This window comes from Paraburkholderia diazotrophica (assembly GCF_038900755.1).
In the GTDB taxonomy this organism is placed as follows: domain Bacteria; phylum Pseudomonadota; class Gammaproteobacteria; order Burkholderiales; family Burkholderiaceae; genus Paraburkholderia; species Paraburkholderia diazotrophica_A.
This window is the reverse complement of the sequence record NZ_JBBPEN010000001.1, coordinates 856779-912549: the sequence shown is the minus strand read 5'-3', so window position 1 is coordinate 912549 and position 55771 is coordinate 856779. Positions and strand designations below refer to the sequence as shown.

The window sequence follows — 55771 nt, the reverse complement described above, 5'->3', positions numbered from 1 at the left end:
CAAGCTCACCGCGTACAATCCGCGGCTGCTCGCGAGCTTTCGACGCTTTTCGCAGGCCGCGAAGCAGCCGATCGCCGCGTGGTTCTGGGGCCATGAACACAACCTGAGCGTGTATCAGCCGTACCTCGGCTTGACGCGCGGACGTTGCATCGGACACGGCGCCGTGCCCGTGCTCGTCAATGGCCCGGAGAACGCGCCGGACCCGCGCGTCGTCAATCCGCCCGCGCTGCAGAACGTCCTGCTGAAACAGGCGAACAAGGTCTACATGCACGGCTTCACGATCATCCGGCTCGGACAAGGCGCGCAGAAAGCCCAGGCGTCGGCCGGGTACTTCGAGAGCACCGACGGCACGACGCCCATGTTCACCGAAATGCTCTAGCTCGCGCGCGCTGCATGCCGGAAGTCTCGCGCTAGACGTCGACGATCACTTCGAAGCCGCCGTAGATCAGACGCTTGCCGTCGAACGGCATCGGCAACGTATCGGGCTGCGTGCGCGGATCGGCCATCACTTTCTTCATGCCTTCGTCGCGTGCCGCGCGCGAACGCCACACGACCCACGAGAACACCACCACCTCGCCGGGTTCGAGCTTGACGGCCATCGGAAATGACGTGAGCTTGCCTTCGGGCACGTCGTCGCCCCAGCATTCGACGACGTTCAGCGCGCCATACTCCTTGAAAACACCCGCAGCTATCTGGGCATGCCTACGGTAAGTCTCGCGATTCTCCTCCTTTACACCGACGACAAATCCGTCCACATAATTCATTGCAGCCTCCATTTGCGGTTTCGTGAGAACGCAGGCATATTTCGCGCCGTTGCCTCGTTCTACACGTACGACGAGCAAGGCGGGAGCAAATCGACAGCACGGCGATAATTTTCCGTATTCCAGTGCACGCGGCCATGCTGCGCGCGGCACCGTGGCATAATCCGCGCAGCATTCAACAGCGCTTTTGACATGTCGAGCCGGTTCTATCGGAAGATTGGCAGCCTTTTTGGATTGCTCGCGATCCTGATGGCGACGCTCGCGCCCACTGTCTCGCAGGCCATTGCTGCCAGCCGCGGCGCGTACGATCCCGCCACCGCGCTCTGCTCGTCGCACACAGCCGCGCTCGCCGACACGCACGAAGACGATCCCACCGATACCCACACGCTCGCCTCGCATTGGCACGCGTGCGGCTATTGCAGTCTGCTCGCGCATTTCCCCGTGCTGCCCGCGTCGCCGTCGACGTTTGCGCTGACCGTCACGGCCATCACCCAACAAGCCGCCGCGCGCTTCGACAGCGTCGCGCTCGCCGCACCTTATCAAGCCGCGCAACCGCGCGCGCCGCCCGTTCATCTCTGAGTCGAATCGCGTTCCGGCAGCGCCATGAAGGCGCTGCTGTTTTCGCGCGTGCGCCGCTTCGCGAAGCGCAGCCGCTCACGCGCGCGCTCATACTCGGGATGACCCATGAACATCGCACTCGACAGGCGCGGCACATTGCCGCTCGCCTGCTGCCTTGCCACGGCTTTGCTCTTTCCGGCACTCTCGCACGCGCACGCGATTGCGGGCGATCGCGTATTCCCCGCCACGATGGCCGTCGACGACCCCGGCGTCGGCGACGAACTCAACTTGCAATACGGCCATCAGCGCGTGCCCGGCGACGATGGCGACCAGAGCGTCAATACGTTCAGCTTCGAATACGACAAGCTGATCACACCACGCCTTGCCGTATCGGTCGGAGGCGCTTACGTCGGGCAGAACAATCCGACGGCACACGGCTTCGACAACTTCAGCGTCGGCCTCAAGTACCTGCTTTACGTGAACGAAGCGCACGAATTCATGACGTCGATCGGCGTCGACGCGGATCTCGGCGGCACGGGCAGTCACGCGATCGGCGAGAGCTTCTCGACGATCGCGCCGACGATCTTCGCGGGCAAAGGCTTCGGCGACCTGCCCGATTCGCTCGCGTGGCTGCGCCCAATTGCGATCACGGGCGAAGCCGGTCCGGCGTTCACGACGGGCGCGGGCCAGCCCAACGCGTTCAATTACGGCGTCACGGTGCAATACAGCCTGCCCTATCTCCAGCAGCACGTGCGCGATGTCGGCTTGCCGCAACCGCTCGCGAGCCTGATCCCTATCGTCGAAATTCCGCTATCGCGCAGCCAGGGGCAAACAACAGGCACGGTGAATCCGGGCTTCATCTGGATCAACCGCTACGGGCAACTGGGCATCGAAGTGCAGATACCGGTCAACCACGCTAGCGGCTCGCACGTCGGCGTGCTGGTGCAGGCGCACATCTTCTTCGACGACATCGCGCCGACGACGATCGGCAAGCCGCTCTTCCAGTAACGAGGACATCACGATGAACACAACACGAATCGCAATCGCAGGCGGCATGCTGTTCGCGCTGAGCCCGCTCGCGGCCAGCGCCCATGTGTTTCCGCAGAAGCAGGAGCCCGGCGCGGGCGCGACGGTCGAAGCACCGGCCAAGGTCGTCATCACATTCGACGGACCGCTCGAACCGGCATTCAGCACGCTGACCATCACCGATGCATCGGGCAAGCAGGTGAACACCGCGAAATCGGCTGTCGACGCGCAGCAGCCGCGCGTCGAATCCGTCGCGCTGCCCGCTTTGCCTGCCGGCAAGTACACCGTGCATTGGGTCGCCGTCGCATCGGACGGCCATCGCACGCACGGCGATTACTCGTTCAACGTTAAGTGACGAAGCGATGAAGCGATGGCGACGTGCCGCGACGCAAGCGCCCGTGACGTTCATGCCGCGCGCCGATTCGTGGCGCCGCCATCACGTCGCCATCATGCGGACGGCAACGGGCGGCTTGCTGAGGATCGCGCTGTCGTAGCGCTTGCCATCGAAGTGATGCGTATCGACGATGCAAAAGGCTGGCGCGCGAAAGAACGCGTCAGATGCGCAGCAGGCTCCGGCGTGTCGAGCGCAAGCTCGGCAAAGCCGCGCGTCGCGGCACAATGCTCGGCGAACGTCAGCATCGACTTGCCGATGCCGCGTCCTTGCTACCTCGGATCGATGCCGAACTGGCGCACGCTCGCCGCAGCGTCGCGCTGATAAAGCTCGCATGGCGACCCGGCGTCGCGTGCATAGAGCGTCATCGTGCCGACGATCTTGCCGTCGCACGCCGCACGTTGCTGCGTCACCGCGATGGACTGATCGACGCACGTGCAGTTGAGCCCCATCATCCCGAGCCTCGCGAACCCGCGATGCCGCCTCGCGCTGAGTTGCGCGTACGAGTCGCGAGCGCGATCGAAACGCCGCACGATGCTGCCGGTTCCGTGGCGAACGCCCGAACAGCGCACAGTCCGGCTGACGACTGCGTGCGGCTTCTGCAATGACCTCTCCATCCAACAAACGATGCCTGAAGTCTATGGACGGCTCTGATGCGCAACAAGAAAAAATGTCGTAAAAAATGGGCTCGGGCTTGTAGCGACCGGTCGCGCTTGCGCCATGGCATCGGCCGTCGCGCCGCGCTGCATGAGGCGGTGCGACTGTCGCAGCAACCGGCTCGCACGTTTCTTCATCGTTCCATTCCGCCACGGAGTGCGCGTGAACAATCCGCTGATTATCGGCTTTGCGCTCGTCGCGTTCGATGTGGTCGTGTGGCGTTGCGCGATACCCAGAAACGAAGTCGCGCGGCTGCTGGTGCGGCTCTGCATCTATGCGGCCTTTAGCGCGCTGCTGTTCAGCTCCAACCTGAGCCCGTTCTCGCAGGCGCCCTATCTGAATTCGCGTCCGCTGCACCTGATCGGCCAGGTGCTCGAAATCATCTGGTGGCTGATGGGCGCGCGCCTGCTCAGCATGGCGCTCGACACGCTGCTCCTGCCCAGGACATGGCGCCGTCAGCGTCTCTTTCAGGATGTGTTCGGCGCGCTCGTGTTTCTGGCCGCCGTCGTCGCTGCGCTCGGCTTCGTGCTCGAGCTGCCCGTGCGCGGGCTCGTCGCGACATCGGGCGCGCTCGCCATCGTGCTGGGCCTCGCGATTCAAAGCACGCTCAGCGACGTATTCGCGGGCATCGTGATCAACACGACCGAGCCGTATCACATCGGCAACTGGGTTTCCATCGACGGCGTCGAGGGCAAGGTGCTGGAGATGAACTGGCGCGCGACGCATCTGCTGACTTCGCAAGGCAACATCGTCATCGTGCCGAACGCCGTCGCGGCCAAGGCGAAGATCACGAACAGCAGCCGCCCGCCGACGCTGCATGGCGTGACCGTCACGCTCGAGATCACGCCCGAAGCGCGCCCGAGCGTCGTGCTGGCCGCGCTCGAACGCGCGCTGGCCGGCGTGCGCGCCGTGATCGCGGACCCCGCGCCGTATGCGCTCGTGAAGCGGACCACCGTCACGTCGATCCAGTACGAAGCGACGGCCTACGTCGACGACATGAGCAAGAAGCTCGCTGTCACGAATGAGCTTTACGACCTGTGCTACCGGCATCTCGCGGCAGCGGGCGTCGATTTGAAACCGCTGGGTGTCCCGTACGCGCCGTCGTCAGCGCCCGCGGCGCAGGCCGACCGCAGGATCAGCCTGCTCCGGCGCGTCGAACTGTTCGCCGCATTGACGCCCGAAGAGCTGGCGCGGCTCGCGCCGCTGCTTTCGCGCCACGAATATGACCGCGGCGACATCGTGCTCACACCCGAAACCGTGCCCGACAATCTGAGCATCGTCGATTCGGGCGTGCTGTCGGTCGTCGCGGACGCCGCGTCCGGTCCCGTCGAAGTGAACCGCCTCGGTCCCGGCGATGCAATGGGCGAAGCGGGGCTGCTCGCGGGCATGCCCGCGCGCGTGAAGATTTCGGCGCTGACGCAAGCCGTCGTCTATCAGTTGAAGAAAGACGACGTGACGCCGCTGCTCAAGGACAATCCCGACGTCGCGAAGCTGATGTGCCGGCTGCTGTCGCGCCGCCAGGACACGCTAGGCAAGCTCGGCGCGCCGGCACCCGTCGCGCAGTCGGAGCAGTCGATCTTTCAATGGCTGCTCGATGGCATGCGCAAGCTGCACGATCTGACGTTCTGAAGCGAACGCCGCGCAGCGCATCGCATGGCGCGTTCGCCACGCGATGCACACGTCAGCCGGTCAAACACGATCAAGCGATCAAACGCGTTCGATCGCGATCGCAATGCCCTGCCCGACGCCGATGCACATCGTGCAGAGCGCAAAGCGACCTTGCGTGCGTTGCAGCTGATACATCGCGGTCGTCACGAGCCGCGCGCCGCTCATGCCGAGCGGATGACCCAATGCAATCGCGCCGCCGTTCGGATTCACGCGCGCGTCGTCATCGGCGACACCCAGCGCGCGCAGCACGGCAAGGCCTTGCGATGCGAACGCTTCGTTCAGCTCGATCACGTCGAACTGCTTGATGTTCATGTTCAGGCGCGCAAGCAGCTTTTGCGTCGCGGGCGCGGGGCCGATGCCCATCACGCGCGGGGCGACGCCTGCCGTCGCGATGCCGAGCACGCGTGCGCGCGGCGTCAGGCCATAGCGTTTCGCGGTCTCCGCGTTCGCGAGCAGCAGCGCGGCCGCGCCGTCGTTGACGCCCGACGCGTTGCCCGCCGTCACCGTGCCGTCCGGGCGCACGACGCCCTTCAGCTTCGCGAGCGCTTCGAGGCTCGTCTCGCGCGGATGCTCGTCCTTCGATACGACGATCGCATCGCCCTTCTTCTGCGGAATCGTCACGGAGACGATTTCCTGCGCGAGCGTGCCGTCGTGCTGCGCGCGCGCCGCCTTCTGCTGGCTGCGCAGCGCGAACGCATCCTGATCGGCGCGGCTGACGTTGTAGTCGGTCGCGACGTTTTCACCCGTCTCCGGCATCGAGTCGACGCCGTACAGCTGCTTCATCAGCGGGTTGACGAAACGCCAGCCGATCGTCGTGTCATGGATGTCGGCATGACGCGAGAACGCGCTCGTCGCCTTGCCCATCACGAACGGCGCGCGGCTCATGCACTCGACGCCGCCCGCGACCATCAGTCCCGCCTCCCCCGACTTGATCGCGCGCGCCGCGATGCCGACGGCATCCATGCCCGAGCCGCACAGACGGTTGACCGTCGAGCCGGGAACGTCCTTCGGCAGGCCCGCCAGCAGCAACGACATGCGCGCGACGTTGCGGTTGTCCTCGCCGGCCTGGTTCGCGCAGCCGTAGATCACGTCGTCGATCGCACTCCAGTCGACTTCCTTGTTGCGCTCCATCAGCGCCTTGAGCGGCACCGCGCCCAGATCGTCGGCGCGCACCGACGACAGCGAACCCGCATAGCGGCCAATCGGCGTGCGAATCGCGTCGCACAGGAAAGCTTCCGTCATGAGATGTCTCCAGTAATGGCGGGCTGGCGTATCGTGGAAGGCGCCAGCATCGGCGCATGGGGAGCGCCGTAAAAACATGCCGATGAATCGAAGTTTGTTCTATATTCGAACAAACGATCATATATCGAACAATTCAGGTTTGATAATAGGCGGGTGGCGGAAAGACTGTCAAGCTCGGCGGCGGGCAAAGGCGCGCCGAAATCAGCAATGAGTTGTCGCGGGAAACAGCAGGATCCGCCAGGAAACCGGCAGGAACGCGCGGCGCGCGGAAGGCGGCGGCAAAGTTGGCGAATCCGGGCGCTTGCGCTATCGTCACGGCTTTCCGCAGGCTAACGAAGGCTGTCCCAACGTTTGAACGTATCGTGCATAGGCCCATGAGCAAAGTCCCACCAGCGTCACAAGCCGTTTCCGTCAACGATGGGGACGCGCCCGACAAACCGGGCGACTCGTACGTGCAGTCGTTCGCGCGCGGCCTCGCGGTGATCCGCGCGTTCAACGCCGAGCGGCCCGAGCAGACGCTCACCGACGTCGCCTCGGCAACGGGGCTCACGCGCGCGGGCGCGCGCCGCATTCTGCTGACGCTGCAAACGCTCGGCTACGTCGAGGCCGAAGGGCGTCTCTTTCGACTGACGCCAAAGATTCTCGATCTCGGGTTCGCGTATCTGACGTCGATGCCGTTCTGGAATCTCGCCGAGCCCTTCATGGAAGAACTGTCGGCGCAGGTGCACGAAAGCTGTTCGGCGGCCGTGCTCGACCGTACGGAGATCGTCTACGTGCTGCGCGTGCCGACGCACAAGATCATGACGATCAATCTGTCGATCGGCAGCCGTTTGCCCGCGTATTGCACGTCGATGGGACGCGTGCTGCTGTCGTCGCTCGACGAAGCGACACTCGACGCGACGCTCGACGCCTCGCCCATCGTCGCGCACACGCCGCGCACGATCACCGACAGGAACGAGCTGAAGAAGACGATCGCGCAGGTGCGCAGCCAGGGCTGGGCTGTCGTCGATCAGGAACTGGAAGGCGGGCTGATTTCGCTGTCCGCGCCGATCCGCAACCGGCGCGGGCAAATCATCGCGGCGATGAACATCAGCGGCAACGCGCAGCGTAATTCCGCGAAGCAGATGGTGAAGGCCTTTCTCGAGCCGCTGCAAAAAGCGGCGCAATCCGTGTCGGATATGGTCGCGCTGCGCGGTTGATTGCAACTGGTCGCGATCGATCGCGATTGCGCGCGGCTTGCTTGCGGCTTGCTCGCGCGGCGTGAAGAGCGCGAGCCACGCAGGCGTCAGCACGCTTCGCCCGAGCGAATCGCGAAAGCGAAGCCGCGCATAGAGCGCCGGTTCAAACGCGCCGCTCCATCAACAGCCCATCAACGGCCTAGATAGCGCTCCACGAGACGCGCCCAGTACGCGGCGCCGATCGGCAGATTGCGGTCGTTGAAATCGTAGTGCGGGTTGTGCACCATGCAGCCGTCCTCGCCGACGCCGTTGCCGAGCCGCAGGAACGATCCCGGCCGCTGCTCGAGCATGAACGCGAAGTCTTCGCTGCCCATCAGGATGTCGGCGTTCGGCTCGACGTTTTCGGCGTCCACCAGTTCGCGCGCGACCTGAATCGCAAACTCCGTTTCGGCATCCGTGTTGACGACGACGGGATAGCCTTCGATGTAGTCGACGTGCGCCTTGCCGCCATAGCTCGCAGCCTGCGCTTCGGCGAGTTCGGTGATGCGCTGCTTCAGAAGCGCCCGCACTTCCGGACTGAACGAGCGCACGCTCAGTTCGAGCTTCGCGCTCGACGGAATCACGTTGTTCGCGACGCCGGAGTGCATCGTGCCGACGGTCACGACAGCGGGCTGCGCCGGGTTCACGTTGCGCGCGACGATGGTTTGCAGCGCCATCACGATGCTCGACGCGATCACGATAGGATCGACGGTGAGATGCGGGCGCGCCGCGTGGCCGCCGACGCCTTCGATCGTGATCGTTGCTTTGTCGCCCGCCGCCATGAACGCGCCCTTGCGGAACAGGAACTTGCCGGGCTCCGCGCCCGGATGGTTGTGCACGCCGAACACGGCGTCGCACGGAAAGCGCTCGAACAGGCCGTCTTCGATCATCTTCTTCGCGCCGCTGTCGATCCCGCTTTCCTCGGCCGGCTGAAAGTACAGATGCACGGTGCCCGAGAAGCGCCGCGTTTTCGCGAGATGCTGGGCCGCGCCGAGCAGCATCGTCGTATGGCCGTCGTGTCCGCATGCGTGCATCTTGCCGTGCGTACCGCTCGCATACGGCAGCCCCGTCTGCTCGACGATGGGCAGTGCGTCCATGTCCGCGCGCAGCCCGATGCTGCGGGTGCCATCGCCGACCTTCAACGTGCCGACCACGCCCGTTTGGCCGACCGCGCGCGTCACCTTCCAGCCCCACGCTTCCAGCTTTTCGGCGACGAGCGTCGCCGTCGCGACTTCTTCGTACGCGAGTTCGGGATGGTGGTGAATGTGGTGGCGGATGTCGCGCAGTGAAGCAGCGGCGGGTTCGAGGTCGGCGATTTCGGTCAGGGGATTGGCGTCGGTCATCAGGGGTGCTCCGCGGGATTGTTCTGGTCTCTTCGCCGCGTCTCGTGCGCAGCGTCAATCCGCAGACTATAGCAACGCGAGGCCTTTCCTGTAAGACGGTCGCGCCTTTGACTTACTTAACGCTTTCATCGGGAACGGGCGCATTGGTCCGCGGCTCATGCGACGAGCGCGCCGGCGCTTCGTTCTTCAGCACGTCGACGAACGCCTGACCGGCTGCTTCCAGCGTGCCGGAATTGTCGATATGCGTGAGATGCGCGCCGTCGGGCAGCGTGAACGGCGCCTGGCGCGCGAGGCGGGCCTCGACCTGCTCTTGCGTTTCGCGTCCGCGCGCCGCGAGACGCTGCGCGAGAATATGCGGCGCGGCGTGGATATGCACGACTTCGAGATGCGGATAACGCTTGATCGCACGCGACAGATACGCGCGCGATCCATTGACGACGACAGTGCAGCCGCGCGCGAGCCACGCGTCGATTTCGATGCCGATGCCGTAATGCAATTCGTGACTCGACCATTCGAGCGCAAAGAGACCTTGCGCCGAACGCGCGGCGAATTCTTCGTGCGTCAACGCGATGTGATTCTCGTTGTGCCCTGTGCCGCGCGTGATGTAGCGATGCGCAAAGACGACGGGCGTGCCCGCGACGCGATCGCGCGCGAAGTGGAGCAGCGAATCCTTGCCCGCGCCCGATGGTCCGATCACGTAGATCAAACGGCCCTTCATGCGTTCATTCACTCCCTCGTTCATTCCTTGTGTCTGCCGTAAATGCAAGCCGCTGCCACAGCATGAACGGCTCGCCAGGCGAAGGCTCGACGAAGATCGCCGCGCCGTCGATCGACAACGGCCCGAGACGCTGCGCCTCGCGGTGCCACCATGCGACGATCGCGGCGCGGTCGTCGGCCTTGGCGAGCGAGTTGGACAGCGTCATGTGGAATCGAAACTCGTCGAGCACATACGGATATCCCCATTCGACGAGCAGTTCGCGCTGGCGTTCCGTCAGCGGCGCCTGCATGCGCTTCGCGGTGTCGGCGGCGGACGGCTTCTCGCGCAGCGGCGTGAACGTGCGCAGCGCATCGGCGGCAAGCGCGCGCATCTGTTCGTCGCCCGATGATGTCGCCGGGCGCATCGCCACGAAGTCGCCTAACGTCGCCGCTTCGACGTGCAACGCGAAAGGCCGCTGCGTGTGCGCCCAGTTTTCGGCGGCTTCGAGCAGATCGGCGACGCTCGCGCCATCGGCAAGACGGAACGGCGCGACGAGCGTGCCGTGCCAGCCATAACGGCGCGGCGATGCCGTCAGTTGCGCAAGCGGTTCCGATAGCGAGGGCGCTTGTTGCGGATCGATCGAAGCGCCGCTCTCGGCATCGCGACCGAGCCACGCGGAGCCCGCATCCCACCAGCCGGACGCGCGCGCCGGCGCGTAATAGATCGCGAAGCGCGCCTGCGCGGACCAGGCATTCATCGTGGCTGCGCTCATACGTCGTGCTCGACCATCAGTTGCACGCGATCCGCGGCGAAGTGCGTGAAGCCGTATTTGATCGGCGTGCCTTCCGTATCGACGTCGACGTTTTCGACCCACAGCACCGGCTGCTGCCGGTTGATGCCGAGACGCCGCGCGACTTCCGGCTCGGGCAACACGCTGCCGATACGGCTCCACTTGCGCAGATAATCGTTCACGCCATATTCGGCCAGCGCCTTCGTGATGCCGCCCACGCGTTCGAGCACGTCGGGCAGATCCGCGAAACGCGCGGCCGGATAGAAGTTGCGCGCGAACGTGAGCGGCACGCCGTCCGCTTCATGCAGCGACTCGATGCGATACACGAACGCGCCCGCGCGCAGGCCCAGCGCTTTCGCGACGGTCGGATCGGCCTTCACGCGCGCCGCCGACAGCATCGTGCCCGCCGCCGAATGATGCTGCTGCCGCAGGTTCTCGGTAAAGCGCGTGCGGCGGCCGATCGTATAGTCGATGGCGCCCGGCTGTACGAATGTGCCGCGTCCCTGTTCGACGCTGACGAGTCCTTGCGCGGCAAGACCCAGCATCGCTCGGCGGATCGTATGGCGGTTCACGTCGAAGCGCCGCGCAAGCTCGCCTTCGCTCGGCAGACGTCCGTCCTCGCCGAAGCCGCTTGCCGCGATTTCCTTCGCGAGGATCTGCTCGATCTGCCGCCACACGGCAACGCCCGCTCCCCGTTCGAGCATCGTGCCCGGCGCCGCGTCGTCGTTCGATGTCATGGTGCTGTCATTCCCTTCGGTTCAAATAAGCGTTCTGTGCATTGTAGTCCGCAAGCCGTGGCGGAAATATGAAATGCGCCCTCTGTCACGAGACAGCGACATTTTAGCTCTAAACGTCTAGACGTTTAGACGAATAGATGCTCAAATGTCTGCACTTGCCACTGATCGTCCACTTCCAGGAAATGCCGATGAGCGCCCCCGCTTCTCCGCCTGCCACCGCCTCCCCTGCCTCTGCCAACCCCGCGCGCCGCGCATGGATGGCCGTCCTCGCCCGCGCGCCGCGCGCCGATCTCGAAGCCGCGCTGAACCGCGCGATGGAAGGCACGCCGTTCCCCGCTTTCGACTGGCTGCGTCCGCCCGAGATCGGGCTTGCGATGGTGCGCGGGCGCATCGGCGGCACGGGCGATGCGTTCAATCTCGGCGAAGCGACCGTCACGCGCGCCACGCTGCGTCTGCGTACGGCCAGTGACGATGCGGATAAAGGCGCAACCGTCGGCGTCGCATGTCATCTGGGACGCGACCGCCGCCGCGCCGAACTCGCTGCTATCGCAGACGCATTGCTGCAAACGCCGCAGCATCGCGAACGCCTGCAACAGCAGCTGATCGCGCCGCTCGCGACGCAACTCGCGGCGAAACGCGCGCAACGTCAACAGGACGCCGCATCGACGCGCGTCGAATTCTTCACGATGGTCCGAGGCGACTGATGAACCCTTCCACGCAATCCGCGCAGATCGCGCTCTCGATGCTGACGCCGGGCTTCGCCGATCCCGTCCACGATACGCAGACGGTGTTTCGCACGCTGCTCGATACGCTGTCGCGTCCGGGCAAGATCGGCACGATCGACAACGTGCTGCCCGCTTCGCGCAGCGACGCGCGCAACAACCTGCCGCATGCGCGCGCCGATCTCGCCGCTTTCGCCGCGCTGCTCGCGCTGTGCGACTACTCGACACCCGTGTGGCTCTCGCAGCCCGATGCCGTGCTCGGCTCGGCGTTGCGCTTTCATACGGGCGCGCCGCTCGTCGACGAGCCGCAAGACGCCGCGTTCGCCTACGTGCACGACGCGAGCACGCTGCCGCCCCTCACGAGCTTTGCGCTCGGCGCGCCCGAAACGCCGGAGCAATCGGTGACCCTGCTGGTGCGCGTCGATTCGCTAACGCAAGGTGAATCCGTCACGTTGCGCGGCCCCGGCATCGAAGACACGCACACGATCGCGCCTTCCGGCCTGCCCGCGCGGTTCTGGCGCGAGCGCGCCGAACTCACGCCGCTCTTTCCGTGCGGCATCGACTGTTATCTCGTCTGCGGCGACACGCTGATCGGCCTGCCGCGCACAACCCGAGTGGAGCTGAACTAATGTACGTTGCCGTCAAAGGTGGAGAACGCGCGATCGAAGCATCGTGGCGTCTGCTCGACAAGGCGCGCCGCGGCGATACGCAGTTCGCCGAACTGAGCGTCGCGCAGATCCGCACGCAGTTGCGCCTCGCCGTCGCGCGCGTGATGACGGAAGGCTCGGTCTACGACGAAGAGCTTGCTGCGCTCGCGATCAAGCAGGCAGCCGGCGATCTCGTCGAAGCGATCTTCCTGTTGCGCGCCTATCGGACGACGCTGCCGCGCTTCGGCTATACGCAGCCCGTCGATACGGAAGCCATGCACATCGAGCGGCGCATCTCCGCGACGTTCAAGGACGTGCCGGGCGGCCAGATGCTCGGCGCGACGTATGACTACACGCAGCGTCTGCTCGATTTCACGTTGCTCGCCGAAGGCGACGACGATGGCGCCGCGCCCGTGAAGCGAAGCGAAAACGCCAGCCACGAAACGATGCCGCGCGTCGTCACGCTGCTCGACAAGGAAGGCCTGATCGAACAGGAACATGAGTGCGAAGGCGCGCCCGAACCCGGCGATCTGTCGCGCGAGCCGCTGTCGTTTCCCGCGAGCCGCGCGACGCGCCTGCAAAATCTCGCGCGTGGCGACGAAGGCTTTCTGCTCGCAATGGGCTACGCGACCCAGCGCGGCTACGCGCACTCGCATCCGTTCGCGGGCGAGATCCGCTTCGGCACGGTGGCCGTCGAAATGGAACTCGACGAACTCGGCGAGGCCGTCGAGATCGGTGAAATCGACGTGACGGAATGCCAGATGATCAACCAGTTCGCGGGCAGCAATGAAGTGCCGCCCACGTTCACGCAAGGCTATGGTCTCGCGTTCGGTCACTCGGAGCGCAAGGCGATGGCGATGGCGTTGGTCGATCGCGCGCTGCGCGCCGAAGAGCTCGGCGAAACGCTCGGCTCGCCGACGCAGGATGTCGAATTCATCCTGTCGCACAGCGATAACGTCGAGGCATCGGGCTTCGTGCAGCATCTGAAGCTACCGCATTACGTCGACTTCCAGGCCGAACTCGAACTCGTGCGCCGCCTGTGCGCGAAACACGCGGCGCGCGATCAGCGCGACGGCAGCGCGCCGAACGGTAAAGAGACCAAAGAGGAGCAAGCGGCATGAACGCGCCCGACACGACGATGCAAACTTCGGCGCACGACAGCGCCGCCGAGGGCTACAACTTCGCGTATCTCGACGAGCAGACCAAGCGCATGATCCGCCGCGCGCTGCTGAAGGCGGTGGCCGTGCCGGGCTATCAGGTGCCGTTCGCGTCGCGCGAAATGCCGCTGCCGTTCGGCTGGGGCACGGGCGGCATTCAGGTGACGGCGTCGATCATCGGGCGCGACGACACGCTGAAAGTGATCGACCAGGGCTCCGACGAAACGACGAACGCCGTCAACATTCGCCGCTTCTTCGCGCGCACGACGGGCGTCAGCACGACTCGCAAGACGAGCGAGGCGACCATCGTGCAGACGCGTCACCGCATCCCGGAAACGCCTCTCACCGACAAGCAGATTCTCGTCTATCAGGTGCCGATGCCCGAGCCGCTCTTCCGGCTCGAGCCGCGCGTCGCGGAGTGCAAGAAGCTGCACGCGCTCGCCGACTACGGGCTCATCAGCGTGAAGCTGTACGAGGACATCGTGCATCACGGCAGCATCGCGACGACGTATGACTACCCGGTGATCGTCAACGGACGCTATCTCGCGTCGCCGTCGCCGATCCCGAAGTACGACAACCCGAAGATGCACATGAACCCCGCGCTGCAGCTGTTCGGCGCGGGACGCGAGCGTCGCATCCACGCGATTCCGCCGTACACGCCCGTAAAAAGCCTCGATTTCGACGATCATCCGTTCGAGGTGCAACGCTGGGATCATGCCTGTGCGCTGTGCGGATCGACGGAAAGCTTCCTCGATGAAATGATCGTCGACGATGCGGGCAAGCGCATGTTCGTCTGCTCGGACAGCGACTACTGCCACGAGCGTCGCGAACAGCAAGGGATCGAAGAAGTCGGGGAACACAACGAAGGAGAAAGCGCATGACGCCGCTTCTGAGCGCACGCGCGCTCACCAAACAGTACGGCGGCCGCAACGGTTGCCGCAACGTCAGCTTCGATCTGTATCCGGGCGAAGTGCTGTGCATCGTCGGCGAATCGGGCTCGGGCAAATCGACGCTGCTGAACACGCTTGCGCTGCGCACGAACGCCGATGCAGGCACGCTGCACTATGCAAGCGCACATGGCGAAACGCTTGATCTGCTCGAATTGTCGGAGCCGCGCAAGCGTCTCTTGATGCGCACCGAGTGGGGCTTCGTCCAGCAGAATCCGCGCGACGGCTTGCGCAACGGCGTGTCGGCGGGCGCGAATATCGGCGAGCCGTTGATGGCCGTCGGCGCGCGCCATTACGGCCGGATCCGCGACACGGCGACGCAATGGATGTCGCGCGTCGAACTCGATGCAACGCGTATCGACGAACTGCCTTCGGCGTTTTCGGGCGGCATGCAGCAGCGTCTGCAGATCGCGCGCAATCTCGTGACGGGCCCGCGCCTCGTGTTCATGGACGAACCCACGGCGGGTCTCGACGTGTCGGTGCAGGCGCGTCTGCTCGATCTGCTGCGCACGCTGACGTCGACGCTGCATCTGTCCGTGCTGATCGTCACGCACGACATCGGCGTGGCTCGCCTGCTCGCGCATCGGCTGATGGTGATGCAGGGCGGCGAAGTGGTCGAAGCGGGGCTCACGGATCAGGTACTCGACGATCCGCAGCACCCGTACACGCAGACGCTCGTCTCTTCCGTTCTTCCCGTTTGAGGTCCTGGCGATGACAACGTCAATCGAAACATCGTTCGTCGACAACCACGCGCTGATGCTGCGCGCCGTCAATATCGGCAAGACGTTCACGCTGCACGGCCAGGGCGGCGTGCGGATCGAAGCGCTCGCGGGCGTGTCGCTCGACGTCGAGCGCGGCGAATGCGTCGTGCTGGTCGGGCCGTCGGGCGCGGGCAAGAGCACGTTCCTGCGCTGCCTGTACGGCAACTATCTGGCGAGCACGGGCTCGATCGCGATCCGCGACGAAGCGCACGAAGCGAAGCACGTGCGGATCACGGGCGCCGAGCCGCGCGACGTGCTGTATTTGCGGCGCAGTGTCGTCGGCTATGTGAGCCAGTTCCTGCGCGTGATTCCGCGCGTGAGCGCGCTCGATCTCGTCGCCGAGCCGCTCGTCTCGCGCGGCGTCGACGAAAACGAAGCGCACGAGCGCGCCGCAGCATTGCTCGCGCGGCTCAACGTGCCGGAACGTCTGTGGCCGCTCGCGCCCGCGACGTTTTCGGGCGGCGAGCAGCAGCGCGTGAATATCGCGCGCGGCCTGATCGCGGAACATCCCGTGCTGCTGCTTGACGAACCGACGGCTTCACTCGATGCGGAAAACCGTGACATCGTCGCGGATCTGATCGTCGAAGCGCGCGAGCGCGGCGCGGCCATCGTCGGCATCTTCCACGACGAGGACACGCGCGCGAAAGTCGCCACGCGCAGGCTCGAACTGCGTCCACCGCTGCGTCACACACCGGCACTACACTGATATCGATCGGATACGGAGCATCCAGATGTTGATCAAGAACGCTCGCGTCGTGACGCGGGACGAAGTTTTCAACGGCGTCGTGCAGGTCGAAGACGGCGTGATTCGCGACGTCGCGCGCGGCACGACGTCCGCCGCCGACGCCCAGGACTGGGACGGCGACTACGTGTTGCCGGGCCTGATCGAACTGCATACGGACAATCTCGAGAAGCATCTGGTGCCGCGTCCGGGCGTCGAATGGAATACGGACGCCGCGTTCGTGATCCACGACGCGCAGGTGGCGGCCGCCGGCATCACGACGGTGTTCGATGCGCTCGCAATCGGCTCGCGCTCGAGCGTCGGCTTGCGCGGCCGCGACACGCAGACGCGTTGCGCGCAAGCGCTGCAGCGTTTCTCCGAGCGCAAGCTGCTGCGCGCCGAGCACTTCCTGCATCTGCGCTGCGAAATCGCGACGCCCGACGTGGTCGAAGTGTTCGACACGCTGAAGGGCCATCCGCTGCTGCGTCTCGCGTCCGTGATGGATCACACGCCCGGCCAGCGCCAATGGCACGACCGCGACCAATGGCGCCGCTTTCAGGAGCGCCACGGCAAGATGACGGACGAACACGTGGCCGCCACGCTCGTTGCGCTAGAAAACGAACAGCAGCGCTTTGCGGACCAGCATCGCCACGAGATCGTCGAGCGCTGCAAGACGCTGGGGGTGCCCGTCGCGAGCCACGACGACACGCTCGTCGAGCACGTGCAGCAGGCCGCCGACGAAGGCATCGTGCTCGCCGAATTTCCGACCACGCGCGTTGCCGCCGAGGCCGCGCACCGTCACGGCATCGCGACGATCATGGGCGCGCCGAACATCGTGCGCGGCGGCTCGCACTCGGGCAACGTGTCGGCGCTGGAGCTGGCAAAAGCGGGACTGCTCGATATCCTCTCGTCCGACTACGTGCCGTCGAGCCTGCTGACGGCCGCCTTCGAACTCGTCGACAAGGCCGGCTGGACGCTGCCGAAGGCGATGGCGACCGTGTCGGCGGAACCGGCGCGCACGGCCGGCCTGCACGACCGCGGCGCGATCGAAACGGGGCTGCGCGCGGATTTCGTCCGCGTGACGATGCTCGATGCATTGCCCGTGCCGCGCGCGACGTATCGCGCGGGCGAGCGAATCGTTTGATACTTCTGGGCGGGCCGCCCGGTCCGGCTCGGCCTGTTTGCGTCGCCGAGCGTAAGCCACTGAGCGAACAGCGTTTGCCGCACTGCCGCATGAGCGGCAAACGCGCGCGTCAAAGGCGCCCGCCGTCGATCGATGACTGTCGATTGGCTTTCGGCCCGCCTTCTTGCCCCATATCACAAAATCGCCCTTTAGAGGCAATACTCCTGTGCCATCCGGTGTTTCACTAGCACCGCAAATATTTTGATTTGTTAAGCTTGGCGCGCGCTGCTGGCGGCTGGCCAGCGGCCATTAGACAAGCCCGGACACAATGGCCGGGCATCGTCGCGCGGCGGCACAACCGCATGCGGGACACTTCGAACCACTCCCGGGAGTACATCAGTGAAAAAACTGCTTGCGGCTTTGACGGTTGCCCTGCTCGCCACCGTCTCGATCGGCGCACACGCAAAAGACTGGACCACCATCCGTTTCGGCGTCGACGCCAGCTATCCGCCGTTTGAATCGAAGGGCTCCGACGGCAAGCTGGTCGGCTTCGACATCGACCTCGGCAACGAAATCTGCGCGCGCCTGAAGGCGAAGTGCGTGTGGGTCGAAAACGACTTCGACGGCATGATCCCGGCTCTGAAAGCGAAGAAGTTCGACGGCGTGCTGTCGTCGATGTCGATGACGCCGCAACGCGCCGAACAGATCGCTTTCTCGTCGAAGCTGTTCAACACGCCGACGCGCCTCGTCGCGAAGAAGGGCTCGAACATCCTGCCGACGGCGGAATCGCTGTCGGGCAAATCGGTCGGCGTCGAACAGGGCACGATCCAGGAAACGTACGCAAAGACCTACTGGGAACCGAAGGGCGCGAAGGTCGTGCCGTACCAGAACCAGGACCAGGTCTACGCCGACCTGATCTCGGGCCGTCTTGACGCTGCGCTGCAAGACGCCGTGCAGGCTGAAATCGGCTTCCTGAAGACGCCGCGCGGCGCGGGCTTCCAGTTCGTCGGCAAGGATCTCGAAGACAAGAAGATTCTCGGCGAAGGCGCCGGCATCGGCATGCGCAAGGAAGACACCGATCTGAAGGCAAAGGTCGACAAGGCAATCGCCGACATCATCAAGGACGGCACGTACAAGAAGATCGAGAAGAAGTACTTCGACTTCGACGTGTACGGCAGCTGATCGTCGCCGCATCGCGCGAGGCGCGCAACGCCGCCTCGCGACGCTACACAGACGGGCTCCGTTCGGAGCCCGTTTCGTTTTTGGCTCAAGGCTTGCGCGAGGCCAGACGAGGCTCAAGACGAGGCTTAAGGCGAGGCTCAAGCGAGGCTCAAGCAAGCCCCGGCCCATCCGGCCCGAAAGCGGGCGTTCGCCCGCGCCGCCCAAATGGGCTAAGATCGAACGGTTCATCGGCGCGACTAGTCCGGTTCGTTGTGCGCGCCACCGTTTCAAGCCTCATCCCTTTGCAACTACAGCGCGCGCTGCGCGTCGTCGGCAGCGCCACATCGATCATGCAAACCCACAATCATCCGCTGATTTCCCCGACCCTCGGCACCGCTCGCAGCCTGACGAGCTTCCACTACGGTCCGAGCGGCGGCCAGAAGGTCTACATCCAGTCGTCGCTGCACGCGGACGAGCTGCCCGGCATGCTGGTGTCGTGGGCGCTGCGCCGCAAGCTCGAAGCGCTCGAAGCCGCGGGCAAGCTGCGCGGCGAAGTCGTCGTCGTGCCCGTCGCGAACCCGATCGGGCTGAACCAGCACGTGCTCGGCCTGCTCGCCGGCCGCTTCGAAACGAACACCGCGCAGAACTTCAACCGCAACTTCTACAACCTGTTCGAGCTGATCGAGCCCGTGATCGAAGAACGTCTGACGGGCGACGCGGACCAGAACCGCGCGATCGTCCGCCAGGCGATGCGCGAAGCGCTCGACGCGCAAAAACCCCGCACCGAAATCGAATCGCAACGTCTCGCGCTGCAACAGCTGTCGTATGACGCGGACATCGTGCTCGACCTGCATTGCGACTGGGAAGCGGCGCTGCATCTGTACACGAACCCGGACCTGTGGCCCGACGTCGAGCCGCTCGCGCGCTATCTGGATTCGAAGGCGTCGCTGCTCGCAGTCGATTCCGTCGGCAATCCGTTCGATGAGATTCACAGCTTCTGCTGGTCCGAGCTGCGCACGCGCGCCGGCGACCGTTTCCCGATTCCGAACGGCTCGATCTCGGTGACGATCGAGCTGCGCAGCCAGCGCGATGTCTCATACGAGTTCGCCGAGCACGACGCGCAAGGCATCATCGAATACCTGACGCATCGCGGTCTGGTCGCGGGCGAAGCCGCGCCGCTGCCCCCACTCGAGTTCGCCGCGACGCCGCTCGCGGGCACCGAGCCGATCGTGACGCCCGCAAGCGGCGTCGTCGTGTATCGCCAGGAAGTGGGCAAGTGGGTCGACGCGGGCGAGCCCGTCGCCGATATCGTCGATCCGCTGACGGACCGCATCGTCACGCTCAAGACGAACGTGGCGGGCGTGATGTACGCGCGCCATCTGTCGCGCTTTGCCCAGGCCGGGATGGAAATCGCGCGCATCGCGGGCGCGAAGGCATACCGCACGGGGCAATTGCTGTCGGCGTAACGATGCCTGCGGCGAGCGCCGCTTCGCTCAAAACGAATCGCCCGCCCTGCGCGGGCGATTCTGTTTGCAGCGCCTGAAGCGCTCCTGCATCGGTCAGCGACACGCGACGCAGCGCATATGCACAGGTTCGCGCACAAGCCTTTCATACGCGAATGATCATCTGTCGCATTTGTACGACAAATTTATTAGAAATATTTACTGTCATATTGCTTTCTCTTGCTCCCTATAAATTTGCGCCCGTCGCGCGACCTGCCAGAGAGCCAGGCTCGCGATCGCACTTTTAACCGGAGAAAGCTTTTGAACAAGAAGATCATTACCACCGCTCTACTCGCCTCGGCTTTTGCAGGCTCCGCACACGCACAAAGCAGCGTCACGCTGTATGGCCTGATCGACGCTGGTATCAGCTACGCGAATCACTCGAAGACGTCGGCAGGCGGTTCGGGAAAGCTGTTCAAGTATGACGACGGCGTCGCGCAAGGCAGCCGTTGGGGCCTGCGCGGCACGGAAGACCTGGGCGGCGGCCTGAAGGCACTGTTCGTGCTCGAAAGCGGCTTCAACAGCGGCAACGGCACGCTGGGTCAAGGCGGCGCGCTGTTCGGCCGTCAGGCATATGTCGGTGTGTCGAAGAACGGCATCGGCTCGCTGACGTTCGGTCGTCAATACTCGTTCTCGACCGACTACCTCGGCGGCAACTATTCGACGGGCGGCCTGACGGTTGCCGGTAACTACGCTTACCACATCAACGACGTCGACCAGCTGACGTCGAGCCGCATCAACAACGCAGTCAAGTTCAGCAGCGCGAACTTCTCGGGCCTGACGTTCGGCGCGATGTACGGCTTCTCGAACTCGACGGCGTTCGCAGGCGCACCGGCAACGGGCACGACGGCTAACCCCGTCGCCGGCTCGTCGCGCGCATACAGCTTCGGCCTGAACTACGCGAACGGCCCGATCGGCCTCGGCGCAGCGTACACGGACATCCGCTTCCCGAGCCAGGCAACGCCCGCCTTCTCGACGTCGATCGCAAACGTCGGCACGGGCACCGTGCGCGACCTGCGCACGTTCGGCCTCGGCGGCCGCTACATCATCGGACCGGCAACGCTCTACGCGCTGTGGACGAACACGCATTTCGAGCCGCTCACGGGTGGTTCGACGACGTTCAACAACTACGAAGGCGGCGTCAAGTACGCGTTCACGCCGGCGCTGGCAGGCGGCCTCGGCTACACGTACTCGCAACTGACGGGCGCGACGCACGGCCACTTCAACCAGGTGGACGCGAGCGTCGACTATGCACTGTCGAAGCGCACCGATGTCTACGCGCTCGCGATCTATCAGGACGCATCGGGCAAGATCGGCAACACGCCGATCCAGGCTCAGATCGGTTCGTCGACGTCGTACTTCAACACGTCGGGTTCGGGCTCGCAAAACCAGCTGGCGTTCCGCGTCGGCATGCGCCACAAGTTCTAAGCTGTGTCGCGAAGCGAAGCGCCGCTGGGCGTTTCGCTTGCGCGCAGATGGACTGGAAGAACGCTCCGCTCGCGGGGCGTTTTCTTTTTCTGATGCGCAGCTTGCTTGTATTGCCCTTGCCGCTGCGCTAGTCCGGCGTCACGAAAATCCGTATCTCGCCGTTCGGCGCCGGCATGATGAAGTCGCACGTGCGGCCCGCGCGCACGTCGAAGAGCAGCCGGTCGAGCCGTTCGACCTGCGCCGCCTTTTCGCCCGCGCTCAGCCCATGGGCGTCATCTGAATTCTTCAGCAGCGCCTGCCGCGCGGTCAGAATGCGTGCGACCGCGCTCGTTCTCGATACGAAAACCTCTTCCATCCCGGATGCATCCTTCAGGCGCGGCCCTATGCGAATACCGCACGCCGCGCCAGCTACGTTCAAAAGCACTGCGCCAGCCATTACGACGGCGCGTGATGATTTTATGGGCATGCGGGAATTCCTGCCGCGATGCGTACACGAACGCTCGTGCAAGCGGCACGCTGCCGTGCGTCGAGCGCGTCATCGAAGCGGCCGCGACCCAACGCCGCAATGGCTGTTCCCGGACAAGGCGCATCCACCCGCCCACTGCGCGATCTGTTACGCTGCGCCCTTTCCCTCAGCCTGAACCTGTGAAGATGGAAATTCCATTCAACGAACGCGGCGTCTCGGTCACGCGCAATGCCTTGTCGGCGGCCGGCCAGATCTTTCCGTTGCGCGATATCCGGAACGTGCGCGTCGTCACCGTGCACAAGAACAAGGTCTTGCCCTACGCGATTTCACTGATCGGCGCAGCGGGCGCGGTCGCCGGCGGCATCTATGCGTCGCCGGCTGGCATCGTGTGCGGCGTGATGCTGGTCGTGGTCGGCTGGCTCACGTGGCGCACCCAGGACATCACGCATCGGCTGATGATCCAGACGGGCGACGCCGAACGCGAAGCGTTGTCCAGCATCGACCTGCCGTTCGTCGAGCGTGTCGCGCAGACAGTCCGCGATGTACTCGCCGCGTCCGAACAGAAAAGCTGAGGGCTCACGCGGGCACGCGCCGTCTTTACAGAAAATTGACGGCGCTGGCGGCTCTTTTTTCACGCGCTCGAGATGCCGCCCGCTACAGTGAACGTGTCTCAACACTCGCGCCGCCAATCCCGCGGCGACGCATCGACGATGCAATCGCAACCCATCCTCGCTTCATCGTGCGCCGCTTCCCGCCGCACGCCGGCCACGGATCTCGCGCAGCAACGGGCGCTGTCCCTCGTGACGATCGACGTGACCGTGCCCGGCACCTCGTCGGCGTCGGGCCGCCGCGCATTGCAGAAAGCGCTCGGCGAAGGCGCGCGTCTCCTCGTGATCGACTCCGACAAACGCAACGCGTGCATCACCTTTCGCGTCGACGTGATGGCGCGCAGCATCGGCGATGTGGTCGGCGCACTCGCGGGCGCGCTGCGCCGCGCCACCATCGGCCGCGTGCGTGCGGTCTGCGCCACGCATCCGATCGCGCGACGCCACTGACCGGAAGGAGCGTACAGGCGCGATGCCGCGCCACGCACACACATTTTTGCAGGTGGCTCAGACGGCGCGCGTAGAGTCGGCGGTCCTGTCATCTCGCGTGCCCTCGCGCCAGGCCAACCGCGCGTCGCGAACGCAAGCCCTCCGCGTTCGTTGAAACCTGAAGCACCATGCCTGCCTTGCGGAGCGTGGCTGTCGCCGGGACCACGCATTTTCTGCAAGGTGTGTGCGATGCCTGTCCCGCTGTTTGCTCCGTCGTTTGTCTTGCTGTTTGCCTCGCTGCTTGCCACGCTGTGCGTTCATCTCTTCCGGCGCAAATCCGGCTTTGCCGGCGCGCTGTCCGTGCTCGTGCTCGCTGCCTGCTCCACGCCGATCTCGACGCCCGTTGCGCCCGAAACGAAAGCGAGCCTCATCAACGAAGGACGCGATGGCCTGCTCGTGCCGCTGAACGCCGAACGCAGCGACACGCACGGCCGCACGTCGATCGGATTGCCCGTGCAGATTGACGGCAAGGCCGTCTATCTGATGCTCGATACGGGCACGCGCGGCGTGCGCGTGCTGTCGTCCGTGCTGCCGCGCTCGAACTATCCGGCAGCGGGCGCGCGAACCTCGCTCGCCTTCGCGACGGATGCGCAGGTTTCCGGCGCCGTCGTCAATGTGCCGCTGAGCATCGCGGGCACGAAGCCCGTCGATGTCGCCGCGCAAGCCGTCGACGAAGTCAGCTGTCTGAAGACCAACAAGCGCTGTGTCGCGCAGGACGGCTACACGGGCGAATTCGGCTGGGCGTTCTCGGGCATCCTGGGCATCGGCGCCGACGAGCCACGCGACGCCTGCTGCACGCAACCGCTGCGCGCGCTGCCCGCGAACATCGGTCAGCGCTATCTGGTGCGCTCGAACCTCAATCGCCCGTTTCTCGTGCTGAGCCCGTCAAATGCGCTGACGAAGGACTTCACGCTCGTGCCCTTCACCGTCGCGAAGGACGGCTCGACGCAATGGCCGACGGGCTGCGTGCAAGTGGCCAGCAAGATGCGCTTTTGCGCGCCCGTCGTCTTTTCGACGGGCGGCACGGACATGATCCGCATCGAGACCGACAAGGCTCCCGACTGGGCCGGCGATACCGACGAGCACAAGGCGTTTGCTCAAGGCAACTACGACGTGGTGCTCGGTTTCGCCGACTGGGCGCATCGCTTCAACGATGCGCAAACGGCGATCGTGAAAGCCGCGCCGGGCGCGAACCGCATCGTGATAGGGCTGATGTCGCTGCAGAGCATCGACGTGCTGTTCGACTTCCCCAACGGCAAGCTCGGCTTGCGCGCGTCGAAAGAGATCGAACGGATGGGGGGCTGAAACGCGCGCTTCGTCTGAAACGACGATGCGAGGCGAACACCCGAAGTCAACGTAGCAAACATAAAAGCCGCCGCGCGATTCATCATCGCGCGGCGGCTTTTCCAATCAACGAACGAGCCGACGATCATTCGATGTCGACAGGCTTCACGTTCCAGATATCGCGCGCGTACTCGGCGATCGTTCGGTCCGACGAGAACTGCCCCATGCCAGCGACGTTTTCGATCGCGCTCGACGTCCAGCCGCGCCGGTCGACGTAGCGTCGGTCGACCTCTTCCTGCATCTTCGCAAACGCCGCGAAATCCGCGAGCACCATGTAGTGGTCGCCCCAATCGACGAGCGTATGGAAGATGTCCGAGAAGCGCAGCGGATCGTCCGGCGAGAAAAAACCCGTGCGTATCTGATCGAGCGCCACCCGCAGTTCCGGGTCGTGCTCGTAGATCTCGCGCGGCCGATACCCCTTCGCGCGCAGATCGTCTACCTGATCGGCCGTATGCCCGAAGATGAAGATGTTCTCGCGGCCGACGGCATCGCTGATCTCGATGTTCGCGCCGTCCATCGTGCCGATCGTCAGCGCGCCGTTCAGCGCGAGCTTCATGTTGCCCGTGCCCGACGCTTCCGTGCCCGCCATCGAAATCTGCTCGGACAGATCGGCGGCGGGAATGATCAGCTCGGCTACGCTCACGCCGTAGTTCGGCACGAACACGACCTTGAGCTTGTCGCCGATCAGCGGATCGTTGTTCACCTTCTGGGCCACGTCGCCGATCAGCTTGATGATCGTCTTCGCCATCCGGTACGCGGACGCCGCCTTGCCCGCGAACATCACGACACGCGGCACCCAGTCGCGCTCCGGATGCGAGCGAATGCGGTTGTAGCGCACGATCACGTGCAGCACGTTCAGCAATTGCCGCTTGTATTCGTGGATGCGCTTGACCTGCAGATCGAAGAGCGCTTCGGGATCGAACGTCATCTTCGTATGCTGCTGAAGCCGATGGATCAGACGCATCTTGTTCAGCCGCTTCGCTTCATGGAACGCGTCGATGAACGCGGGGTCGTTGCGCAGATCGCGCAGCTTCGACAGTTCGAACAGATCGCGCCGCCAGTGCGTGCCGATCTGGTCGTCGATCAGCTTCGACATCGAAGGGCTCGCCTGCGCGAGCCAGCGACGCGGCGTCACGCCGTTCGTCACGTTCGTGAAGCGCTCGGGGAACATGCGCGCGAAGTCCGCGAAGATGTCGCGCGTCATCAGTTGCGAGTGCAACTTCGAGACACCGTTCACCTTCTGGCTCGCGACGATCGCGAGATGCGCCATCCGCACGCGCCGCTGCCCGTATTCGTCGACGAGCGAAATGCGCCGGATCATGTCGACGTCATGGCCCGAATGCTCGCTCACGTGCTTGAGAAACTCGGCGTTGATCTCGAAGATGATTTCGAGGTGGCGCGGCAACAGACGCGCGAGCGTCTCCACGTCCCATGTTTCGAGTGCTTCGGGCATCAGCGTGTGGTTCGTGTACGAGAACATCTGCTGCACGTCTTTCCATGCTTTCGCCCACGGCACGCGATGCACGTCGACGAGCAGTCGCATCAGTTCGGGAATCGCGAGCACGGGGTGCGTGTCGTTCAGATGCACCGCGACCTTCTCGGCGAAGCGGCCGAACGTGCTGTGCGTGCGCTGATAACGGCGAATCAGGTCCTGCATCGTCGCCGACACGAAAAAGTACTCCTGACGCAGGCGCAACTCGCGGCCGGCGGGCGTCGAGTCGTCGGGATACAGCAGGCGCGATACGTTCTCCGACATGTTCTTCGCGTCGACGGCGCGCCGATAGTCTCCCTGATTGAACGCCGACAGATCGAGCTCTTCCGTCGCGCGCGCGGACCACAGGCGCAGCGTGTTCGTCGCGCTCGTCGCGAAGCCGGGGATCACGGTGTCGTAGGCCATCGCGTTGACGTGCTGCGTTTCGATCCACTCGACGTGCCCGTCGCGCTGCACGGTGCGTCCGCCAAAATGCACGATGTACTGCACTTCAGGGCGCGGAAACTCCCACGGGTTGCCCGCGCGCAGCCAGTAGTCCGGCGTTTCGATCTGCTCGCCGTCGACGATCTGCTGCTTGAACATCCCGTATTCATAGCGGATGCCGTAGCCGAAGCCCGGGATGCCGAGCGTCGCCATCGAATCGAGGAAGCACGCGGCGAGCCGTCCGAGGCCACCGTTGCCGAGCGCCGCATCGGGCTCGAGATCGGTCAGCGATTCCATATCGACGCCGAGGCCCGCCAGCGCCTCCTTCATCTGATCGTAGATGCCGAGCGCGAGCAGCGCGTTCGTGAACGTGCGCCCGATCAGAAATTCCATCGACAGGTAATACACGCGCTTCACATCCTGCTCGTATTGCAGGCGCGTGGTTTTCATCCAGCGCGCGACGAGCCGGTCGCGCACAGCGAGCGCCGCGGCATGCAGCCAGTCTTGCGGGCGCGCTGTCACGGCGTCCTTGCCGACGCCGTACATCATGCGGTTGGAGATCGAGCGCCGCAGCGCATCGACGGTACTGTTGAGCTGGTCGAATTCCAGATCCACCGCTGTCATCGAAACCTCCGGTAAATCGACGCGGCACGCGCTTTATTGCATGCGTCTCGTGCGCGGGCGGCGCGAGCCGGTCTGGTGGATAAATAAGCAGAGTAGGACATTTTGCGTGATCCCGCGTCTGCTGCCGTTGGTTGTTTCGCTGGGTTCGTGCGCTGTTTTCCCGCTTTTTCGCGCAGGATTATGTTCAGCATTGCGCCCGCTACCCAAGCAGACACGAGCGACAGTGGGACAGTTCCATGATTGCCGGCTTGAGATTCGATTTGCATGCCGCCTGGGGTCTTCGCGTCTCGCACGATGCGGGTGCAGACAGCTCTGTTCCTTGCACTAGTATGGATGAGTAACAAGGCGGATCGGAGACAGCATCGTCCTGCTGCGCCGTTGCGCGTCCCGCTGCGTCTCGTTGCCCAGCCGCTGCCCAGCCGCTCGCGTCGCCGTGCTCCGATGGAGGTCGAAATGAACGCACAATCCGTGCTCGGTATGATCCACGCGCAGGAACTGCTGATCGTGTCCCTCATCCGCGCGCTCCCGCCCGACGCGCGGCGCAAGGTTTTCGATGAGTTTCACGGCCAAGTCGAACTGGCCGAAGCACCGCATCTGAGCGACGGCCATGACCGCGAGTTGACGGAAGCATTTAGGGCGCATATCCGCAAGCTGTCGATTTTGCTTGCGTCGTGTAGCTGAATCCGTCGATCGCGCTCGATGGCGAACTGATGGTCGTGGGTGACGCAGCGCGTTCGCTCGTTCGCTCGTTCGCTCGTTCGCTCGTTCGTCGTTGTCGAATCCCAAACCCACTCGCGCGGCGTGGGCCTGACAGTTAGTTGCATCACCTGTAGCCGCGCAGCGTGCGATGTCGCAAGCACATCTGGCGGGCGCCGCGCCCGCTTGCAACCACCTTTCATACAGGCCATTTGTGCCTGGCTTCGAGCGCGATCCGCGCGGCTCTGCAACAATTGCTACATTCGCGCCGCGCGCCGCTGCCCTGCTGCCCGGCGCGCGCCTGTTGCGCCATTCCAGCCCCTGCCGAGCCGTCCTTGTCCGAGATCACGCCCAATCCGGCGCGCGTCGCCGATGCGCCCATGTCCACCCGTCACCGCTATGCGTTGGCGGCGATCATGCTGTCCGTCGCGCTCGCCTCGCTCGATACCGCGATCGCCAACACCGCGCTGCCCGCGATGGCTGCGAATCTGCATGCAAGGCCGGCCGCGTCCGTGTGGATCATCAACGCGTATCAGCTTGCGATGGTCGCGACGCTGCTGCCGCTCGCCGCGCTCGGCGACATCGTCGAGCACCGGCGCATCTACATCTGCGGCATCGCGGTGTTCACGGCGTCCTCGCTGGCGTGCGCGCTCTCGCCGACGCTGCCCGTGCTCGCGAGCGCCCGCGTCGTGCAGGGACTCGGCGCGGCCGCCATCATGAGCGTCAACACAGCGTTGATCAAGCACATGTACCCGCCGCATCAGTTGGGGCGCGGCGTGGGGCTCAATGCGCTGGTCGTGGGCGTGTCGTTCGCAGTGGGACCGACGGTGGCGTCGCTGATCCTGTCCGTCGCCAGCTGGCCGTGGCTCTTCGCCGTCAATGTGCCGCTCGGCGTACTGGCGCTATCGTTCGCGCTGCCGGGACTGCCGCGCACGCCGCGCGGCACGCATCAATTCGACAGGATCGCGGCGCTGCTCAACGTGATCACGTTTGCCGCGCTGATCTTCGCGTTGGGCGAAGCGGCGCAGCGCGCGCCGTCGACGCTCGTGCTGGGCGCGGCTGCCGTCGCCATCGTGTTCGGCGCGCTGCTGATGCGCCGCGAAGCCGGCCACCCCGCGCCGATGCTGCCCGTCGACTTGTTCAAGCTGCCCGTGTTCGCGCTTTCGTCGCTGACAGCCGTGTGCTCGTTCGCTGCGCAAGGGCTCGCGTTCGTCTCGCTGCCCTTTTATTTCGAGGATGTTTTGCATCGCAGCCAGGTCGAGACCGGCTTTCTGATGACGCCCTGGCCCGTGATCGTCGCGCTTGCGGCGCCGTTCGCGGGACGGCTGTCGGACCGCTACCCGCCGGGGCTGCTTGGCGCGATCGGCCTCGCGATTCTATGCGGCGGCATGGCCTCGCTCGCGATGCTGCCGCCGCATCCGCCCGTGCTCGACATCACGATTCGCATGGCGATCTGCGGCGCGGGCTTCGGCTTTTTCCAGTCGCCCAATCTGAAAGCGCTGATGGCAAGCGCGCCGCCTCATCGCAGCGGCGGCGCGAGCGGCATCATCGCGACGTCGAGACTGATCGGGCAGACGACGGGCGCCGCGCTCGTCGCGCTGAGCTTCAGCATCGCGGGACGCCACGGCCCGACGCTATCGCTCGCGGCGGGTGCCGTGTTCGCCGGCGCGGCCAGCATCGCAAGCGGCTTGCGGCTCTTCGCGCCGTCGCATCGCGCGCAGACGACCGCCGCTACCATGACAGCGGCAAAGGATCGATAGACGGTAATGCGCGCGTGCCGCGGACAACGCGGCACGTCATGCGACGCACAGCACGGCGGCAGCGCGCATCGCGCCGATCAGCGCGCGAAATACCCCTTCACTGCCGACACGAACGTATCGATATCGGCACGCGACACGTCCATGTGCGTGACGAAACGCGACGCGTACAACATCTGCGTGAGGATGCCGCGTTCCTTGAGCCACGCTTCGAGCGGCGCGCAATGCTCCTGTGGAAACTGCGCGAACACCATGTTGGTGGCATGCGACTGCACCTTCACCTGATCGATCTGCGCGAGGCCCGCAGCCAGATGCGCGGCGTTGTCATGGTCTTCGGCGAGACGCTCGACGTTGTGCTCGAGCGCATACAGACACGCCGCCGCGAGCAGCCCCGCCTGCCGCATGCCGCCGCCCAGCACCTTGCGCCAGCGGTGCGCAACGTCGATCAGCGCCTTGCTGCCGACCAGCACCGAACCCACGGGCGCGCCAAGGCCTTTCGAAAAACAGATCGATACCGTATCGAACGGCGCGCATAGCGCATCGACGGGCTGCTTCGACGCGACGGCCGCATTGAACACGCGCGCACCGTCAAGATGCGTCGACAGCCCGCGTTCGCGCGCGAGCTGCGTGGCCTCGGTGACATAGCCCGCGAGCAGCACCTTGCCGCCGATCGTGTTTTCGAGCGCGAGCAGACGCGTGCGCGCGAAGTGATTGTCGATGGGCTTGATCGCGGCCGCGATCTTGTCGAGGGGAAGCGAGCCGTCGAGCGCATTCTCGATCGGCTGCGGCTGGATGCTGCCGAGCACGGCCGCGCCGCCGCCCTCGTATTTGTACGTGTGCGCGGCCTGCCCGACGATGTATTCGTCGCCGCGCGCGCAATGCGCCATCAATGCGGCGAGATTGCTCTGCGTGCCGCTCGGGAAGAACAGCCCTGCCTCCTTGCCCGCGCGCGCGGCAACGGTGTCTTGCAGACGCTGGACTGTCGGGTCGTCTCCCCAGACGTCGTCGCCGACTTCGGCGGCTGTCATCGTGGCGAGCATGTCCTTGCTCGGTCGGGTCACGGTATCGCTGCGCAAATCGATCATGTGCTTTTCCTCGTGGATGACGAAGCGCCTCACGTACAACGGCACGACGTGTGAAGCGCGCGATTGAATCCGCAGAGTGTATCAACTCCGCCCGCGACGAGCAGTTAGCCGGATGGCCAGGTAGATCGCCTCCCTTGGCGGGCGGATCATAAGATGGTGCTCAAGATTTGCGTCCATCGGCCGATACAGCAGTTGCCGACACACCTGAGAGACCTCGCTTTGAAAACGAAGATATGGCTGGCGTCGATTGCCGCCTCTGTTGCGTTGTGCGCATGCGCGCCGTCAGTTCCCGTTCAGGGCGTTCAGTTCACGCCCGTGGCCGCCACACAGCAGCAGCGCATACGGATAGTCGACACCGTGCGTATCCGGCTTTCTACGGGGTATTCGCGGCGCATTTCGAGCGGCTCGCTCTGGCGTCTGGCAGGCGAGCTTCCGCAGGGCTTTGCGTACAGGCCAATCAACGACGTGTTCACCGTCGAAGGCCGGCAGGTGCACGAGGCTTGGCTCGTGGTGAAAAACGATCACCTGGTGGGCTTCTATCTGCCCGGCGAATCGCATTTCTCTCCGCTCGATCCCACACAATCGATAACTACCGAGACCCTCCATGATTAAGCTTTCCCGCGTTCTTATCGCTGCATCGGCAGCCGCACTGCTCGCAACGGGCTGCGCCAGCGGCCCCGAATTCAAGGACGTTGCATCGTCGATTCCGACCATCAAGGAATCGCAAGGCCGCATCTATTTCTATCGTTCGAACTCGATGTTCGGCGCAGCGCTGCAGCCGGACATCAACCTGAACGACCAGGTTGTCGGCAAATCGAAGCCGGGCGGTTTCTTCTACGTCGACGAGCCGGCCGGCGACTATGTCGTCTCGACCGCCACCGAAACCAAGAAGACGCTCTCGCTCAAGCTCGAAGCGGGCGAAACGAAGTATGTGAAGACCAGTGTCGGCCTGGGCCTGCTGGTCGGCCGCATCATCCCTTCGCTGGAATCGTCGGAAGTCGCCAACAAGGACCTCGAAGGCCTGCACTACATCGGCACGCCGACCACGGCAGCTTCGAAGTAACGCCAGGCGACGAAATCGACGAAATGGCCGGCGGCATCCGGCATGCCGCCAGCCTTCGCGCGCTGCTTCATGCGCCATTTCACGCGTTCGCTTCGCGCATCCACCGCACGAAGCAAACGCACAGCTTCAGGGCGTCGCCACGGCCCATTGCCGCGAATCGAAAGTATCGGCGAACGCTTCGAAGCCTTCGATGGGAAGCGGGCGGCAGAACAGATAGCCCTGATACGCGTGGCACCCCGCGTCGGCGAGAAACCGGCGCTGCGCTTCCGTCTCGACGCCCTCCGCGATGACGCCCAGCCCGAGGCTTTGCGCGAGCGCGACGATCGCGCGCGCGATCACGGCGTCGTTCGGATCGTCGAGCACGTCGCGCACGAACGACCTGTCGATCTTCAATTGCCCGAGCGGCAGCCGCTTCAGATACGACAGCGACGAGTAGCCGACGCCGAAGTCGTCGAGCGAAAACACCACGCCTCTCGCGCGCAGCAACGTCATCTTGCGGATGATGTCCTCGACGTTGTCGACCAGCACGCTTTCCGTCAGCTCGAGTTTCAGACGGCTCGGATCGGCGCCCGTGCGCGCCAGCACGTCGAGCACGCTGGCGACGAAATTGACTTCGCGAAGCTGCTGCACGCTCACGTTGACGGCGATCGACAGATGCGCCCTGTCCACACGTGTCGCCCATTGCGCGAGCTGCCGGCAAGCCGTTTCCAGCACCTTGTCGCCGAGCGCGAGAATCAGGCCCGTCTCTTCAGCGAGCGGAATGAATTCGGCGGGCGGTATCAGCCCGTGCTCGGGATGCTGCCAGCGCACGAGCGCCTCGGCGCCCGTCACGCGATCGCCGTTGAATACCTGCGCCTGGTAATGCACCAGCAACTGGTCTTCGTCGATTGCGCGGCGCAGCGCCGCTTCCAGCGCCGCGCGTTCCATCACGACGGTCTGCATCGCCGGATCGAAGAAGCAGATCGCGTTGCGCCCGCTCTCCTTCGACTTGTACATCGCGAGGTCGGACTGTTTCAGCAGCTCGTCGATGGACGTTTCGTGTCCCGTGAAGAGCGTCGCGCCGATACTCGCCGTCGTGCGGAATTCCGTGCCGTCGAGATGGTACGTGCGGGAAAGCGCCGCCAGCACCTTTTCGGCGGCGGCCTCGGTTTCGGCGGCCGCGTCCTGGCGGTTGCGGCTCAGGTCGCTCAGCACGACCACGAATTCGTCGCCGCCCATCCGCGCGACCGTATCACCTTCGCGCACGGCCGACAGCAACCGGTATGCGACCTGGCTCAGCAGCAGATCGCCCTTGTCGTGACCGAGCGTGTCGTTGAGCGTCTTGAAGTTGTCGAGATCGACGAACAGCAGCGCGCCGTGCGTATGGTTCTGCGCGCTCAGCGCGATCACCTGCTTCAGCCGGTCGCGCAGCAGCGTGCGGTTCGGCAGATGCGTGAGCGCGTCGAAGAACGCCAGCTCCTTGATCTGCTCTTCCGCGAGCTTGCGCTCCGTGATGTCGTAGTGCGTGCCGACGTAATGCGTGACACGGCCGTCCTGCGCGGTCACGGCCGTGATCGTCAGCCACTTCGGATAGATTTCGCCGTTCTTGCGGCGATCCCATATCTCGCCCTGCCAGCCGCCGACGCGATGAATGGTGTCCCACATCTCGCGGAAGAACGCGGGGTCGTGACGGCCCGAACTGAGCATGCGCGGATTCTTGCCGACCACTTCGTCGGCCGTGTAGCCCGTGCATTGCGTGAACGCCGAGTTGACGCGCAGGATCGTGCCCTTCGCGTCCGTGACCATCATGCCTTCGAGCGAATCGAACGCGACGGCGGCGATGCGCAGCTCCGCCTCGCTCTCGCGCACTTCGGCGGTCATCTTCGAAGCGAGCCGCATTGCGCGGCTGCGGCCGCTCGCGAGGCTCCACGCGAGCAGCGCGAGCAGCAGCGAGAGCCCCGTGCCCGTGCAGGCGATCAGCAGCTTCGCGTTGTGCCCGAAGCGCGCCTTGAAGTCGTGCTGCGCCGCCATCGACAGCGTCCAGTCGTGCCCGCCCACGACGAGATATTCGTTCGCGGAGATCACCTCGCGGCTCTTCGGTTCCGACGACCGGTAGAGCAGCGACTCCGGCGACGGCTGCGTGCCGTCGTAGATCGACAGAAAGAGACCGGGCGGCTGTTCGCCATAGAGACTCGCGAGCACGTCGCGCATGCGGAACGCCGCATACACCCAGCCGAGCAGATGCGCGCGGCGCTCGTCGACGGTATCTTGCGGCTTGCCCTGCTCGTAGATGGGCAGGTACATGACGAAACCGGGCAGCGGCGGCGCGCCCGCATCCGATGCGAGCTGCACCTTGCCCGACACCACGGCGAGCCCTGAATCGCGCGAGCGCTCCATCGCCTGGCGGCGCACGGGATTGGCCCACGCGTCGTAGCCGAGCAGCGAGCCGCCGTCGGCGAGCGGGGGCTCGCGGCTGATCACAGGCGCGTAGCCCGCGCGCTCGCCGGGCGGATCGATCGCATAGTGCCGGCCGAAACGCCCGCGCATGTCGGCCATGTGCGCGTCATGCCGGTCGGCGGGCACCCATTGGACGACGCCGATCGCCTGCATGCCCGAGAAGTTCGCATCGGCGTTGACCGCGCCGAGATAGCCGTGAAACGCCTGCAGATCGAGCGAGCCGCGCGCCGCGAACATGCCCTGCACGCCGCGCAGCATCTGCTCGTAGCTCGCCATCCGCTGCTCGATGCGGCTGACGGAATCGCCCATCGCGAAGTTGAATTCGGAAAGCAGCTCGCGCCTCGCTGCCTGGCGCTCGTGATCCCATACGGACCAGGTGATCGCCAACCCGGTCACGAGAATCAGCAGCGGCAACAGGATCAGGCGCGCACGGTTCATCACGGTGTCGTGAAGTCGACCATCGAATCGGCCAGCTCTGGTTTGAAATACTTCCTGAAAATGCGGCGCACGGTGCCGTCCGCGCGCATCGCGGCGACGAGGGCGCGCCACTTCTCGCGCTCCTGCGGCGACAGCGCCTTCTTCGACATGATGAGGCCGTGCGGCACGGCGGCGTCGTTGAATTCGATGATCGTGGTGATGTCGCGGATGCGCTTCTCATCCAGCGCCGGATAGTCGAACGGCTCGATGATCATCCCCTGAATGCTGCCGCGCATCAGCGCCTGATAAAGCGGCTCGAGGCCGCCCGCCTGACTGACGCGATTGCCCGTGGCGAGCGTATCGACCAGTTCGTTGGCCGACTGACTATACCGGAAGCTCCGGATCACGCCGAGTTGAAACCGGTCGTCGTGTTGGAAATCGGACAACTGATGGATGCCGGCGTCCTTGCGCACGAGCAGGTAGAACTTGTCGCTGAAGTACCAGGCAAACGACGCGTAGCCGTCGCGTTCCTCGTTCGTGATGCCGGACAGGCTGAAGTCGAGCGCGCCGGATTCGATCAGCTTCCAGATCCGCGCCCGCGACATCAGGCTCACGCGGATCTCGCAGCCGCTGCGGCGAATCAGTTCGTCGGCGAAATCCTTGTCGATGCCCGTGTTCGTTTCCAGCGAATACAGCAGGCCGTGATCGTGCAGCGCGAGCGTGAACGGCCGCGAGCAGTCGGGGCCGCCCTGGCTGCTGCTTTGGCTGCTTTGGCTGCTTTGTGCGAATGCGTTGCTGCCCAGCGTGCTCATCGCGATGAGCAGAATTAGCAAACCGATGAGGCCGCGGTGAATCACGGTGACTCCTGTTATCGAGGCTCGGGTTCGGATTCGGTCCGTGTCGGACGACCGGCGAGGCCTGTCATGGCGCTGTCAGCCTCGCATGACGGTTGGCCCGCAGATGAGCAGACCTCACGCGTTAACGGCAAAGTATGACGATGACTTGAGCCATCGTTTCAAGAGGTGCTGGCAAAAACGTCAAAGCGGCTAAAGCGTGCGTTCTCACGGCAAATGATCGATGCATTCCACTTCTTTATTCGTGAGGCGCAAATGCTGGTTAGCGGTCGTTAAGCCCCTTGCCATCGAGAATCTGCTGGCTGCACTTTTCGACTCGCGACACCCTCGTTTTCGATTGCGTGGGCGCGGAGAAATAGAGAAGGTAAGCGCGTTGCCGCCCGGGAGTCAGCGCATTGAAAGCGTCTTTCAACTCGGGCATTTCGTCCAGTTTGTTCTGGAATTCTTCTGGAACGGCAAATTCCGCGGTCTTTTTTAAAGTCACCTTCAGGCCGGCTTTTTCTACTTCGACGGCTTCGCGGATATAGGACTTCAGCACGTCGACCATTGCGTCGATGTCGCGAATGTCGGTGAACCGTATCTGGCGCGACGACTGCACGTTTTCGGTCTGCGCGATCAGAATGCCTTTGGCGTCCTTTAACAGCGCGCCCTTGAAAAACAGAAGCGCGCAATACTCCTTGAATCCGTGCATCAGAACGACGTTTCTTTTATCGAACGTGTAGCAGGGAACGCCCCACTTCAGTTCTTCCGTCAACTGACAGTCGAGAATGATCGCTCTCAGTTTCTCGAACTCTTTCTGCCATTTTTTGGTCTTGCTTAGAAAGGCATCGACCTCCGGATTCATTTGCGGCGCTCCGATGTGGAATGAACCCGTTATCTAACTGCATCCGTGTAACAAGTCAATATCGGTGGGAGCGTCAGGTCAGGGACGGCACGACGCCCGCGCTTCTCTCAATGCCCCAGCGACTCCACTTTATTCGGCAGCGTATCGACGCCATGCGGCCGCGCCATCTGCTTGATCAGCAGCGCGACGCATGCAATCAGCCCCGCGACCGCGACCGTTGCGAACACGCCCGAGAACGTGAAATGCCGGCGCGTCAGCTCGGCCACGAGGAACGACCCGGCGATTCCGCCGAAGCGTCCGACGCCGAGCATCCATGCCACGCCCGTCCCGCGCCCTTCCGTCGGATAGAACGCAGCGGCGAGCGCCGGCATCGACGACTGCGCGGTATTCATCAATACGCCGGCGATAAACACGATCGCCACGAGCGCGCCGACATTGCCCGCAGCCTGTCCGATGGAATACACGCTGACGGCCGTGAGCGCATAACACACGGCGATCACGCGATTTGCGTTGAAGCGATCCATCAGCACACCGCACAAAACCGCGCCCACGCCGCCCAACGGGAACAGCGCGGAAATCAGCGTCGCGCTCTTCGGCGTCAGGCCCGCATCCTTCAACAGGATCGGCATCCAGTTGATCGACGCGTAGAAGATCACGAGGCCCATGAAATACGTGACCCACAGCATCACCGAGCCGACGATGTACGAACGCGACAGCACGACGCCCGCGCCCTTGCCGCCCGTTTGCGGCGCGGTCTCGGTCATCACGAACGAACCGGCACCCAGCGCCGCCGATGAAATGCGCGCGAGCGTCGCGCGAATCCGCTCGACGGCATGACGGTTCGCAACCATGAACCGCACCGACTCCGGCATCTTGACGAGCAGCACGACACCGAGCAGCAACGGCGTCACGCCGCCGAGCATCAGCACGCTGCGCCAGCCGAAATGCGGAATCATCCACGCGGCCAGAAAGCCGCCGAACGCGGCGCCAAGCGGAAAGCCGCAGAACATCAGATTGATCACCGTCGCGCGGCGGCGATCGGGGCAGAACTCGCCCATCATCGTGACGGCGTTCGGCATCGCAGCGCCAAGACCGACGCCCGTGACGAAGCGCAGCACGGTCAGTTGTCCGATGCTCGACGAAAACGCCGACGCGAGACACGCAAGCCCGAACAGCAACACCGAGCCGAGCAGCAGCGAACGGCGTCCGAGGCGGTCGGACAACGGGCCCGAAACAAGCGCGCCGCATGCGAGGCCGAACAGCGCGGCGCTCAGCACGGGCGCGAGATCGGGCCGGGACAGGTGCCACTGCGTCAGCAACGACGGCGCGATAAAGCCGATTGCGGCCGTGTCGAAACCGTCCAGCAGAACGATCACGAAGCACATGAAGAAAACGAGCCATTGGAAGCCGCCGAATGGCTGCTCGTTGATGAACGTCTGAACGTTCACGACGGAAGTGCGGTTCATCGCCTGTCTCCTACACATGGCGCAGCGTGCTGTGCTGCGTCCAGTCGTCCTGAAGTGCCTGGAAGCGATGCGCGATCCGCGCGCCTCGCTTCGGATCTGTCAAGCGGCGCAAGCCGCGTTTTCTGGCGTCGACATCGGCTCATTTGCCGATGTTCGCATATCGCACAATCTTTCAAATTGCGAACACTTTAGCCGTTGCGCTCGGCAGGCGTCAATGAAGGGTAACTACCGATGGCCGTAGCCGCCGCAAGAATCCACTCGGCGCGACGGATGCCTTATCAAGCGTAACAGGCCTTCCGTCAGATATCGTTGTGCGCCCAAGTGTTTTCCCGTCACTCACTTACAAACAAAAAAACTTCCATTACGTTTTACTTTCATCTATAACGACAGGGCATGCGCGAACACGCCTGTCTCGTTGCATGTCCTCAGCCCGTCTGTGCTAGCCGACGGGCTTTTTTTTTGCTCACCCAGCATAAGCCTGGCGCACCTACAACTTCCTTTCATCAAACGAATCCACTCGGTGAAAACCCCCTGCCGCTTTCACTTGACTTACTTGATATATCACATATCGTATGGGATCTATCAGCGCTGCTTTTTTAGCAGACGGTGATCGGAAGCCCGGTCTGGCTTTCGCAAATTATCAGGCAAGCAAGTCGGCAACCATCGAGCATGGGACGAGAGTCGGCGCGCAAGCGCAGCTCCCGTCGACAAAGGAGACAGTGATGAAGACGGAGCATCAGGAACAGGCGGCATCGTGGTACGCATCACCGTGGGCGCAACTGGTATTCGGCGTGATCTGCATGGCAATGATCGCCAACATGCAATACGGCTGGACGTTGTTCGTCAATCCCATCGACGAAAAGTACCACTGGGGCCGCGCCGCCATTCAGGTGGCGTTCACCATCTTCGTCGTCACGGAAACATGGCTGGTGCCGATCGAGGGCTACCTCGTCGACAAGTACGGACCTAAACCCGTCGTAGTCGGCGGCGGCCTGCTGTGCGCGCTCGCGTGGGTCATCAACTCAATGGCGTCGTCCCTGCCGCTGTTGTATGTGGCCGCGGCCATCGGCGGCATCGGCGCGGGGGCCGTGTATGGCACCTGCGTCGGCAACGCGCTAAAGTGGTTCCCCACCCGCCGCGGGCTTGCAGCGGGCATTACGGCGGCCGGATTCGGCGCGGGATCGGCGGCGACCGTCGTGCCGATCGCGAACATGATCAAGCACAGCGGATACGAGGCCACGTTCCTCTGGTTCGGCCTCGGCCAGGGGATCGTCGTGTTCGCGCTCGGTCTCTTCCTGCTTGCGCCGCCCGCCAGCATGCTCGCCGATATGAGCAATGCGGTGAAGAGCACGCTCAAGCGCGCCGTTCACAACGCGACGCCTCGCGAAGTGGTCTCGGCGCCCGTGTTCTGGGTCATGTACCTGATGTTCGTGATGATGGCGGCAGGCGGCCTGATGGCGACGGCGCAACTGGGCCCCATCGCCAAGGACTTCGGCTTGCACGATTCGCCCGTTTCGCTGATCGGCCTGACGCTGCCCGCGCTGACGTTCGCATTGGCGATCGACCGCGTGCTCAACGGCTTGACCCGCCCGTTCTTCGGCTGGGTCTCCGACCGCATCGGCCGTGAGAACACGATGTTCGTCGCGTTTGCGATCGAGGCGATCGGCATTGTCGCGCTGTCGAAGTTCGGCCACAGCCCGACTGCGTTCGTCGTGCTGACGGGCATCGTGTTCTTCGCGTGGGGCGAGATCTACAGTCTCTTCCCGGCCACTTGCGGCGACACGTTCGGACCGAAGTTCGCCGCAACCAACGCTGGCCTGCTGTACACCGCGAAAGGCACGGCCGCGCTGCTCGTGCCGTTCACGAGCATCGTCACGGCGGCGACGGGAAGCTGGCATGCCGTGTTCATGCTCGCATCCGGCATGGCGGCCGTCGCTGCGCTGCTGGCGCTGTTCGTGCTCAAGCCGATGCGGCGCGCGTATGTGCTCCAGCACGCGGAGCCGTCGCTCGAGATGCCGTACGAATCCACGCGCATCAGCGAATCGGCGCGCATTTCCGCGGGAGGCAGCTAAGCAGCGGCGAGCAACCCCGCTGAACAACGCTGATCCGCGGCACGCATTGCCGCCACAGCTGCAAGGGTGTCCGCTCGCGATACACAGGCGATTGCGGAACGGACACCCGCTCACATGCATGCCAAACCTGACGCACTCTGTAGCGGTGGGCGTGACACACTGCCCTGCCGCAGACGCTGCCGTTGCGCATTCAGGCATCACGAGCCGTCGCAGCAAGGCACGCAGCGCGCCGCGACCATTCGCCTGGCACGAACCGTGCGCGCCACGCTGTCGCTGATACGCACGCCCTTTTCCGACGCTTCCTTTCCGATCCGCTGGCGTACGTGTCGCCCTTCCGACAACGGCCGACCGCAGAGGCGAATCCGATGGAAAGCGAAGAGCTACTTGAGGACTGGCGCAAGCTCGCGCTCGATATCGAGCATCAGGTGGAGAACGCCGTCATCGGGCAGCGCGAGACCATCCGTCTGATCAACGTCGCGCTGTTCGCTCGCGGCCACGTGCTGCTGGAAGGCGGCGTCGGCGTCGGCAAGACGACGATCCTGCGCGCGTTCGCGCGCGCGATCGGCGGCGATTTCGAGCGCGTCGAAGGCACGATCGATCTGATGCCGGGCGATCTCGTCTATCACACTTACGTCGACGCCGAAGGCAAGCCGCGCATCGAGCCGGGCCCGCTGATCAAGCACGGCGAACGGCTCGCGACGTTCTTCTTCAACGAGATCAACCGCGCGCGTCCGCAGGTGCAATCGCTGCTGCTGCGCGCGATGGCCGAGCGCTCCGTGTTCGCGTTCGACCGCGAATATCGCTTCCCGCACATGACCGTGTTCGCCGACCGCAACAAGGTCGAGAAAGAAGAAACGTTCGAGCTGGCGTCGGCGGCGCGCGACCGCTTCATGTTCGAGCTGAACATGTCGACACCCGACGATCAGCCCGCGCGCCGCGCGCTCGTGTTCGATCCCGCCTTTCACGACACGGAAGCGCTGCTCGCGCGCGTCGCGCCCGACGTGCTGCCGTGGCAACGGCTCAACGCGATCGCGGCGGCGATTCAGCGCACGATTCACGCGAGCGAAGCGATCGAGCGCTACGCGCTCGACATCTGGAGCGCAACGGAGAATCCGACGCGATTCGACATCGCGCTCGATGAGGTGGACATGCAGCGCCTGATCCTCGCCGGTGCGAGTCCGCGCGGGATGAGCGCGCTGCTGCGCGCGGCGCGCGTCGTCGCGTGGCTCGAAGGGCGCACGTATCTGATGCCCGAGGACATTCACCGCGTGCTGCTGCCAACCCTCGGCCATCGCGTGTACTTCACGCCCGTCTACGAACTGCGCCGCCAGGAACTCGCCGATGCGCTGATCGCGCAGATCGTATCGAGGATCGCGGCGCCGTGAACACGCTGACCGAGTTCCAGTACCGGCTGCCGATGCGCATATCGGGCGCGCGGCCCGGCGGACATCGCGGATCGAGCGTCGGCATCGGCCAGGAGTTCGCCGCGCACACACGGCTATTCGACTATCCCGATCCGCGCCGGATCGATGTGCGCGCAAGCGTGCGCACGGTCCAGCGCGAATGGCTCGTGCGCGTCCACCGGCAACGCGTGGCCGTGGCCGTGCATGCCGTCGTCGACGTGTCGGGCTCGATGCGCTTCGGCGCCGCGCACACGAAGCTCGATGTCGCCGCAACGTTCGTCGAGGCGCTCGGACACAGCGCGTTTCGCATCGGCGACCCCGTCGGCATGATCGCGTTCGACGACGCCGAGCGCGAAGATCTCTTCGTGCCGGCACGGCATGCTCGCGGGATGGGCGCGCTGATGAGCGGGCTGCTGCGCGCGTCTACGCAAACGGCGGCGCCGCAAACGGGCACGCCCGCGCGCGCGGGCGGCTTGCGCGATGCCGTCACGCGTCTTGCGGGCCGCGCGTGCCTCGTCTTTCTCGTCTCCGATTTTCACTGGCCGCTCGATACGCTGTCGGGACTGCTCGACACGTTGACTCACGCGTGGGTCATCCCCATCGTGATCTGGGACCATGCCGAAATCGAGCCGCCATCGCAGAACGGCTGGATGTCGCTGGCCGATATCGAATCGGGCGAAGCGCGGACGATGTGGATGCGCGACTCGGTCCGCAACCGCTGGCGCGAGGCCGTCGCCGAAAGGCAAGCGCAGATCGTGGCTGCGTTTGCGCGTCATGGCATCCGTCCGTTCTTCAATCGTGGCGCGTTCAATCCCGAGGCGCTCAGCCGCTACTTTCTCGAGATGACGGCATGAATCGCGCTGACGTCACGTTGTCGATGCACGCACGGGCGCAACGCGCGCTTTCGCACTTCGTTGCGCTCGCATCCGCATTCATGATCGCAAGCGTTACTGCGCAGACGACACACGCAGCGCCAGCAACGCAACAAGCAACACAGACGAAACCGGCCACCGTGCAACAGCCCCGCGCGTTCGGCCATGTGCTCGGCGACATCCTGACCCAGCAGATTCTTCTCGACGATCATGGACACGACGCGACGCTTTCCGCGATGCCGTCGACGGGCCGCGTCAACGCGTGGCTCGAACGCCGCCCGCCGACACTTCGAACGGACGCCGATGGCCGCCGCTGGCTCGTGCTCGACTATCAGGTGATCAATTCGCCGCGCGCGACTACCGTGACCTCGACGCCGCCGCTGCAATTGCGTCTGACGTCGGGCGCGACGCTCGATGTCGCGCAGAGTCCGCTGTCGATTGGCCCGCTTGCACCGTTGGGCATCGCCGACGCGGGACGCCTCGCGACGCTTCAGCCCGACCGGCTGCTTGCCGCGCAATCCGCTGCGCCGCTCGAACGCGCGATGGCCGTCTGGATTGCGCTAACCGTCGCGGTGCTGGTCGCGTGGCTTGGCTGGTGGATCGCGCGCAACAGGCGCGACGCGATGCGGCTTCCGTTCGCGAAGGCGTGGGCCCGCTTCGGGCAGCATGACGACGCCGCGCTCGAAGCAGACCCCGATGCATGGCGCGGGCTGCATCGCGCGCTCGACGAAGCAGCGGGACGCGTCGTGCACGCCGGCTCGATCCCTGGCCTGACGGACAACGCGCCTCATCTGCGCGAGCTTCGGCCGCAGATCGAGCAGTTCTTCCAGCGATCGTCGAACCGCTTCTTCTGCGATCTTCCCGTCGCGACGCCGTTTTCGCTGCGCGATCTGTACCGCGCGCTCTATCGCGCAGAAAAGCGTCACCACCGATGAGCACGCCGCCCGACTTTCTCTATCCGTGGGCGCTCGCGCTGCTGCCGCTCGCTGCATTGCCGCTGCTGCGCCGGAGCATCGACACGCTGCCGTATTCGTACGTCGCGTGGCTGCCGCGCGACCGCGCGGGCGGCGTCGTCGCCTTCGTGTGGCGAGCGGCCGCGATGGTCGCGCTCGCAGCCGTCATCGTGGGACTCGCGGGTCCCGGCTTCTCCGGCGAACAGAAGCGGATCACGGGAGCGGGCGCCGAAATCCTGATCCTGATGGACGGCAGCGGCAGCATGTACTCGCCGATCAGCACGGGCAGCGCGAATGTCGCCGACGCGCCGACGGCAGGCGAAACGAAGAACCAGATGGCACGCGATGCGATCAGCGCATTCGTCGCGCAGCGCGTCAACGACCGCTTCGCGTTCATGCTGTTCGGCACCCATCCGATGCTGGCCGTGCCGTTCACACGCAATCGCACGGTGATCGACGCCGCCATCGATGCGACGGCCATAGGACGCGGCATGCCCGACACGCTGCTCGATCGCGGCATTCAGTCGGCCGTCGAGCAGTTCGACGGCCGCGCGCGCACGAGCAGCCGCGCGATCGTGCTGGTATCCGACGGCGGCGCGCTACTCGACGACGTCGCGCGCGAGCACATACGCGCGGGTCTCGCGCGCAATGGCGTCGCGCTGTATTTCATCTATCTGCGCAGCGGCGTGTACAGCCCGGATCTGCATGCGCGGCTCGCCGCGTCGGACCATTCGCCCGAAGCCGAGCTGCATCGCTTCTTCCTGTCGCTGCCGACGCCTTATCGCCTGTACCAGGCGGACAGCCCGCAACAGGTCGCGCGCGCGATGACCGACATCGCGCGCGCCGAGAACGCGCCCGTGTCGTTCGTCGAACGATTGCCGCGACAGGACGGCAGCGCATGGTGTTTCGCGACGGCCTTGCTCTGCTGCGTGATGCTGCTGTGCATCTGGTTCGTGCAAAAGCGGAGCCTGTCGTGAAGCGCCTGCCCATACACCTGCTGTTCGGCGCGGCGACGCTGTGCTGCGCGGCCGTCGCCGGATACTACGCGGCGCGCCTGCTGCACGCGGCCGACGCGAATCGCGAGATCGCGACGATCTCCACGCAACCGCCGAGCGCGTGGAGCAAGACCGCGACGAATCAGCAGGATCCGGCCGTGCGGCTCGCGCAAGCCGTCGCGCTCGCGCGCGCGGGCCAGCATGCGGAAGCGGGCAAGCTCTACTACGATCTCGGGCGGCTCGCGCCATCGAGCGAGACGGGCCGCATCGCGCTCTACGATCTCGCCAACATGTATCTGCGCGAAGCCGCGGGCAACGATGCGCAAGGGCCCGTGCGCTCGCCGCCGATGCTCGAAAACGCGAAGGCGCGCTATCGCGAGGTGCTGCGCCTCGACCCCGGCGACTGGGACGCGCGCTACAACCTCGAGCGCGCGTTGCGCCTCGCGCCCGAAGCGCAGGACACCGCCGACGACGACAAGGACGTCAAGGAGCAGCACAACATCAACGTGCGCGGCGCGGCGCCGGAGGAACTGCCGTGAAGGCGCTGCGACGCGCATCGCTGCCGCATCTGGGGCGCCGCTGGTGGCAGCTTCCGCTGGCGTCGCTGCTGCTCGCCGCCGCTGCGTGGATGCCGCCCGTGCAGTTCACGCGCCCGATCTTCCGATACGTCGTCACGTTCGACATCACGCAGAGCATGGATGTCGAAGACGTCTCGATGGGCGGCAAGCCGATCAGCCGTCTCGACTTCGCGCGCGCCGCGATGAGCGACGTGTTGCAGCACCTGCCGTGTGGATCGGAGATTGGCTGGAGCGTGTTCTCGAATCAGCGCTCGCTGCTGTTGCTCGCGCCCGTCGAGGTGTGCGGCAACTACGATGCACTGCTGTCGTCGCTCGATCAGATCACGGGAAAAATGCGCTGGGTCAACAGCAGCGTGATCGCGCAAGGCGGCCTCTATTCGGCGATACGCGCCGCTGCGGACCTCGGCCACAACACCGATATCGTCTTTGTCACCGATGGCCAGGAAGCGCCCCCGGTCGCGCCGAACGAGACCAGCGTGCGGGACATTCCGCAAGGACTCGTGCATGGCTGGCTGATCGGCGTCGGCGGCGATCAGCCAGCGCCGATCCCCAAGACGAACGCCGACGGCGTGCGCACCGGTTTCTGGCGCGCCGATGAAGTGCGCCAGTTGCAGCCGACGCCCGGCGCGCCCGCCAAGGCCGAGAGTCACGAAGAACTGTCGGAGCTTCGGGAGACGTATCTCGAAGCCGTCGCCGGGCATCTCGGCTTCGGCTACAAGCGGCTGGTCGCCGCCGATTCGTTGCGCGCGCCATTGACCGACGCGCGGTTCGCGCATCCGACGCCTGTCGCGACCAATGTTCGCTGGTGTCCGGCGCTGCTTGCACTCGTGCTGCTCGTCTGGCGCTTTCTGCCCGCGAAACAGGTCGCGCGCAAGCCCAAGCCCGCGAGCGCGGCAGCCGTTCCCGCTCATGGCGCGATCAGCCGCACATGAATTGCGTTCGATAGTTTTAGTGAACGACTGCAAGCGTGTTGCTCATCAGATTGGTGCGCGCTTCACGACTCACGCGCTTCGAACATAGCCACATTCGCAAAGAGCTTGCGGGCACGTGGACTGCTCGCTTCAAGGAACTTTGCGAGGACACCTGGCTATGCATACGAATCGAATCTCTTCCGTGATGTATCGACTGCTTTCTTCGACGGGCGCAGCGTGCGCGATGTTGCTGTGCACGGCCGCCGTCGCGCAGATCACGGCGCCAGGCGGCGACGGGTCTCAGGAAAAACGCAGCGCGCCGATGGGCACCAAGTCCGATCCGCCGCCCGCGCACACGCTCGAATCGAGCAGGCCGCAAGCCGTCGATGCGCAGAAGGAGCGCGGCGCGACAGCGAAGCCGGAGCACAAGGCCGAGGGCGCCGGAGGTTTCGACAACGGCTTGTATGGCACAGGTGCGGGCAGCAACAAATAGCGGCAGCCGGGCCTTCGCCGATGCGAAACGGCAAGGCCCGGCAAGCGCATGCGCTAGTCGCAGACGCTATTTGAAGCTCGCGTCGTCGTCGCCGGGTGCAGGGCGCTGCGTGTTTTCTTCCTCTTCCGGCGATGGCGTGGGCGCAAGCGGGTCCATGTCGGGCGGCATGCCCGGCGTCGGACGTGGCTGCTCTTCAGGTTCATCGAGTGGCTGATTGGCCGGGTCCGCGATGGGATCGACCGTCGGATCGGTTTGCATGACGTGTGTCCCTATGTGTGCGTGTGTGTCCGTGTGTTGATCGGAAGGCAATGTCCGCGCGACGGATGATTCAACCGCGCGACGCTCCGTGCGTATCGCCTGGAACAACGGGCGGCTCGAAGTCGGGATCGGTCGGCTCGCCATGCGCGGCCTTGTCCGCCCGCTTGTCTTTCGTCTTCGTGCGCCGTGTGTTTTCGTCGGCGAGCGGCGTTTCCGGTCCGCCCGGTTCGTCCATCGGGTTCTGCTGCTCGTTGATCGTGTTTCCCATTGCATGCCTCCGTGGCGTGACTCTCCAGCGCCAATGCGCGCGCCGAGACGATCGGATCAGCAACGCTTATTCCCGCCGCATCACCCTGCGCGCCGCACGTGACGACCGCCGACTGTCAGCGCGATGACGGAAAGCGCCGCGGAGACGGCCGCGAACACCACATCGGCCCACAGATGCCCGACGCTGCGCGACAGCAGCGCAATGCCCACGGCAGGCAGCGAGTTGCCGGTGTAGCAGCACAGCAGATACGCCGACAGCAATTCCGCGCGCTGCCCGGCCGGCGCCATCCGGTTCACCTCTTGCAGGCTGCCGCGAAAGCCCAATGCCGACGCAACGCCGCCGAGCGCCGTCGCGACGACGAGCAGCGCAATCGATCCTGCGATCTGCGCCCACAACAGCAACGCGAGGCTCGGCGGCAGCAGCCACAGTCCGGCGGACATCGCGACGCGCGCGCCCAGCGTGCGTGTCGCGATAACGGTGACCGTGCTCGCGGCGAACAGCTCGGCGACGACTGCGCCGCTCAGCGCCGCGCTGTGCGTATGCATGCTGTTCTGCATCAGATTGGGCAGCAGCGCCGCATAGAAGCCGAGCAGCGCAAACGTCGCAAAGGCCGTGACAGCAGGCGCGACGAACGCCATGTACAACCCGGCGGGCACGCCGACGCGCGGCTCGAACGACAGTTCTGCGAGCCGTCGCGCAGGGCGGTCCACCGTTTCGCAGGCTCTTGCCGTCATCGCCGCCGCGCCGGCCAGAACCAGCGCGTAGACGACGAACACCGTGCGCAGCGGCCACGGCGCAAATTGCGCGAGCAGGCCCGCGATCAATGCGCCCGCCGCGAGACCAGCGAGATTCACCGCCGCGGCGAGGCGGCTCGCGGCGGCCTTGTCGTCGGCGGGATGCAGTTCGGCGATCCATGCCGTGGCCGTCGCTGCGCCGACGCCGATCGCAAGACCGCTTGCCGCGCGCGCGACGAAGAGCCACGCGGGATGCACGGCGAAAAGAAACAGCAGCGTACTGACTATCGCAACGGCGACCACGAGCAGGCTCACGGGCCGGCGCCCCGCGCGATCCGACACGCGGCCGAACGCGAACAACGCGCCGAGATTGCCGATCACATAGGCCGCGTAGACAAGCGTGACCGTCAGCTCGGAGAGGCCGAATGCGCGCTGATAAATCGGATAAAGCGGCGTGACGAGCGGACTGCCGGCGTAGAGGACGCCGAGCAGCACGGCGGCCGAGATCAGCGATGCCCGGCGGCTCAGCATCGTTCGCGCGCGCGAAGGCGGATGCATGCGCGTCTCCATCGAGGTTCGCATCGTGTCGAAGCAGCAAGCGATATTCCGCACGCCCGGTTTTTAGCTGGAATCTTTTAGCCCCTTAGCCGAAATTCCGGGCATGCCGCTTGCGGCCAACATCATGTGTGAACATGAAGAAACGGGGAGCACATCATGACCATCACGACGATTCGCATATCCGACACGCAGGTCCAGGTCGAGCAGACGGCCTACACGTTCGCGAACAAAGAGGATGCCGACGCATTTCAGCAATGCCTCGTCAGCGGCACCGTGGAGACTTGCCATCACGATCATCCGCCCGTTTCGATGCGGCCCACGCGCGCCGACGAACGCGCCGACGATCCGAACCGCGACAGCACGATCTCGCCTTCGCTCGGCGGCGATACGGCGATGTGATGGTGATTTATGACGACGGGTGAGCCTACCGCATCAACTCATCAAAACTAGCCAGCAACCGCTCGATATCCGCCGCATGAATCGCCCCCATCGTCGAGATGCGGAACAATTCCTTCGACAAGCCGCCCTGCCCCGCATAGATCACGAAGCCGCGCGCCTTCAACGCATCGTGCAGTTGCTCATACGCGATGCCTTTCGGCAGACGGTACGCGCGCAACACCACGGAACACTCCTGCGGCGGCAACACACTTTCCATCCCGCGCGCGGCAAGCCCCGCGCGCGCCTGCTCGGCGAGCGCAGCATAACGCGCATGACGCGCCTTCCAGCCGCCTTCGTCGTCGAGTTCGCGCAGCGCTTCGACGAGCGCGTAATACGCGTGCACGGACGGCGTGAACGGCGTATTGCGCTGATCCTGCAAGCTCGCGAGACGCGCAAGCCCGAGATAGTACGTGCGGCTCGCGGCAGCCGCCAACGCATCGCGCCGCACGATCACGAATGCCGCGCCCGGCACGCCATGCAGGCACTTGTTCGCCGTCGCCGCCACGGCCGCAATCGTGCCTTCCGCGAAGTCGATCTCTTCCGCGCCGAAGCTGCTCACGCCATCAACCAGCATCTTCACGTTGCGCGCGCGGCAAACCTCGGCGAGCGCCTTCAGGTCGTTCAAACGGCCCGTCGTCGTCTCGTGATGAATCACGGCGACATGCGTGATCGACGTGTCGGCATCGAGCGCGGCCGCGATGCGTGAGAGATCCGGCGCATGCATCCATTCGTGCTTCACGATGCTGTGCGCTATACGGTACTGCGTCGCGATCTGCGTGATGCGCTCGCCGTACACGCCGTTCTCCACAATCAACAGCTTGCCGTTTTCCGGCACGAGCGCCGCGATCATGCTCTCGACGGCCGCCGTGCCCGAGCCCGTCATCAGCACGGCGCTCCACTGCGCGGGGTCGAGATCGTACAGCTTCACGAGGCGCGTGCGCGCTTCGTCCTGCAGATCGAAAAACTCGCTCTCGCGATGGCACAGGTCCGTTTGCAGCAGGCTGTTGCGCACGCGCTCGGTCAGCGTGACGGGGCCTGGGTTCATCAGCAGCATCAGCGTGCTCCTTCGTTCGAGCCGGAAGTGGCGATGTGGCGCATCAGTCGCGTCTTCACATCGGGCGGAGCGATGGTCGGGCGCGGGAGGCCATCGGGCGTGCCGCGACGGATCGCGACGCGCAAGAAGCGCGGACCGTCGAGTTGCGGCGACGCGAACAATTCGTCGATCAAACTTACGTCATCGCCTTCGACAGCCGATGCGTAGCCGCACGCCGCCGCGACGCCCGCGAACGACACTTCGGGCGACACCGTCGACTGGCCGCCCGTCGAATCGTGCGCGCCGTTGTCGAGCAGAATGTGCGTGAGGTTCGCGGGACCGTATGCACCGAGCGTCGCAAACACGCCCATGCGCATCAGCGCGGCGCCGTCGCCATCGAGCGCGACGACATGCAGATCGGGACGCGCGAGCGCAAGACCCAACGCGAACGGCGTAAGGCAGCCCATCGAGCCGACCATGTACAACTGATTCGGCCGGTCGTCGATGGCGTAGAGTTCGCGGCCGCAGAAACCCGTCGATGCGAGCACGACCGTCGATTCCAAAGGCGTGTGCGCGATCACGCGTTGCAACGCTTCGTTGCGCGTCGGCAGCGCGTCGGATGAGGCGCCTCGCGACACATCGCGCGACTCACGCTTCTCGCGTTTCGCGGCGCGGCTCGCGTCCTTCAGTTCATACGGCGCGACGCTGCCCTTTTGCATCACGAGCGCATACGGACGGCCTGTCGCATCCATATGCGCGATCGCGCGATCGAGCGCGGGGCCGATTGCATCGGCTTCCGTCGGGAACGTCTCCCACGGAATCTCCATCGTGTCGAGCATCGCCGGCGTGATGGGGCCCATCAGTTGATGCTGCGGCTCGTCGGGCACGCCGGGCTGGCCGCGCCACGTGACGATCAGCAATTGCGGCAGACGGAACGTCCACGTCAGCGACGTCAGCGGACTCACGGCATTGCCGAGGCCCGAGTTCTGCATCATCGTGACGCCGCGCCCACCATTTTCATGACCGCCGCGCGCACCGAGCGTGACGCCCGCAATGAACGCGACGGCATCGCCCTCGTTCGCCGCCGATACGTAGTGCAGCTTCGGGTCTTGCAACACGTAGTTGATGAACGGCGTGAGGTACGAGCACGGCACGCCCGCATACCAGTCGAAGCCGCGCTCGCGCGCCGCCTCGACGAACTGTGCAGCTTCGATCATTGCGCCGCGCCTCCCGCTGCGTCGCCCGTTGCGAGCGGCGTCTGCTCGTGCGCGAAATCGCCCGCGCGACGGAAGTCTTCGAGGTCGTTCACGCCGCGCCAATGGCCGTGCACGTACTGCACTTCGATTTCTTCGCCGGCTTCGAGCAGCGCGTTCAGCAGCGCGGGCATGTCGAGCGAATCGAAATCGGCGCGCGCGCGCAGCGTGTTCATCACGGCCTGCAAGCGCTCGCGTCCTTCGCCGCGCACATTCAAAAGCCCGATCCAGCGCCCCTGCGGCGCTTCGCCCTTCATATCGGCTTCATTGTTCGACACGCGGCGCAGCAGCACCTTGTTGCCGAACAGGCCGCGATCGTCGGAGGACGAGCACCACGCGAAATCGCGCACGCTCTGGTTCGCCGCGCCCGCTTCCGCAATCGTAGACGAATCGACGACCACGCTGAACGGCGCTTCGCTCTCGACCAGATCGCGCACGATGTAGCTGCGGAACAGCAGGTCGCCGTACGAGATCACGGTGTCGTTGTTCAAGCCGTCGACGGCGCACGCGAGCGACGTCAGCTCGCCCGTCCCTTCATGGCGCTCGTTGACGACGAGCTTGATGCCTGCCGTGTCGATCGCATCGGCGCGATAGCCGCCGACCACGGTGATGTCGTTGACGCCCTGCTTCTTGAACGCATCGACGAGCCAGCGCAGCAGCGGCTTGCCCGCGATGGGGAGCATGACTTTCGGACGGTCGGTCGTCACCGCTTCGAGGCCCTTGCCGCGGCTCGCGGCGAGCACGATGGCCGAGCCCGATGCGCGCGACGCCGACAGATAGCGCTCTTCCGCTTCCGAGTACTCGTCGGCGTCCTGCAGACGGAAGATCTCGTTGACGGTCGCGATGCGGTCTTCGACGTTCACGAGCGTCTGGCTCTCGTAGATTTCCTTCACGACGGCCTGCATCGCCGACGTCGCCGCGCGAATCTGATGGTTCGCCCAGATCACCGTGCTGATGCCCGCCTTGCGGAACACTTCCGTCGGCGTGCTGTAGTACTTGGTCGGCACGATGACGAGCGGGCCGCGACCCGCCCACTCGCGCGCGAACTCGAGAATCTCATCGGGGCGAGAAAGCTTGCTGTGAATCAGGATCGCGTCGGCGCCCGCCTGGCGATACGCTTCCGCGCGCTTCAACGCTTCGTCCATCCCCCAGCCCGCGATCAGCGCCTCGACGCGCGCGACGATCGAGAAATGCTCGTCCGTCTGCGAGTCCTTGCCCGCCTTGATCTTGCCGCAGAACTCGTCGATGTCGGCGAGCGGCTGCGCTTCGCCCTTGATGAAGCTGTTCGTCTTCGGAAACTGCTTGTCCTCGATGCACACGCCCGCGATGCCGCGCTGCTCCAGCTTGCGCACGAGGCGGCGCACGTTGTTGAAGTTGCCGTAGCCGGTATCGCCGTCGAGCAGAATCGGCAGATCGCTTGCGTCGGCCATGAATTCGAGCGTATCGACGACCTGCGTCCAGCTCGCTTCATTGTTGTCGCGCACGCCGTATTGCGCGGAGATCGCGAGGCCCGAGCCCCAGATTCCCTTGAAGCCGGCTTCGCGCGCGATGCGCGCGGAAATGCCGTTGTGGGCTTCCATCAGGAATTCGAGTTCGTTGCTCGTCAGCATCTGGCGCAGGCGCGCGGTGCGCGACAGCGTGGTGACGAAAGAGGGTTCGCGTGCGTTCATCGTGTAACTCCAATGCAGCGCTGAAGTTGCGGCAGCACTTCCTGGCTTGCGCGCGCAACGTCATTGGGAAAATCGATTTCGATCCAGGGCAGGCCGGTGACGTCGGCCGTATCGAATGCGTGAGTGCGTTCGAGCAGCAGGTCGCGCACGGCTTCTTCGTGCGGCATGTTTGCGCGTCCGCTGTCGATATAGCCCGCGACGATCTGCGCGAAGCGCTCTGCCGCCGCTTGCGTGAAGCGGAAAAAGCCGACCGATTCGCCGATCGTGTCGTACTCCAGACCGACGGCCAACTGCTTGCGCAACTCGACGGGCACGCCGTGTTTCAGACACAGCTTCACGGGCTCGTCGCCTGCTTCGTAATCGCGGTCGATCAGCAGGCGGTTCGCGTGATCGCCTGCGACGAGCGCGGCCAGCATGCGCTCGTCGTAAAGCACGTCGGCGTCCATCAGCAGCACGTCGCCGCCGCGCGTGAGCGCATCGGCGACCGTGTGCACGGTGAGCACGCTGCCGAGATCGAAACGCGGATTGAGCCTGATCTCGGGCACTTTGCGGCCCGCCTGCTTCAATTCCGCTTCGACGCGTTCGGGCTGAAAGCCGAGCGCGAGCACGACTTCATCGACACCTGCCGCCTCGAGCATCGAAAGATGTCGTTCGAGCAGCGAAACGCCATCGAATCGCAACAGACATTTTGGAAACTGCTCCCCCGGGGGTTGCTGGAGTCGCAGGCCGAGGCCCGCGGCAAGAATGATCGCTCGCATTCGGGTTCCAGGGAAAAGAGTGAATGGTCTTTTGGCTTTTTTATTCGGCGTTCAAAATGGGCTTAGCGCCGTTGTACGCATGCGCATTCTGATTCGCCAAAAATGGCGACTATATCGGAACTGAGAACGAATTGCAGAGCAACCGACCCGCTTTTGGCAATTGATGGAATAAGAGTGAAAAATGTGGAGGTTTTTATCGGCGATGGCTTTGCTGCGATCGCCTTAAGGAATTGGCACGCGCGTTGCTGGGCAAAGCATGATGGTGGCTTCGGGACGCACAACTCGTCAGGAGGGACGCGATGATCCGTCGACCGGACAGAATGGCCATTGCCGGCTTTGTCGTAATGGCCGTTCTGATCGTGGTGGCGCTTGCATTGCCGATGGACAGCGACAGGCTCGCCGCCTATCGGGCGGTGTATGGCGCCGACGAGAGCCCGCGCAGTGCACATTCATCGAGCGTGACGGACGAATCCGCGCGCCGCTCCGAGCAATTTGCGGCCACCTCCGACGGCACATCCGATGCCGACATCGCATTCATCCTCCAGTCGATACGCGCGAGTCTGCACCGCAACGATCTGACGTCCGCGAAAGTGTTGCTCAATGCCGTGCTCTCCGTTCGCAAGGGTCTGCCTGAAGCATTGGAGTTGCAGAAGGAACTCGATGTGCGCGAGGCGAGAGAAGCGAAGGCGATGGCATCCTTCGTTGCCACGGCCGCAGTCAGCGAAGACGCGCGCGCCGCTCCGCCCAGCCCCATTGACGAGAAATCAGACCGTGCAGTGGAGCCGCCCGCTCAACCATCGGCGCTCGTGCGCACGTCGAGTGAAGCGAGTGACGGACGGGAACACAGCACGCGGCGCGAGCGGCTTGCATCGGCAGACAAAACATCCGCAAAGACGCGACACGCCGGACAGACGTCGCGCCATCATTCAAGCGCGCATGTCTCCAGTGGACGGCCTAAAACGCGCGCCGAAGTCGTCAACGAACTGAAGCGCGCCCGCGCGAACGGATCGATGCCTCGCTTCGGCAATCCTTCCCGGTATGGGTCCGCGAGCTCGACGTATCACGCCACACGATGACGCGAGCATTCGCGCCTGTCATGCGTCCGCGCAGCACAAATCGTCGACGGCGCACGCGAGGATCATCCGGTTGTGATCGGGCGTGAGATCGCCCTGCTCGGTGCGCGGCCGAAAGATCCTGTCGCCGATGTTCTCCATCCGATCCACAGATAACCGGCGACACGCGGCATCACGCGATGTCGCGCCGCTTCGCTTCCGATGCACTCACCCTCTGTACTTCAGTTCGACGCCCACGTAGTCCGCGTTACTGCCGCCCGCGTTGCGAATCGAATCGCCGACCTGGAAGTGCACCGCTTCGACGGAACCGATCAGGTTCGACGCCATCGTGCAGTCGGCGCGCACTTGCACATACATGCCCGTCCACCGGCTGCCGTGTCCCGCTGGACACCGCTGCCTGAACGAAAGCCGCGTTGAGCGGCACATCGGCACATCGACCAGGACTGGCTGAGCAGGCCCTGTAGCGTCGGCTGTCAGGCAGCGAACACGTCGAATTGCGAGCGCGTCATCTGCGCCTCGAACTCGATCTCGTTGCGACTTCACGGCAAACGCTGTTGCGTCTGCATCGCGAAGGCAAGATCGAAGGTTCCGTGCTGCACAGGCTCGAAGCCGAGCTCGATTTCGAAGAGCTGCGCCTGCATCGGCTGCTGGAACCATGACGGGCGGCGTGGCCCGCCCCGTCACGTGTCACCCGTCGCAAGTCACTGGTCGACGCGCTTCACTGTGACCACGCGCGGCATCTGCTTGTCGGCTGCATCGCCCGGCCGCAACTTCACGCGCCACTCACCGTACTCGGCAAACGGAAATTGCGCGAGCGCGCTCTTCACGAGCCACGGAATCGGATGATCGGTGTCGGCATCGCGATCGCGGCTCGTCGCCGTGACCTTGTAGACTTCCTTGCCGCTTGTCGCTTCGAGGAGCCGCAACGTCATCGAATGCCGATACACGCGGCCGAACAGCGAAAAGCCCGCGCCTTCCGCACCCTCGCATGCGTTTCCGCAATCGGCCGTGCTCACGCCGACGGCGGCCGGACGCGTATCGTATGCGAGCGAGACCAGATAGCTCGCATGATCCGCCGTTCGATCGACAAGCCCATAGTTCGCGAGTTCGCTACGAACCAGCGCTTCGTAATGCTCGTTCGCGGGATGCGCTTGCGGCCACGGCGCTCGCGCGAACGAATAAGTACGCTCGCCCTGCAGCACGACGGGCGCTCCCGTTGCGTGCACATCCGTCGTCACATCGGCGCAGCCCGAAAGACCGATGACACTCGCAATGACCACTGCGGCGCTATACGTCACTTTCTTCACTTTCATCTCGCTTCGATTGAATAGAGTTCGCGTACCGTTCGTGTTCGTGCACCGTTCACGCGTGCGCATCGGCTTCGTCGAGCACCGGCAGACTGATCGTGAAGGCCGTTCCTTTGCCCGGCGCGCTCTCGACGCACACGTCCCCGCCATGCCGCGTCACAACCGCCTTCACGAAGGCCATGCCGAGTCCCGTGCCGGCGACTTCCGGGCGCTCCGCTTCGTGAAAGCGCTGAAAGCGCTCGAACAGATGCGCCTGATCTTCGGTTGAAATGCCATAGCCCTCGTCGCGAATCGTGCAGCTCACGCGCGCCGGCGACGCGCGCGAAGCGCCGCGCTCCTGCGCGACGGTACATGTGATGCGCGTATCGGACGGACTGTATTTCACTGCGTTGTTCAGGATGTTCACGAGCGCGCGCGTCATCAGCGAGCGGTCCGCGTTGATCCAGTGGCCGTCGCCCTGCTCGTCGTACGCCGCTTCGAGGCGGATGCTCTTCGCTTGCGCCTGTGGCCACACCTCGTCGCTTGCATCGATCACCAGCTCGACGAAGCTCACGGGCTCGAGCACATAGGCCTGCGATTCGGCGCGCGCGAGTTGCACGAAATCGTCGGCGAGCGTGAGCGCGCGTTGCGCGTAACGCTCGATGCGGCATAGAAAATCGCGCATGCGGTCGGACTCGAGCTTGCGTGCCCGCTCGATCTCGACGAGCGCCAGTATCGACGCCTGCGGCGAGCGCATGTCATGCGACAGCAGACGCAGCGCGTCCTCGCGCAACCGCTCGGCCGCATGCAGCGCCGTCACGTCGACGAGGCCCGCAATCCAGCCGGTC

Annotated in this window: 57 protein-coding genes and 2 pseudogenes (2 of these 59 only partly in view); 35 read left to right on the top strand and 24 right to left on the bottom strand. The window is 64.6% G+C overall.

Annotated elements, in window-relative coordinates:
• Positions 1-379: the end of a metallophosphoesterase gene (locus AABE10_RS04250; RefSeq protein ID WP_342932012.1), read on the top strand. It extends 968 nt beyond the left edge of the window; the window shows 379 of its 1347 coding nt (coding positions 969-1347); its start codon lies off the left edge, out of view; the stop codon is at positions 377-379.
• Positions 380-410: 31 nt separating this feature from the next.
• On the opposite strand, the gene AABE10_RS04245 is transcribed toward AABE10_RS04250, so the two are convergent.
• Positions 411-764: a DUF1428 domain-containing protein gene (locus tag AABE10_RS04245; RefSeq protein ID WP_342932011.1), complete on the bottom strand. Its 354-nt coding sequence runs from the start codon at positions 762-764 to the stop codon at positions 411-413.
• A gap of 189 nt (positions 765-953) precedes the next feature.
• Between AABE10_RS04245 and AABE10_RS04240 the strand changes: the two genes are divergently transcribed.
• The 4 genes from AABE10_RS04240 to AABE10_RS04225 all read left to right on the top strand — a co-directional run bounded on the left by AABE10_RS04240 (position 954) and on the right by AABE10_RS04225 (position 2839).
• Positions 954-1340, top strand: coding sequence for a DUF2946 domain-containing protein (locus AABE10_RS04240; protein ID WP_342932010.1), 387 nt, complete (start codon positions 954-956; stop codon positions 1338-1340).
• 105 nt (positions 1341-1445) lie between these two features.
• Positions 1446-2327 (top strand): hypothetical protein, encoded by an 882-nt coding sequence (locus AABE10_RS04235; RefSeq protein ID WP_342932009.1) that lies wholly within the window; start codon positions 1446-1448, stop codon positions 2325-2327.
• A gap of 13 nt (positions 2328-2340) precedes the next feature.
• On the top strand, positions 2341-2700 hold the full coding sequence (locus AABE10_RS04230) for a copper resistance CopC family protein (RefSeq protein ID WP_342932008.1): 360 nt from the start codon (positions 2341-2343) through the stop codon (positions 2698-2700).
• Between the two features lie 7 nt (positions 2701-2707).
• The gene (locus tag AABE10_RS04225) at positions 2708-2839 is read left to right on the top strand and encodes a hypothetical protein (protein ID WP_342932275.1); all 132 of its coding nucleotides are present in this window, start codon (positions 2708-2710) and stop codon (positions 2837-2839) included.
• Here the strand turns inward: AABE10_RS04225 and AABE10_RS04220 are convergent.
• A pseudogene (locus tag AABE10_RS04220) lies at positions 2782-3341 on the bottom strand (GNAT family N-acetyltransferase). The gene AABE10_RS04225 and the pseudogene AABE10_RS04220 overlap by 58 nt on opposite strands.
• Positions 3342-3555: 214 nt before the next feature.
• On the opposite strand from AABE10_RS04220, the gene AABE10_RS04215 reads away from it, so the two are divergent.
• Entirely contained in the window at positions 3556-5022 is a 1467-nt protein-coding gene (locus tag AABE10_RS04215; RefSeq protein ID WP_342932007.1) for a mechanosensitive ion channel family protein, read from the top strand.
• A 78-nt stretch (positions 5023-5100) separates the two neighbouring features.
• Here AABE10_RS04215 and pcaF read toward each other — a convergent pair whose 3' ends face one another.
• Positions 5101-6303, bottom strand: a complete 1203-nt coding sequence (gene pcaF, locus AABE10_RS04210; protein ID WP_342932006.1) for a 3-oxoadipyl-CoA thiolase — start codon at positions 6301-6303, stop codon at positions 5101-5103.
• 374 nt (positions 6304-6677) lie between these two features.
• Between pcaF and AABE10_RS04205 the strand changes: the two genes are divergently transcribed.
• Positions 6678-7502, top strand: coding sequence for an IclR family transcriptional regulator (locus AABE10_RS04205; protein WP_342932005.1), 825 nt, complete (start codon positions 6678-6680; stop codon positions 7500-7502).
• A 170-nt stretch (positions 7503-7672) separates the two neighbouring features.
• Here the strand turns inward: AABE10_RS04205 and AABE10_RS04200 are convergent, their stop codons facing one another.
• The 4 genes from AABE10_RS04200 to phnF all read right to left on the bottom strand — a co-directional run bounded on the left by AABE10_RS04200 (position 7673) and on the right by phnF (position 11087).
• Entirely contained in the window at positions 7673-8863 is a 1191-nt protein-coding gene (locus tag AABE10_RS04200; protein WP_342932004.1) for a M20 aminoacylase family protein, read from the bottom strand.
• A 112-nt stretch (positions 8864-8975) separates the two neighbouring features.
• Positions 8976-9581 (bottom strand): phosphonate metabolism protein/1,5-bisphosphokinase (PRPP-forming) PhnN, encoded by a 606-nt coding sequence (gene phnN / locus AABE10_RS04195; RefSeq protein ID WP_342932003.1) that lies wholly within the window; start codon positions 9579-9581, stop codon positions 8976-8978.
• Positions 9582-9585: 4 nt separating this feature from the next.
• Positions 9586-10332: a DUF1045 domain-containing protein gene (locus AABE10_RS04190; RefSeq protein WP_342932002.1), complete on the bottom strand. Its 747-nt coding sequence runs from the start codon at positions 10330-10332 to the stop codon at positions 9586-9588.
• Positions 10329-11087: a phosphonate metabolism transcriptional regulator PhnF gene (gene phnF / locus AABE10_RS04185; RefSeq protein ID WP_342932001.1), complete on the bottom strand. Its 759-nt coding sequence runs from the start codon at positions 11085-11087 to the stop codon at positions 10329-10331. The genes AABE10_RS04190 and phnF overlap by 4 nt, the downstream gene beginning before the upstream one ends.
• Positions 11088-11275: 188 nt before the next feature.
• Between phnF and phnG the strand changes: the two genes are divergently transcribed.
• The 10 genes from phnG to AABE10_RS04135 all read left to right on the top strand — a co-directional run bounded on the left by phnG (position 11276) and on the right by AABE10_RS04135 (position 21256).
• On the top strand, positions 11276-11791 hold the full coding sequence (phnG, locus tag AABE10_RS04180; RefSeq protein WP_342932000.1) for a phosphonate C-P lyase system protein PhnG: 516 nt from the start codon (positions 11276-11278) through the stop codon (positions 11789-11791).
• Complete coding sequence (gene phnH, locus AABE10_RS04175; RefSeq protein ID WP_342931999.1) at positions 11791-12438, top strand: phosphonate C-P lyase system protein PhnH; 648 nt, start codon at positions 11791-11793, stop codon at positions 12436-12438. Before phnG ends, phnH begins: the two co-directional genes overlap by 1 nt.
• Positions 12438-13577, top strand: coding sequence for a carbon-phosphorus lyase complex subunit PhnI (locus AABE10_RS04170; RefSeq protein WP_342931998.1), 1140 nt, complete (start codon positions 12438-12440; stop codon positions 13575-13577). The genes phnH and AABE10_RS04170 overlap by 1 nt, the downstream gene beginning before the upstream one ends.
• Positions 13574-14494 carry an alpha-D-ribose 1-methylphosphonate 5-phosphate C-P-lyase PhnJ gene (locus tag AABE10_RS04165; RefSeq protein WP_342931997.1) on the top strand — a complete coding sequence of 307 codons (921 nt, stop codon included), beginning with the start codon at positions 13574-13576 and terminating at the stop codon, positions 14492-14494. Before AABE10_RS04170 ends, AABE10_RS04165 begins: the two co-directional genes overlap by 4 nt.
• A complete protein-coding gene (gene phnK, locus AABE10_RS04160; protein WP_342931996.1) occupies positions 14491-15261 on the top strand; it encodes a phosphonate C-P lyase system protein PhnK in 771 nt (256 codons plus the stop codon). The genes AABE10_RS04165 and phnK overlap by 4 nt, the downstream gene beginning before the upstream one ends.
• 10 nt (positions 15262-15271) lie before the next feature.
• Positions 15272-16027, top strand: coding sequence for a phosphonate C-P lyase system protein PhnL (gene phnL / locus AABE10_RS04155; RefSeq protein WP_342931995.1), 756 nt, complete (start codon positions 15272-15274; stop codon positions 16025-16027).
• A 25-nt stretch (positions 16028-16052) separates the two neighbouring features.
• Positions 16053-17186, top strand: a complete 1134-nt coding sequence (locus AABE10_RS04150) for an alpha-D-ribose 1-methylphosphonate 5-triphosphate diphosphatase (RefSeq protein ID WP_342931994.1) — start codon at positions 16053-16055, stop codon at positions 17184-17186.
• Between the two features lie 378 nt (positions 17187-17564).
• Positions 17565-18347, top strand: a complete 783-nt coding sequence (locus tag AABE10_RS04145; protein ID WP_342931993.1) for an ABC transporter substrate-binding protein — start codon at positions 17565-17567, stop codon at positions 18345-18347.
• A gap of 329 nt (positions 18348-18676) precedes the next feature.
• Entirely contained in the window at positions 18677-19792 is a 1116-nt protein-coding gene (locus tag AABE10_RS04140) for a succinylglutamate desuccinylase/aspartoacylase family protein (RefSeq protein ID WP_342931992.1), read from the top strand.
• A 297-nt stretch (positions 19793-20089) separates the two neighbouring features.
• A complete protein-coding gene (locus tag AABE10_RS04135) occupies positions 20090-21256 on the top strand; it encodes a porin (RefSeq protein ID WP_342931991.1) in 1167 nt (388 codons plus the stop codon).
• A gap of 127 nt (positions 21257-21383) precedes the next feature.
• Here AABE10_RS04135 and AABE10_RS04130 read toward each other — a convergent pair whose 3' ends face one another.
• Positions 21384-21611, bottom strand: coding sequence for a hypothetical protein (locus tag AABE10_RS04130; protein ID WP_342931990.1), 228 nt, complete (start codon positions 21609-21611; stop codon positions 21384-21386).
• A 296-nt stretch (positions 21612-21907) separates the two neighbouring features.
• On the opposite strand from AABE10_RS04130, the gene AABE10_RS04125 reads away from it, so the two are divergent.
• The 3 genes from AABE10_RS04125 to AABE10_RS04115 all read left to right on the top strand — a co-directional run bounded on the left by AABE10_RS04125 (position 21908) and on the right by AABE10_RS04115 (position 24121).
• Entirely contained in the window at positions 21908-22294 is a 387-nt protein-coding gene (locus tag AABE10_RS04125) for a DUF6232 family protein (RefSeq protein ID WP_342931989.1), read from the top strand.
• Between the two features lie 138 nt (positions 22295-22432).
• On the top strand, positions 22433-22777 hold the full coding sequence (locus AABE10_RS04120; protein WP_342931988.1) for a hypothetical protein: 345 nt from the start codon (positions 22433-22435) through the stop codon (positions 22775-22777).
• A gap of 228 nt (positions 22778-23005) precedes the next feature.
• Positions 23006-24121, top strand: coding sequence for a hypothetical protein (locus AABE10_RS04115; RefSeq protein ID WP_342931987.1), 1116 nt, complete (start codon positions 23006-23008; stop codon positions 24119-24121).
• A 124-nt stretch (positions 24122-24245) separates the two neighbouring features.
• Here the strand turns inward: AABE10_RS04115 and AABE10_RS04110 are convergent, their stop codons facing one another.
• Complete coding sequence (locus tag AABE10_RS04110) at positions 24246-26699, bottom strand: glycogen/starch/alpha-glucan phosphorylase (RefSeq protein ID WP_342931986.1); 2454 nt, start codon at positions 26697-26699, stop codon at positions 24246-24248.
• Positions 26700-27152: 453 nt separating this feature from the next.
• Between AABE10_RS04110 and AABE10_RS04105 the strand changes: the two genes are divergently transcribed.
• Together AABE10_RS04105 and AABE10_RS04100 are read left to right on the top strand one after the other, a co-directional pair.
• A complete protein-coding gene (locus tag AABE10_RS04105; protein WP_342931985.1) occupies positions 27153-27380 on the top strand; it encodes a hypothetical protein in 228 nt (75 codons plus the stop codon).
• A 395-nt stretch (positions 27381-27775) separates the two neighbouring features.
• A complete protein-coding gene (locus AABE10_RS04100; RefSeq protein WP_342932259.1) occupies positions 27776-29155 on the top strand; it encodes an MFS transporter in 1380 nt (459 codons plus the stop codon).
• 77 nt (positions 29156-29232) lie between these two features.
• Here AABE10_RS04100 and ltaE read toward each other — a convergent pair whose 3' ends face one another.
• Positions 29233-30237, bottom strand: a complete 1005-nt coding sequence (gene ltaE / locus AABE10_RS04095; protein WP_342931984.1) for a low-specificity L-threonine aldolase — start codon at positions 30235-30237, stop codon at positions 29233-29235.
• A gap of 153 nt (positions 30238-30390) precedes the next feature.
• Here ltaE and AABE10_RS04090 point away from each other — a divergent pair, with 153 nt between their 5' ends.
• Positions 30391-30849 (top strand): hypothetical protein, encoded by a 459-nt coding sequence (locus AABE10_RS04090; protein WP_342931983.1) that lies wholly within the window; start codon positions 30391-30393, stop codon positions 30847-30849.
• The gene (locus tag AABE10_RS04085; protein WP_342931982.1) at positions 30842-31300 is read left to right on the top strand and encodes a DUF2846 domain-containing protein; all 459 of its coding nucleotides are present in this window, start codon (positions 30842-30844) and stop codon (positions 31298-31300) included. The genes AABE10_RS04090 and AABE10_RS04085 overlap by 8 nt, the downstream gene beginning before the upstream one ends.
• A 126-nt stretch (positions 31301-31426) precedes the next feature.
• Here the strand turns inward: AABE10_RS04085 and AABE10_RS04080 are convergent, their stop codons facing one another.
• The 4 genes from AABE10_RS04080 to AABE10_RS04065 all read right to left on the bottom strand — a co-directional run bounded on the left by AABE10_RS04080 (position 31427) and on the right by AABE10_RS04065 (position 37317).
• Positions 31427-34174 carry a bifunctional diguanylate cyclase/phosphodiesterase gene (locus tag AABE10_RS04080; RefSeq protein ID WP_342931981.1) on the bottom strand — a complete coding sequence of 916 codons (2748 nt, stop codon included), beginning with the start codon at positions 34172-34174 and terminating at the stop codon, positions 31427-31429.
• Positions 34174-34965: a substrate-binding periplasmic protein gene (locus AABE10_RS04075; protein WP_428983265.1), complete on the bottom strand. Its 792-nt coding sequence runs from the start codon at positions 34963-34965 to the stop codon at positions 34174-34176. The genes AABE10_RS04080 and AABE10_RS04075 overlap by 1 nt, the downstream gene beginning before the upstream one ends.
• 304 nt (positions 34966-35269) lie before the next feature.
• Positions 35270-35851 (bottom strand): YdeI family protein, encoded by a 582-nt coding sequence (locus tag AABE10_RS04070; RefSeq protein WP_342931979.1) that lies wholly within the window; start codon positions 35849-35851, stop codon positions 35270-35272.
• A 107-nt stretch (positions 35852-35958) separates the two neighbouring features.
• The gene (locus AABE10_RS04065; protein ID WP_342931978.1) at positions 35959-37317 is read right to left on the bottom strand and encodes an MFS transporter; all 1359 of its coding nucleotides are present in this window, start codon (positions 37315-37317) and stop codon (positions 35959-35961) included.
• A 722-nt stretch (positions 37318-38039) separates the two neighbouring features.
• On the opposite strand from AABE10_RS04065, the gene oxlT reads away from it, so the two are divergent.
• The 8 genes from oxlT to AABE10_RS04025 all read left to right on the top strand — a co-directional run bounded on the left by oxlT (position 38040) and on the right by AABE10_RS04025 (position 45594).
• The gene (gene oxlT / locus AABE10_RS04060) at positions 38040-39389 is read left to right on the top strand and encodes an oxalate/formate MFS antiporter (RefSeq protein ID WP_342931977.1); all 1350 of its coding nucleotides are present in this window, start codon (positions 38040-38042) and stop codon (positions 39387-39389) included.
• Positions 39390-39754: 365 nt separating this feature from the next.
• Complete coding sequence (locus AABE10_RS04055; RefSeq protein WP_342931976.1) at positions 39755-40774, top strand: MoxR family ATPase; 1020 nt, start codon at positions 39755-39757, stop codon at positions 40772-40774.
• The gene (locus tag AABE10_RS04050; protein WP_342931975.1) at positions 40771-41646 is read left to right on the top strand and encodes a DUF58 domain-containing protein; all 876 of its coding nucleotides are present in this window, start codon (positions 40771-40773) and stop codon (positions 41644-41646) included. The genes AABE10_RS04055 and AABE10_RS04050 overlap by 4 nt, the downstream gene beginning before the upstream one ends.
• Before the next feature lie 158 nt (positions 41647-41804).
• A complete protein-coding gene (locus tag AABE10_RS04045; RefSeq protein WP_342931974.1) occupies positions 41805-42599 on the top strand; it encodes a hypothetical protein in 795 nt (264 codons plus the stop codon).
• Positions 42596-43594, top strand: a complete 999-nt coding sequence (locus AABE10_RS04040) for a vWA domain-containing protein (RefSeq protein WP_342931973.1) — start codon at positions 42596-42598, stop codon at positions 43592-43594. Before AABE10_RS04045 ends, AABE10_RS04040 begins: the two co-directional genes overlap by 4 nt.
• Positions 43591-44151: an MxaK protein gene (locus AABE10_RS04035; RefSeq protein ID WP_342931972.1), complete on the top strand. Its 561-nt coding sequence runs from the start codon at positions 43591-43593 to the stop codon at positions 44149-44151. Before AABE10_RS04040 ends, AABE10_RS04035 begins: the two co-directional genes overlap by 4 nt.
• 89 nt (positions 44152-44240) lie before the next feature.
• Complete coding sequence (locus tag AABE10_RS04030) at positions 44241-45122, top strand: vWA domain-containing protein (RefSeq protein WP_342932258.1); 882 nt, start codon at positions 44241-44243, stop codon at positions 45120-45122.
• A gap of 157 nt (positions 45123-45279) precedes the next feature.
• Complete coding sequence (locus AABE10_RS04025; RefSeq protein WP_342931971.1) at positions 45280-45594, top strand: hypothetical protein; 315 nt, start codon at positions 45280-45282, stop codon at positions 45592-45594.
• Between the two features lie 66 nt (positions 45595-45660).
• On the opposite strand, the gene AABE10_RS04020 is transcribed toward AABE10_RS04025, so the two are convergent.
• The 3 genes from AABE10_RS04020 to AABE10_RS04010 form a co-directional block, all read right to left on the bottom strand.
• Complete coding sequence (locus AABE10_RS04020; protein ID WP_342931970.1) at positions 45661-45852, bottom strand: hypothetical protein; 192 nt, start codon at positions 45850-45852, stop codon at positions 45661-45663.
• A 70-nt stretch (positions 45853-45922) separates the two neighbouring features.
• Complete coding sequence (locus AABE10_RS04015) at positions 45923-46120, bottom strand: hypothetical protein (protein ID WP_342931969.1); 198 nt, start codon at positions 46118-46120, stop codon at positions 45923-45925.
• Between the two features lie 80 nt (positions 46121-46200).
• Positions 46201-47412, bottom strand: a complete 1212-nt coding sequence (locus tag AABE10_RS04010) for an MFS transporter (RefSeq protein ID WP_342931968.1) — start codon at positions 47410-47412, stop codon at positions 46201-46203.
• Between the two features lie 156 nt (positions 47413-47568).
• On the opposite strand from AABE10_RS04010, the gene AABE10_RS04005 reads away from it, so the two are divergent.
• Complete coding sequence (locus AABE10_RS04005; protein ID WP_342931967.1) at positions 47569-47811, top strand: hypothetical protein; 243 nt, start codon at positions 47569-47571, stop codon at positions 47809-47811.
• A gap of 25 nt (positions 47812-47836) precedes the next feature.
• On the opposite strand, the gene AABE10_RS04000 is transcribed toward AABE10_RS04005, so the two are convergent.
• From AABE10_RS04000 to AABE10_RS03985, 4 genes are read right to left on the bottom strand one after another with little or no spacing between them, the layout of a single operon-like run.
• On the bottom strand, positions 47837-48904 hold the full coding sequence (locus AABE10_RS04000) for a 2-aminoethylphosphonate aminotransferase (RefSeq protein WP_342931966.1): 1068 nt from the start codon (positions 48902-48904) through the stop codon (positions 47837-47839).
• The gene (gene aepY / locus AABE10_RS03995) at positions 48904-50100 is read right to left on the bottom strand and encodes a phosphonopyruvate decarboxylase (protein ID WP_342931965.1); all 1197 of its coding nucleotides are present in this window, start codon (positions 50098-50100) and stop codon (positions 48904-48906) included. The genes AABE10_RS04000 and aepY overlap by 1 nt, the downstream gene beginning before the upstream one ends.
• Positions 50097-51806, bottom strand: coding sequence for a phosphoenolpyruvate mutase (gene aepX / locus AABE10_RS03990; protein WP_342931964.1), 1710 nt, complete (start codon positions 51804-51806; stop codon positions 50097-50099). Before aepX ends, aepY begins: the two co-directional genes overlap by 4 nt.
• Positions 51803-52564, bottom strand: a complete 762-nt coding sequence (locus AABE10_RS03985) for a phosphocholine cytidylyltransferase family protein (RefSeq protein WP_342931963.1) — start codon at positions 52562-52564, stop codon at positions 51803-51805. Before AABE10_RS03985 ends, aepX begins: the two co-directional genes overlap by 4 nt.
• A 299-nt stretch (positions 52565-52863) precedes the next feature.
• On the opposite strand from AABE10_RS03985, the gene AABE10_RS03980 reads away from it, so the two are divergent.
• Positions 52864-53640, top strand: a complete 777-nt coding sequence (locus AABE10_RS03980; protein ID WP_342931962.1) for a DUF4148 domain-containing protein — start codon at positions 52864-52866, stop codon at positions 53638-53640.
• Between the two features lie 204 nt (positions 53641-53844).
• Here AABE10_RS03980 and AABE10_RS03975 read toward each other — a convergent pair.
• Positions 53845-54021: pseudogene (locus tag AABE10_RS03975) on the bottom strand (alginate export family protein); the annotation flags it as partial.
• Positions 54022-54131: 110 nt separating this feature from the next.
• Between AABE10_RS03975 and AABE10_RS03970 the strand changes: the two are divergent.
• Entirely contained in the window at positions 54132-54296 is a 165-nt protein-coding gene (locus AABE10_RS03970) for a hypothetical protein (protein WP_428983256.1), read from the top strand.
• Between the two features lie 42 nt (positions 54297-54338).
• Here the strand turns inward: AABE10_RS03970 and AABE10_RS03965 are convergent, their stop codons facing one another.
• Both AABE10_RS03965 and AABE10_RS03960 read right to left on the bottom strand, forming a co-directional pair.
• Positions 54339-54950 (bottom strand): DUF4136 domain-containing protein, encoded by a 612-nt coding sequence (locus AABE10_RS03965; protein WP_342931961.1) that lies wholly within the window; start codon positions 54948-54950, stop codon positions 54339-54341.
• 49 nt (positions 54951-54999) lie between these two features.
• Positions 55000-55771: the 3' end of a CHASE2 domain-containing protein gene (locus tag AABE10_RS03960; protein ID WP_342931960.1), read on the bottom strand. Its footprint extends 1679 nt past the window's final position; only the last 772 of its 2451 coding nucleotides appear in the window; the start codon falls outside the window, past its right edge; its stop codon occupies positions 55000-55002.

What these genes read in the sequence shown, in the direction of transcription:
- AABE10_RS04245 (WP_342932011.1), bottom strand. Translation starts at nt 764, where the DNA reads ATGAATTATGTGGACGGATTTGTCGTCGGTGTAAAGGAGGAGAATCGC.
- AABE10_RS04240 (WP_342932010.1), top strand. Translation starts at nt 954, where the DNA reads ATGTCGAGCCGGTTCTATCGGAAGATTGGCAGCCTTTTTGGATTGCTC.
- AABE10_RS04235 (WP_342932009.1), top strand. Translation starts at nt 1,446, where the DNA reads ATGAACATCGCACTCGACAGGCGCGGCACATTGCCGCTCGCCTGCTGC.
- AABE10_RS04230 (WP_342932008.1), top strand. Translation starts at nt 2,341, where the DNA reads ATGAACACAACACGAATCGCAATCGCAGGCGGCATGCTGTTCGCGCTG.
- AABE10_RS04225 (WP_342932275.1), top strand. Translation starts at nt 2,708, where the DNA reads ATGAAGCGATGGCGACGTGCCGCGACGCAAGCGCCCGTGACGTTCATG.
- pcaF (WP_342932006.1), bottom strand. Translation starts at nt 6,303, where the DNA reads ATGACGGAAGCTTTCCTGTGCGACGCGATTCGCACGCCGATTGGCCGC.
- AABE10_RS04205 (WP_342932005.1), top strand. Translation starts at nt 6,678, where the DNA reads ATGAGCAAAGTCCCACCAGCGTCACAAGCCGTTTCCGTCAACGATGGG.
- AABE10_RS04200 (WP_342932004.1), bottom strand. Translation starts at nt 8,863, where the DNA reads ATGACCGACGCCAATCCCCTGACCGAAATCGCCGACCTCGAACCCGCC.
- phnN (WP_342932003.1), bottom strand. Translation starts at nt 9,581, where the DNA reads ATGAAGGGCCGTTTGATCTACGTGATCGGACCATCGGGCGCGGGCAAG.
- AABE10_RS04190 (WP_342932002.1), bottom strand. Translation starts at nt 10,332, where the DNA reads ATGAGCGCAGCCACGATGAATGCCTGGTCCGCGCAGGCGCGCTTCGCG.
- phnF (WP_342932001.1), bottom strand. Translation starts at nt 11,087, where the DNA reads ATGACATCGAACGACGACGCGGCGCCGGGCACGATGCTCGAACGGGGA.
- phnG (WP_342932000.1), top strand. Translation starts at nt 11,276, where the DNA reads ATGAGCGCCCCCGCTTCTCCGCCTGCCACCGCCTCCCCTGCCTCTGCC.
- phnH (WP_342931999.1), top strand. Translation starts at nt 11,791, where the DNA reads ATGAACCCTTCCACGCAATCCGCGCAGATCGCGCTCTCGATGCTGACG.
- AABE10_RS04170 (WP_342931998.1), top strand. Translation starts at nt 12,438, where the DNA reads ATGTACGTTGCCGTCAAAGGTGGAGAACGCGCGATCGAAGCATCGTGG.
- AABE10_RS04165 (WP_342931997.1), top strand. Translation starts at nt 13,574, where the DNA reads ATGAACGCGCCCGACACGACGATGCAAACTTCGGCGCACGACAGCGCC.
- phnK (WP_342931996.1), top strand. Translation starts at nt 14,491, where the DNA reads ATGACGCCGCTTCTGAGCGCACGCGCGCTCACCAAACAGTACGGCGGC.
- phnL (WP_342931995.1), top strand. Translation starts at nt 15,272, where the DNA reads ATGACAACGTCAATCGAAACATCGTTCGTCGACAACCACGCGCTGATG.
- AABE10_RS04150 (WP_342931994.1), top strand. Translation starts at nt 16,053, where the DNA reads ATGTTGATCAAGAACGCTCGCGTCGTGACGCGGGACGAAGTTTTCAAC.
- AABE10_RS04140 (WP_342931992.1), top strand. Translation starts at nt 18,677, where the DNA reads ATGCAAACCCACAATCATCCGCTGATTTCCCCGACCCTCGGCACCGCT.
- AABE10_RS04130 (WP_342931990.1), bottom strand. Translation starts at nt 21,611, where the DNA reads ATGGAAGAGGTTTTCGTATCGAGAACGAGCGCGGTCGCACGCATTCTG.
- AABE10_RS04125 (WP_342931989.1), top strand. Translation starts at nt 21,908, where the DNA reads ATGGAAATTCCATTCAACGAACGCGGCGTCTCGGTCACGCGCAATGCC.
- AABE10_RS04120 (WP_342931988.1), top strand. Translation starts at nt 22,433, where the DNA reads ATGCAATCGCAACCCATCCTCGCTTCATCGTGCGCCGCTTCCCGCCGC.
- AABE10_RS04115 (WP_342931987.1), top strand. Translation starts at nt 23,006, where the DNA reads ATGCCTGTCCCGCTGTTTGCTCCGTCGTTTGTCTTGCTGTTTGCCTCG.
- AABE10_RS04110 (WP_342931986.1), bottom strand. Translation starts at nt 26,699, where the DNA reads ATGACAGCGGTGGATCTGGAATTCGACCAGCTCAACAGTACCGTCGAT.
- AABE10_RS04105 (WP_342931985.1), top strand. Translation starts at nt 27,153, where the DNA reads ATGAACGCACAATCCGTGCTCGGTATGATCCACGCGCAGGAACTGCTG.
- AABE10_RS04100 (WP_342932259.1), top strand. Translation starts at nt 27,776, where the DNA reads ATGTCCACCCGTCACCGCTATGCGTTGGCGGCGATCATGCTGTCCGTC.
- ltaE (WP_342931984.1), bottom strand. Translation starts at nt 30,237, where the DNA reads ATGATCGATTTGCGCAGCGATACCGTGACCCGACCGAGCAAGGACATG.
- AABE10_RS04090 (WP_342931983.1), top strand. Translation starts at nt 30,391, where the DNA reads ATGGTGCTCAAGATTTGCGTCCATCGGCCGATACAGCAGTTGCCGACA.
- AABE10_RS04085 (WP_342931982.1), top strand. Translation starts at nt 30,842, where the DNA reads ATGATTAAGCTTTCCCGCGTTCTTATCGCTGCATCGGCAGCCGCACTG.
- AABE10_RS04080 (WP_342931981.1), bottom strand. Translation starts at nt 34,174, where the DNA reads ATGAACCGTGCGCGCCTGATCCTGTTGCCGCTGCTGATTCTCGTGACC.
- AABE10_RS04075 (WP_428983265.1), bottom strand. Translation starts at nt 34,965, where the DNA reads ATGAGCACGCTGGGCAGCAACGCATTCGCACAAAGCAGCCAAAGCAGC.
- AABE10_RS04070 (WP_342931979.1), bottom strand. Translation starts at nt 35,851, where the DNA reads ATGAATCCGGAGGTCGATGCCTTTCTAAGCAAGACCAAAAAATGGCAG.
- AABE10_RS04065 (WP_342931978.1), bottom strand. Translation starts at nt 37,317, where the DNA reads ATGAACCGCACTTCCGTCGTGAACGTTCAGACGTTCATCAACGAGCAG.
- oxlT (WP_342931977.1), top strand. Translation starts at nt 38,040, where the DNA reads ATGAAGACGGAGCATCAGGAACAGGCGGCATCGTGGTACGCATCACCG.
- AABE10_RS04055 (WP_342931976.1), top strand. Translation starts at nt 39,755, where the DNA reads ATGGAAAGCGAAGAGCTACTTGAGGACTGGCGCAAGCTCGCGCTCGAT.
- AABE10_RS04040 (WP_342931973.1), top strand. Translation starts at nt 42,596, where the DNA reads ATGAGCACGCCGCCCGACTTTCTCTATCCGTGGGCGCTCGCGCTGCTG.
- AABE10_RS04030 (WP_342932258.1), top strand. Translation starts at nt 44,241, where the DNA reads ATGCCGCCCGTGCAGTTCACGCGCCCGATCTTCCGATACGTCGTCACG.
- AABE10_RS04025 (WP_342931971.1), top strand. Translation starts at nt 45,280, where the DNA reads ATGCATACGAATCGAATCTCTTCCGTGATGTATCGACTGCTTTCTTCG.
- AABE10_RS04020 (WP_342931970.1), bottom strand. Translation starts at nt 45,852, where the DNA reads ATGCAAACCGATCCGACGGTCGATCCCATCGCGGACCCGGCCAATCAG.
- AABE10_RS04015 (WP_342931969.1), bottom strand. Translation starts at nt 46,120, where the DNA reads ATGGGAAACACGATCAACGAGCAGCAGAACCCGATGGACGAACCGGGC.
- AABE10_RS04010 (WP_342931968.1), bottom strand. Translation starts at nt 47,412, where the DNA reads ATGCATCCGCCTTCGCGCGCGCGAACGATGCTGAGCCGCCGGGCATCG.
- AABE10_RS04005 (WP_342931967.1), top strand. Translation starts at nt 47,569, where the DNA reads ATGACCATCACGACGATTCGCATATCCGACACGCAGGTCCAGGTCGAG.
- AABE10_RS04000 (WP_342931966.1), bottom strand. Translation starts at nt 48,904, where the DNA reads ATGCTGCTGATGAACCCAGGCCCCGTCACGCTGACCGAGCGCGTGCGC.
- aepY (WP_342931965.1), bottom strand. Translation starts at nt 50,100, where the DNA reads ATGATCGAAGCTGCACAGTTCGTCGAGGCGGCGCGCGAGCGCGGCTTC.
- aepX (WP_342931964.1), bottom strand. Translation starts at nt 51,806, where the DNA reads ATGAACGCACGCGAACCCTCTTTCGTCACCACGCTGTCGCGCACCGCG.
- AABE10_RS03985 (WP_342931963.1), bottom strand. Translation starts at nt 52,564, where the DNA reads ATGCGAGCGATCATTCTTGCCGCGGGCCTCGGCCTGCGACTCCAGCAA.
- AABE10_RS03980 (WP_342931962.1), top strand. Translation starts at nt 52,864, where the DNA reads ATGATCCGTCGACCGGACAGAATGGCCATTGCCGGCTTTGTCGTAATG.
- AABE10_RS03965 (WP_342931961.1), bottom strand. Translation starts at nt 54,950, where the DNA reads ATGAAAGTGAAGAAAGTGACGTATAGCGCCGCAGTGGTCATTGCGAGT.